53 protein-coding genes, 1 tRNA gene, 1 pseudogene and 1 riboswitch are annotated in these 55890 nt (G+C 66.5%); of the genes and pseudogenes, 26 read left to right on the forward strand and 29 right to left on the reverse strand.

All coding sequences use genetic code 11. The features are described from left to right. The first annotated feature begins 12 nt into the window (after positions 1-12). A complete protein-coding gene (locus tag G3N64_RS00520; RefSeq protein ID WP_205781835.1) occupies positions 13-1047 on the forward strand; it encodes an L-idonate 5-dehydrogenase in 1035 nt (344 codons plus the stop codon). Positions 1048-1423: 376 nt separating this feature from the next. On the opposite strand, the gene G3N64_RS00525 is transcribed toward G3N64_RS00520, so the two are convergent. The 7 genes from G3N64_RS00525 to G3N64_RS00555 all read right to left on the reverse strand — a co-directional run bounded on the left by G3N64_RS00525 (position 1424) and on the right by G3N64_RS00555 (position 9654). Next, on the reverse strand, positions 1424-1852 hold the full coding sequence (locus G3N64_RS00525; protein ID WP_346778786.1) for an RES domain-containing protein: 429 nt from the start codon (positions 1850-1852) through the stop codon (positions 1424-1426). Positions 1853-2789: 937 nt separating this feature from the next. Continuing rightward, positions 2790-2865: transfer RNA gene (locus G3N64_RS00530), tRNA-Ile, on the reverse strand. Positions 2866-2994: 129 nt separating this feature from the next. Then, the gene (gene rpoD / locus G3N64_RS00535; RefSeq protein WP_205781836.1) at positions 2995-5415 is read right to left on the reverse strand and encodes an RNA polymerase sigma factor RpoD; all 2421 of its coding nucleotides are present in this window, start codon (positions 5413-5415) and stop codon (positions 2995-2997) included. 88 nt (positions 5416-5503) lie between these two features. Further along, the gene (gene dnaG / locus G3N64_RS00540; protein ID WP_205781837.1) at positions 5504-7381 is read right to left on the reverse strand and encodes a DNA primase; all 1878 of its coding nucleotides are present in this window, start codon (positions 7379-7381) and stop codon (positions 5504-5506) included. Positions 7382-7451: 70 nt separating this feature from the next. Then, positions 7452-7898 (reverse strand): GatB/YqeY domain-containing protein, encoded by a 447-nt coding sequence (locus G3N64_RS00545; RefSeq protein ID WP_205781838.1) that lies wholly within the window; start codon positions 7896-7898, stop codon positions 7452-7454. A 207-nt stretch (positions 7899-8105) separates the two neighbouring features. Further along, positions 8106-8318 (reverse strand): 30S ribosomal protein S21, encoded by a 213-nt coding sequence (gene rpsU / locus G3N64_RS00550; protein WP_006479415.1) that lies wholly within the window; start codon positions 8316-8318, stop codon positions 8106-8108. A gap of 106 nt (positions 8319-8424) precedes the next feature. Beyond that, positions 8425-9654: an NAD(P)/FAD-dependent oxidoreductase gene (locus G3N64_RS00555; RefSeq protein ID WP_346778790.1), complete on the reverse strand. Its 1230-nt coding sequence runs from the start codon at positions 9652-9654 to the stop codon at positions 8425-8427. A 121-nt stretch (positions 9655-9775) separates the two neighbouring features. Between G3N64_RS00555 and tsaD the strand changes: the two genes are divergently transcribed. Further along, complete coding sequence (gene tsaD / locus G3N64_RS00560; protein WP_205781840.1) at positions 9776-10816, forward strand: tRNA (adenosine(37)-N6)-threonylcarbamoyltransferase complex transferase subunit TsaD; 1041 nt, start codon at positions 9776-9778, stop codon at positions 10814-10816. Between the two features lie 93 nt (positions 10817-10909). Here tsaD and folE2 read toward each other — a convergent pair whose 3' ends face one another. From folE2 to G3N64_RS00580, 4 genes are all read right to left on the reverse strand, one after another. After that, entirely contained in the window at positions 10910-11719 is an 810-nt protein-coding gene (gene folE2 / locus G3N64_RS00565) for a GTP cyclohydrolase FolE2 (protein WP_205781841.1), read from the reverse strand. 154 nt (positions 11720-11873) lie between these two features. After that, positions 11874-13778: a 1-deoxy-D-xylulose-5-phosphate synthase gene (dxs, locus tag G3N64_RS00570; RefSeq protein ID WP_205781842.1), complete on the reverse strand. Its 1905-nt coding sequence runs from the start codon at positions 13776-13778 to the stop codon at positions 11874-11876. Between the two features lie 81 nt (positions 13779-13859). Beyond that, on the reverse strand, positions 13860-14744 hold the full coding sequence (locus tag G3N64_RS00575) for a polyprenyl synthetase family protein (protein ID WP_042975833.1): 885 nt from the start codon (positions 14742-14744) through the stop codon (positions 13860-13862). Continuing rightward, positions 14741-15034, reverse strand: a complete 294-nt coding sequence (locus G3N64_RS00580; RefSeq protein ID WP_006479428.1) for an exodeoxyribonuclease VII small subunit — start codon at positions 15032-15034, stop codon at positions 14741-14743. Before G3N64_RS00580 ends, G3N64_RS00575 begins: the two co-directional genes overlap by 4 nt. Before the next feature lie 271 nt (positions 15035-15305). Between G3N64_RS00580 and G3N64_RS00585 the strand changes: the two genes are divergently transcribed. Together G3N64_RS00585 and G3N64_RS00590 are read left to right on the forward strand one after the other, a co-directional pair. Further along, a complete protein-coding gene (locus tag G3N64_RS00585; protein WP_205781843.1) occupies positions 15306-16412 on the forward strand; it encodes an aromatic ring-hydroxylating dioxygenase subunit alpha in 1107 nt (368 codons plus the stop codon). 117 nt (positions 16413-16529) lie between these two features. Continuing rightward, the gene (locus tag G3N64_RS00590) at positions 16530-17399 is read left to right on the forward strand and encodes a sulfurtransferase (protein WP_205781844.1); all 870 of its coding nucleotides are present in this window, start codon (positions 16530-16532) and stop codon (positions 17397-17399) included. Positions 17400-17453: 54 nt separating this feature from the next. Here G3N64_RS00590 and G3N64_RS00595 read toward each other — a convergent pair whose 3' ends face one another. The 3 genes from G3N64_RS00595 to polA all read right to left on the reverse strand — a co-directional run bounded on the left by G3N64_RS00595 (position 17454) and on the right by polA (position 23099). After that, entirely contained in the window at positions 17454-18329 is an 876-nt protein-coding gene (locus tag G3N64_RS00595) for a dienelactone hydrolase family protein (RefSeq protein ID WP_205781845.1), read from the reverse strand. Between the two features lie 411 nt (positions 18330-18740). After that, positions 18741-20075 (reverse strand): NAD(P)/FAD-dependent oxidoreductase, encoded by a 1335-nt coding sequence (locus G3N64_RS00600; RefSeq protein WP_205781846.1) that lies wholly within the window; start codon positions 20073-20075, stop codon positions 18741-18743. A 270-nt stretch (positions 20076-20345) separates the two neighbouring features. Then, positions 20346-23099, reverse strand: a complete 2754-nt coding sequence (gene polA / locus G3N64_RS00605; RefSeq protein WP_205781847.1) for a DNA polymerase I — start codon at positions 23097-23099, stop codon at positions 20346-20348. 1 nt (position 23100) lies between these two features. On the opposite strand from polA, the gene G3N64_RS00610 reads away from it, so the two are divergent. The 4 genes from G3N64_RS00610 to G3N64_RS00625 all read left to right on the forward strand — a co-directional run bounded on the left by G3N64_RS00610 (position 23101) and on the right by G3N64_RS00625 (position 26427). Then, the gene (locus G3N64_RS00610) at positions 23101-23859 is read left to right on the forward strand and encodes a TIGR00730 family Rossman fold protein (RefSeq protein WP_205781848.1); all 759 of its coding nucleotides are present in this window, start codon (positions 23101-23103) and stop codon (positions 23857-23859) included. Between the two features lie 399 nt (positions 23860-24258). After that, positions 24259-24558 (forward strand): hypothetical protein, encoded by a 300-nt coding sequence (locus G3N64_RS00615; protein ID WP_050011343.1) that lies wholly within the window; start codon positions 24259-24261, stop codon positions 24556-24558. A gap of 172 nt (positions 24559-24730) precedes the next feature. Continuing rightward, positions 24731-25723 (forward strand): helix-turn-helix domain-containing protein, encoded by a 993-nt coding sequence (locus tag G3N64_RS00620; RefSeq protein WP_205781849.1) that lies wholly within the window; start codon positions 24731-24733, stop codon positions 25721-25723. A 149-nt stretch (positions 25724-25872) separates the two neighbouring features. Next, positions 25873-26427: a Tautomerase enzyme gene (locus G3N64_RS00625; protein ID WP_205781850.1), complete on the forward strand. Its 555-nt coding sequence runs from the start codon at positions 25873-25875 to the stop codon at positions 26425-26427. Positions 26428-26692: 265 nt separating this feature from the next. On the opposite strand, the gene G3N64_RS00630 is transcribed toward G3N64_RS00625, so the two are convergent. After that, positions 26693-27625, reverse strand: coding sequence for a LysR family transcriptional regulator (locus G3N64_RS00630; RefSeq protein ID WP_205781851.1), 933 nt, complete (start codon positions 27623-27625; stop codon positions 26693-26695). Between the two features lie 163 nt (positions 27626-27788). Between G3N64_RS00630 and G3N64_RS00635 the strand changes: the two genes are divergently transcribed. From G3N64_RS00635 to G3N64_RS00645, 3 genes are all read left to right on the forward strand, one after another. After that, complete coding sequence (locus G3N64_RS00635; RefSeq protein WP_205781852.1) at positions 27789-28247, forward strand: cupin domain-containing protein; 459 nt, start codon at positions 27789-27791, stop codon at positions 28245-28247. A gap of 62 nt (positions 28248-28309) precedes the next feature. Continuing rightward, complete coding sequence (locus tag G3N64_RS00640) at positions 28310-29113, forward strand: glucose 1-dehydrogenase (protein WP_205781853.1); 804 nt, start codon at positions 28310-28312, stop codon at positions 29111-29113. A 26-nt stretch (positions 29114-29139) separates the two neighbouring features. Further along, entirely contained in the window at positions 29140-30111 is a 972-nt protein-coding gene (locus tag G3N64_RS00645; RefSeq protein WP_205781854.1) for an aldo/keto reductase, read from the forward strand. Positions 30112-30495: 384 nt separating this feature from the next. Here G3N64_RS00645 and G3N64_RS00650 read toward each other — a convergent pair whose 3' ends face one another. Together G3N64_RS00650 and G3N64_RS00655 are read right to left on the reverse strand one after the other, a co-directional pair. Further along, the gene (locus G3N64_RS00650; RefSeq protein WP_205781855.1) at positions 30496-30693 is read right to left on the reverse strand and encodes a hypothetical protein; all 198 of its coding nucleotides are present in this window, start codon (positions 30691-30693) and stop codon (positions 30496-30498) included. 279 nt (positions 30694-30972) lie between these two features. After that, positions 30973-32499 (reverse strand): AMP nucleosidase, encoded by a 1527-nt coding sequence (locus G3N64_RS00655; RefSeq protein ID WP_205781856.1) that lies wholly within the window; start codon positions 32497-32499, stop codon positions 30973-30975. A 129-nt stretch (positions 32500-32628) separates the two neighbouring features. Here G3N64_RS00655 and G3N64_RS00660 point away from each other — a divergent pair, with 129 nt between their 5' ends. From G3N64_RS00660 to G3N64_RS00680, 5 genes are all read left to right on the forward strand, one after another. After that, the gene (locus tag G3N64_RS00660) at positions 32629-33024 is read left to right on the forward strand and encodes a hypothetical protein (RefSeq protein WP_205781857.1); all 396 of its coding nucleotides are present in this window, start codon (positions 32629-32631) and stop codon (positions 33022-33024) included. 101 nt (positions 33025-33125) lie between these two features. Further along, positions 33126-34124, forward strand: coding sequence for a homoserine kinase (locus G3N64_RS00665; protein WP_205781858.1), 999 nt, complete (start codon positions 33126-33128; stop codon positions 34122-34124). Beyond that, the gene (locus G3N64_RS00670) at positions 34115-34924 is read left to right on the forward strand and encodes a BPSS1780 family membrane protein (RefSeq protein WP_205781859.1); all 810 of its coding nucleotides are present in this window, start codon (positions 34115-34117) and stop codon (positions 34922-34924) included. The genes G3N64_RS00665 and G3N64_RS00670 overlap by 10 nt, the downstream gene beginning before the upstream one ends. A gap of 202 nt (positions 34925-35126) precedes the next feature. Then, positions 35127-35579 carry a MarR family transcriptional regulator gene (locus tag G3N64_RS00675; RefSeq protein WP_205781860.1) on the forward strand — a complete coding sequence of 151 codons (453 nt, stop codon included), beginning with the start codon at positions 35127-35129 and terminating at the stop codon, positions 35577-35579. A gap of 155 nt (positions 35580-35734) precedes the next feature. After that, positions 35735-36154, forward strand: coding sequence for an organic hydroperoxide resistance protein (locus G3N64_RS00680; protein WP_011355825.1), 420 nt, complete (start codon positions 35735-35737; stop codon positions 36152-36154). Positions 36155-36261: 107 nt separating this feature from the next. Here the strand turns inward: G3N64_RS00680 and G3N64_RS00685 are convergent, their stop codons facing one another. Together G3N64_RS00685 and G3N64_RS00690 are read right to left on the reverse strand one after the other, a co-directional pair. Beyond that, positions 36262-36438: a DUF3563 family protein gene (locus G3N64_RS00685; RefSeq protein ID WP_205781861.1), complete on the reverse strand. Its 177-nt coding sequence runs from the start codon at positions 36436-36438 to the stop codon at positions 36262-36264. A gap of 81 nt (positions 36439-36519) precedes the next feature. Further along, the gene (locus G3N64_RS00690; protein ID WP_205781862.1) at positions 36520-37629 is read right to left on the reverse strand and encodes a PHB depolymerase family esterase; all 1110 of its coding nucleotides are present in this window, start codon (positions 37627-37629) and stop codon (positions 36520-36522) included. Positions 37630-37877: 248 nt separating this feature from the next. On the opposite strand from G3N64_RS00690, the gene G3N64_RS00695 reads away from it, so the two are divergent. From G3N64_RS00695 to G3N64_RS00710, 4 genes are all read left to right on the forward strand, one after another. After that, entirely contained in the window at positions 37878-38576 is a 699-nt protein-coding gene (locus tag G3N64_RS00695) for a phosphatase PAP2 family protein (protein ID WP_205781863.1), read from the forward strand. A gap of 138 nt (positions 38577-38714) precedes the next feature. Continuing rightward, positions 38715-39515, forward strand: a complete 801-nt coding sequence (gene modA, locus G3N64_RS00700) for a molybdate ABC transporter substrate-binding protein (RefSeq protein ID WP_205781864.1) — start codon at positions 38715-38717, stop codon at positions 39513-39515. A gap of 10 nt (positions 39516-39525) precedes the next feature. Beyond that, positions 39526-40203 carry a molybdate ABC transporter permease subunit gene (modB, locus tag G3N64_RS00705; protein WP_205781865.1) on the forward strand — a complete coding sequence of 226 codons (678 nt, stop codon included), beginning with the start codon at positions 39526-39528 and terminating at the stop codon, positions 40201-40203. Between the two features lie 55 nt (positions 40204-40258). Then, the gene (locus G3N64_RS00710) at positions 40259-40960 is read left to right on the forward strand and encodes an ATP-binding cassette domain-containing protein (RefSeq protein ID WP_205781866.1); all 702 of its coding nucleotides are present in this window, start codon (positions 40259-40261) and stop codon (positions 40958-40960) included. 183 nt (positions 40961-41143) lie between these two features. On the opposite strand, the gene G3N64_RS00715 is transcribed toward G3N64_RS00710, so the two are convergent. The 3 genes from G3N64_RS00715 to G3N64_RS00725 form a co-directional block, all read right to left on the reverse strand. After that, the gene (locus G3N64_RS00715) at positions 41144-41980 is read right to left on the reverse strand and encodes a TOBE domain-containing protein (RefSeq protein ID WP_205781867.1); all 837 of its coding nucleotides are present in this window, start codon (positions 41978-41980) and stop codon (positions 41144-41146) included. Between the two features lie 48 nt (positions 41981-42028). Further along, positions 42029-43648 (reverse strand): CHAD domain-containing protein, encoded by a 1620-nt coding sequence (locus G3N64_RS00720; protein ID WP_205781868.1) that lies wholly within the window; start codon positions 43646-43648, stop codon positions 42029-42031. 126 nt (positions 43649-43774) lie between these two features. Next, positions 43775-44158, reverse strand: coding sequence for a tautomerase family protein (locus G3N64_RS00725; protein ID WP_011355834.1), 384 nt, complete (start codon positions 44156-44158; stop codon positions 43775-43777). A 115-nt stretch (positions 44159-44273) separates the two neighbouring features. On the opposite strand from G3N64_RS00725, the pseudogene G3N64_RS40335 reads away from it, so the two are divergent. The 3 genes and pseudogenes from G3N64_RS40335 to arfB form a co-directional block, all read left to right on the forward strand. Continuing rightward, a pseudogene (locus G3N64_RS40335) lies at positions 44274-45068 on the forward strand (LysR family transcriptional regulator); the annotation flags it as partial. A 975-nt stretch (positions 45069-46043) separates the two neighbouring features. Then, entirely contained in the window at positions 46044-46454 is a 411-nt protein-coding gene (locus G3N64_RS40340) for an ATP-binding domain-containing protein (protein WP_346778791.1), read from the forward strand. After that, positions 46451-46855, forward strand: coding sequence for an alternative ribosome rescue aminoacyl-tRNA hydrolase ArfB (gene arfB, locus G3N64_RS00735; RefSeq protein ID WP_205781870.1), 405 nt, complete (start codon positions 46451-46453; stop codon positions 46853-46855). The genes G3N64_RS40340 and arfB overlap by 4 nt, the downstream gene beginning before the upstream one ends. Positions 46856-46913: 58 nt before the next feature. Here arfB and G3N64_RS00740 read toward each other — a convergent pair whose 3' ends face one another. From G3N64_RS00740 to thiC, 5 genes are all read right to left on the reverse strand, one after another. Then, positions 46914-48194: an EAL domain-containing protein gene (locus G3N64_RS00740; RefSeq protein ID WP_205781871.1), complete on the reverse strand. Its 1281-nt coding sequence runs from the start codon at positions 48192-48194 to the stop codon at positions 46914-46916. A 420-nt stretch (positions 48195-48614) separates the two neighbouring features. Beyond that, on the reverse strand, positions 48615-49541 hold the full coding sequence (locus G3N64_RS00745; protein ID WP_205781872.1) for a DMT family transporter: 927 nt from the start codon (positions 49539-49541) through the stop codon (positions 48615-48617). 144 nt (positions 49542-49685) lie between these two features. Then, positions 49686-49934 (reverse strand): hypothetical protein, encoded by a 249-nt coding sequence (locus G3N64_RS00750; protein ID WP_205781873.1) that lies wholly within the window; start codon positions 49932-49934, stop codon positions 49686-49688. A gap of 191 nt (positions 49935-50125) precedes the next feature. After that, positions 50126-50338 (reverse strand): glycine zipper 2TM domain-containing protein, encoded by a 213-nt coding sequence (locus G3N64_RS00755; protein ID WP_205781874.1) that lies wholly within the window; start codon positions 50336-50338, stop codon positions 50126-50128. Positions 50339-50588: 250 nt separating this feature from the next. Continuing rightward, positions 50589-52520, reverse strand: a complete 1932-nt coding sequence (gene thiC / locus G3N64_RS00760) for a phosphomethylpyrimidine synthase ThiC (protein WP_085040436.1) — start codon at positions 52518-52520, stop codon at positions 50589-50591. 124 nt (positions 52521-52644) lie between these two features. Continuing rightward, a riboswitch (TPP riboswitch) is annotated at positions 52645-52761 on the reverse strand. 268 nt (positions 52762-53029) lie between these two features. Here thiC and G3N64_RS00765 point away from each other — a divergent pair. From G3N64_RS00765 to G3N64_RS00775, 3 genes are all read left to right on the forward strand, one after another. Next, positions 53030-53308, forward strand: a complete 279-nt coding sequence (locus G3N64_RS00765) for a pentapeptide MXKDX repeat protein (protein ID WP_205781875.1) — start codon at positions 53030-53032, stop codon at positions 53306-53308. Between the two features lie 93 nt (positions 53309-53401). Then, positions 53402-54034 (forward strand): cytochrome b/b6 domain-containing protein, encoded by a 633-nt coding sequence (locus G3N64_RS00770; RefSeq protein ID WP_205781876.1) that lies wholly within the window; start codon positions 53402-53404, stop codon positions 54032-54034. Positions 54035-54063: 29 nt separating this feature from the next. Further along, positions 54064-54852, forward strand: coding sequence for a molybdopterin-dependent oxidoreductase (locus G3N64_RS00775; protein WP_205781877.1), 789 nt, complete (start codon positions 54064-54066; stop codon positions 54850-54852). A gap of 67 nt (positions 54853-54919) precedes the next feature. Here G3N64_RS00775 and G3N64_RS00780 read toward each other — a convergent pair whose 3' ends face one another. After that, positions 54920-55201, reverse strand: a complete 282-nt coding sequence (locus G3N64_RS00780; protein WP_205781878.1) for an XRE family transcriptional regulator — start codon at positions 55199-55201, stop codon at positions 54920-54922. Beyond that, positions 55198-55551 carry a type II toxin-antitoxin system RelE/ParE family toxin gene (locus G3N64_RS00785; RefSeq protein ID WP_205781879.1) on the reverse strand — a complete coding sequence of 118 codons (354 nt, stop codon included), beginning with the start codon at positions 55549-55551 and terminating at the stop codon, positions 55198-55200. The genes G3N64_RS00780 and G3N64_RS00785 overlap by 4 nt, the downstream gene beginning before the upstream one ends. Positions 55552-55890 lie beyond the last annotated feature (339 nt).

Here is a 55890-nt window from a genome sequence, read left to right on the forward strand (position 1 = left end):
CAAAGACCCGCCATGCAAGCACTTGTCATTCACGCCCCGTTCGATCTGCGGATCGAGGACGTTCCGACGCCCGAGGTCGGCCCGGACCAGATGCTGATTCGCGTTCGCGCTGGCGGCATCTGCGGCTCCGATCTGCACTATTACAACCACGGCGGATTCGGCACGGTTCGCATCAAGGAACCGATGGTGCTCGGGCATGAAGTGTCCGGCGTCGTCTCTCGTGTCGGCGAGAACGTACGCGATTTCACGCCCGGCACGCGCATCGCGATCAGCCCGAGCCGCCCGTGCGGGTTGTGCGAATACTGTCAGCAAGGCCTGCAGAACCATTGCATGGACATGCGCTACTACGGCAGCGCAATGCGCACGCCGCACGTGCAGGGTGCGTTTCGCCAGGAGGTCGTGATCGATCGCGCGCAGGCGCATCGCGTTGCCGACAACGTCAGCGATGCGGAAGCGGCGATGGCCGAACCGCTGTCGGTCGCGCTGCATGCCGTGCGCCGTGCGGGTCCGCTGCTCGGCAAGCGCGTACTGGTCACCGGCTGCGGGCCGATCGGCTCGCTGGTCGTCGCGGCGGCCCGCCGCGCGGGCGCGGCCATGATCGTTGCGACCGACGTCAACGCGATGCCGCTCGACAGCGCGAGGAAAGTCGGCGCTGACGTCGCGATCAACGTCGCGGAAGCACCGGCCGGGCTCGCGCCCCATGCGGCCGGCAAAGGCACCTTCGACGTGCTGTTCGAGGCGAGTGGCAATGCGTCCGCGCTACGCTCGGCGCTCGACGTGCTGCGGCCGCGCGGGATCGTCGTGCAGATCGGGCTCGGCGGCGACAGCGCGCTGCCGATGAACGCGATTGTTGCGAAGGAGTTCGATTTGCGCGGGGCGTTCCGCTTCCACGAGGAATTCGCGATGGCCGTCGACATGCTGAACAACGGGTTGATCGACGTCAAGCCGCTGATTTCCGACATCTTTCCGTATCAGGATTGCGTCAAGGCATTTCAGACGGCTGCCGATCGCTCAAAGGCAATGAAGGTGCTCGTCACATTCGACTGAGAACTCGTCTTCCGAGTCACGAGGGGGGCGCATCAGGCGAAAGCGATACTTCCGGTGTTGAAGTTCGTAGTTTCTGCTAATGGAGTCCGTTCGAGCGCAAATCGTGTCCGGCTATTCCGCTAATGCGGCGCGGCGAAGGTCAAGCTGCGGAATTGAGCAGCGGCAAGTCGTTTGCAAGATGTTGTCACGAGGCGCTTTGAATTCCCAACAACGGTGTCGAAGCGGGACCTGTCCGTAATTTCGTGGGCATCGATCGGCAAATGACGCTGTGAAGGAAGAGCAGATACGCTCGCAACCGGTTAATGAATACGGCACGAACCTGTCCGCATTTTTGTGGGCGAGGCGGTCGAAGAACACGCAAACCACCATCATGAATCTATGACTGACCGACTGGCGGCATTACGAAGAGGCGTTCGTCCCACACGACGGGTTGCGGTTCGCTCACGACGATTCGCGTCGCGTCGGGATGTCCGGGATTCACCAGCACGTTGAATTCTGCACGGACGACGACGACTGAAGGGGCGATCAGGAACGCCGTACGCGGTTCTGTCATCCATGCGTCGCCGAACTGCCGTGCTGTCTGCAGCGCCGCCGCGTCCCATCCTTTCGGCAACGTCTCTGCCGTATGGCGTTCAACGCTGACGTCGTCGGGAACGAACTTGTCGGAAGCCGTTCGAATCCGACGACCGCGCCGGGACGGCTCGTAGATCGATGCGAGTTCCGCAGTCGGCCTGCGCTCAACACAACGACGCCCCCATGCAAGCCCAGCCGTCGGACGCATAGGCTCAGGCAATGCAATCCGCACCTACGCCACCTGAAGCACTAACCGGTCCGGTTTGCGCTTTCGCAGACGCGAGCGCCAGTCTCGCCCCACGGAACATTCCGAGCGCGCGCACGAAATACACAGAGCGGTCACGGCCATCTACGCGGCAGCGAGCAGCCAACTGAGCGATGCAGAGCCAGCGATACACCGCTCCTCTGGCCAGCAGCCGCGCAGCGGCCACCACACTGGATGAGCGCGACGGGGAAGATATGCTTACGTAAGCATATCCTTTTGAAAGTCGAGCATATCCACGGGTGAGGATATGTTTCCTTGAGAATTGCTTGTGAGGATACCTCCGCGTTCAAGTGGCTTTCCGCTCAATTCGTCAGAAGGGGATTGAAGACGGAACTCGAGTTCGCGAGGCGAGACCGCGATGCCTGCGGTAATCATGCACTCAAGGTTCTTCATTGTCTTGAGGAAGCCGCTCAAGGACACACCGTCGACAGAACCGGGACTCTCCTCGCTCGTGTATATCGCGACGCCGTTATGGAGAGGCGCGCGCCTGTTTGAGCACAGGCGACGCCGGGGCCACCGCCCCCCCGAGAGCCGATGCGCGCAGACGGCCACGTCGAGCGAGTGCTGGGTGCCGGTCGATCAGTCCCGGCGCAGTCGTTTCGCCCGGATGCCCCCATGAGGTCGTGACCGGCATCCGAGGCGTCATAGACAGACGTCAGAGGGGCTAGAAGGCGCTCGCACTGAGCTAGGCAGCCGGTACATCAGAAACGAAAAAGCCGACCCAATGGGTCGGCTTTTTCGCGTCGAATCGCGGTCGATTGCCACCGCGAACCAAACCTTCAAACGTACAGCCGATTCCCGATAAAGCAAAACGTGGCCGATCGGGAAATAAGGCATAACGTGTCCAGGTGGACAACTTATGCTTAACGGCACAGACTTCCTCGGATAGCCTTGGAAGCGAATTTGGTGGGCCCGGCGGGGTTCGAACCCGCGACCAATCGATTATGAGTCGACTGCTCTAACCGCTGAGCTACAAGCCCTGATGAGAAACGAAGCGTGTCACACGCCGCCCCGACGAAGAAGCCGGGCCGGCATTGTAACAACAAAGGAGACAAACGCCACCGGCATCATGCGGATGCCGGCGGCGTTCGCAGAAAAGACGCTGGAAATCAGTTCCCTTCGAGGAACGACTTCAGCTTGTCGGAACGGCTCGGGTGACGCAGCTTGCGCAGCGCCTTGGCCTCGATCTGACGGATCCGCTCGCGCGTGACGTCGAACTGCTTGCCGACTTCCTCGAGCGTGTGGTCGGTGCTCATCTCGATACCGAAGCGCATCCGCAGCACCTTCGCCTCGCGCGGCGTCAGCGAATCGAGCACGTCCTTCACGACGTCGCGCATGCTCGCATGCAGCGCGGCATCCGCCGGCGCGACCGTGTTGTTGTCCTCGATGAAGTCGCCAAGATGGGAATCGTCGTCGTCACCGATCGGCGTTTCCATCGAGATCGGCTCCTTCGCGATCTTCATGATCTTGCGGATCTTGTCTTCCGGCATCTCCATCTTCTCGGCGAGCGTTGCCGGATCCGGCTCGAGACCGGTTTCCTGCAGGATCTGCCGCGAGATGCGGTTCATCTTGTTGATCGTCTCGATCATGTGAACCGGAATACGGATCGTGCGCGCCTGGTCCGCGATCGAACGCGTGATGGCCTGGCGGATCCACCACGTCGCATAGGTCGAGAACTTGTAGCCGCGACGGTATTCGAACTTGTCCACCGCCTTCATCAGGCCGATGTTGCCTTCCTGGATCAGGTCGAGGAACTGCAGGCCGCGGTTCGTGTACTTCTTCGCGATCGAGATCACGAGACGCAGGTTCGCCTCGGTCATTTCGCGCTTCGCCTGGCGTGCCTTCAGTTCACCAGCCGCCATCTGGCGGTTGGTTTCCTTCAGGTCCTTCAGCGGCAGCACGACACGCGCCTGCAGGTCGAGCAGGCGCTGTTGCTGTTCGCGAATCGCCGGGACGTTACGCGACAGCACCGCGCTGTACGAATGGCCTTCGGCCGTGATCTTCTCGGACCAGTCGAGATCCGTCTCGCTGCCCGGGAAGCGCGCGATGAATTCCGAACGCGGCATGCCGCACTTGTCGACGACGATGTGCAGGATCTGGCGCTCGACCTGACGCACTTCGTCCACCTGCGCACGCAGCGTGTCGCACAGACGCTCGACGGTACGCGCGGTGAAGCGGATCGTCATCAGTTCGGTCTGGATCGTTTCCTGCGCCTTCAGGTAGGCCTTCGACTTGTAGCCTTCCTTTTCGAACGCGCGACGCATCTTGTCGAACCACTCGCTGATCTGCGAGAACTTGTCGAGCGAGGCACGCTTGAGGGCTTCGAGCTGGGCGGCGTTGGCCGATGCCTGTGCGGCACCGTCGTCTTCCTCCTCTTCCTCTTCTTCCTCTTCCTCTTCGGCTTCCTCGTCCTCGTTCTCGATGGCTTCCGCTTCCTTCGCGGAGAAGCCGTCGGTATCGGCGGAGTCCGAAGCATTCGGGTCGAGCAGGCCGTCGACGAGTTCGTCGACGCGGATCTCTTCGTTCGCGACACGCTCGGCCATCGCGAGGATGTCGGCGATCGTCGTCGGGCACGCGGAGATGGCCATCACCATGTGGCGCAGGCCGTCCTCGATCCGCTTCGCGATCTCGATTTCGCCTTCGCGCGTGAGCAGCTCGACCGTGCCCATTTCGCGCATGTACATCCGGACCGGATCGGTCGTGCGGCCGAATTCCGAATCGACGGTGGACAGCGCGACTTCCGCTTCCTCTTCGACTTCATCGTCCGACGACGCGGCGGGCGCGTTGTCGTTCAGGAGCAGCGTTTCCGCGTCCGGCGCCTGCTCGTAGACCGCCACGCCCATGTCGTTGAACGTGCCGATGATGCCCTCGAGGGCTTCGGTCTCGGTGAAGTTGTCCGGCAGGTGGTCGTTGATTTCAGCGTACGTGAGGAAGCCGCGCTCCTTGCCGAGCTTGATCAGCGCGCGCAGTTTCACGCGGCGCTCTTCGAGCTCCTCGGCCGTACCCGGCGTGCTCGTCGCGAACGCTTCCTTCAGTAGCGCCTTTTCCTTGGCGCGACGATCGCGCACCTTGGATTTGCCCGGTGCAGCCGCCGCTGCTGCGGGCTGCTCGTCGCTCTGATTTGCGTCGTCTTCGACGGATACTTCGTTCAGCTTTTTGGTCATGGAGTTCGCCGTACCGGCTATATCGACTCGCGGCTGCTGGACGACAGCCGGTTGAACCGTGGGTGCATGAGTAGTACGTACTGCCGTTTCGTCCGCGGCGGCAGTCGTGTCCCTTGCGCTTTTCGCACTTGCCCGCTTCGCCGCCGGCTTGGCCGGCCCGGAGTCGGGTCTGGCGGCAGCCCGTGTTCTGGCTGCCGACGCCGGCGCAGCCTGAGCAGTGCCGGCCGCGGTTTTCTTTCCTGCTGGGGCTGACGTAGCTGAAGACGTTGTCCTGATGGAAGAAGCAGACTTGGCCGCTGTGACCTTCTTGGTCGGCTCCGTCGAGCCCTTGCCTGCTGCTTTCTTTCCGCCTGTCGTCTTTGCCATCGCGATTCTCGCCTCTGCTTAGAAAACAAACCGCTGGAAACCTTATATTATAGCACGCTGGGGAGCCCTCTCTAAGCGCCCCGGCCGCCTACAGCCCGAGCCGACGCTTCATGTCGGTTCGCTGCTGGTTCAATTCCGTCAATTCGGCCAGTTCCTCGGGTGTGAAGGCGGACTGCCGCGCCAGCCTGTCAAGCCGGTCGCAGCAGGCGTCGTAACGCATCTTGAGCACCGCCGCCTGCAGTTCCTCTCCCGCGATCCGTTCCTGTTCACGCTGCCGCTCGGGCACCGTCTCGTCTTCCGGATTCTGTAACAGCAAGTCGCGGACGTTTTCATCATAGTCCAGAATTTCGCGGAAGATTTCCTCGTAAGTCGCCCCGTTCGAGGACGTCCGCAGGACATCCGACAGCAGCCGGAACTCCGCGCCGCCGCCGAGTGCGCGCGCATGATCGACGACTTCCGCGAACAGTTCGCCGATGCGCGGCAACGCGCGCAAGGTCGCAAGCTGCTCGTCGTCGAGCTGCGACGCGATGCGCGGATGCATCACCAGCGTGCGCAGCGCACGCTTCTCGCTGTCCGTCACACGGCGCCGCTCGCTGCGCGCGGGCGCCTGGCGCGGCGGTGCCGCGATCCGCGTATCGACGTCGGACAGTCCCGCGACCTCTTCGAACGGGATATCGAGGCGGTCGGCGAACATGTGCATGATCTGCGCGCGCAACGCGTTCGCGGGCAGCGCCTGCAACAACGGCTTCGCGTCGAACAGCGCCTTCGCGCGGCCTTCCGGCTGATCGAGCGCCTTGCCGGAAATTGCTTCGTTCAGCAGAAATTGTGACAGCGGCATTGCGCGCTCGACCTGCTCGGAGAACGCATCCGCGCCGAACTCGCGCACATAGCTGTCCGGATCGTGCTCGGTCGGCAGAAAAAGGAACCGGATCGTGCGGTTGTCGCCCGCATGCGGCAGGCAGGCCTCGAGCGCGCGCCGGGCCGCCCGTCGCCCGGCCGAATCGCCGTCGAAACTGAAAATGACCGTATCGGTCTGGCGCAGCAGCTTCTGCACGTGAATCGGCGTGCACGCGGTGCCGAGCGTCGCGACCGCGTTCGGGAACCCGAGCTGCGCGAGCGCAACGACGTCCATGTAGCCTTCGACGACCAGCACGTACTTGCGCTCGCGAATCGCGAGCCGCGCCTCGAACAGGCCGTACAACTCGCTACCCTTGTTGAACAGCGGGGTTTCGGGCGAGTTCAGGTACTTCGGCTCGCCACTGCCGAGCACGCGCCCGCCGAAGCCGATCACCTGCCCCTTCACGTTGCGGATCGGGAACATGATCCGCTCGCGGAACCGGTCGTAGCGGCGCGCGACGCCCTGCGCATCGGTCTTCTCGCTGACGATCACGAGCCCCGACTCGACGAGCGACTCGTCGCGATAGTCCGGGAACGCGGCCTCGAGGTTCTGCCAGCCGTCCGGCGCATAGCCGAGCCCGAAGCGCGCGGCGATCTCGCCGGTCAGGCCCCGGTTCTTCAGGTACTGGATCGCGACGGTCGCGCCGCGCAACTGCTTGCGGTAGTAGTCGCATGCGGCGGTCATCGCATCGGACAACGCGGTCGCGACCGATTTCGACACCGGTGCCGGATAGTCACCGCCACCGCCTCCGGCCCCACCGCCGCCACGCATCGACGGCTCGTGCGGCACGGTCAGGCCGACGGACTGCGCGAGTTCCTGCACGGCCTCCGGGAACGTCAGCCCCGCGTGTTCCATCAGGAAGCCGATCGCCGTGCCGTGCGCGCCGCAACCGAAGCAGTGATAAAACTGCTTGGTCGGGCTGACCGTGAACGACGGGCTTTTCTCGTTATGGAACGGGCACAACCCCATGAAGTTGGCGCCGCCCTTCTTGAGCTGCACGTACCGGCCCACCACGTCGACGATATCGACGCGGTTCAGCAAATCCTGCAGGAACGAATGCGGAATCACCGTGGGATCGAGCGAAAAAAGACAATACGGCACCCCGGCGCTCGCACTGCGCGCGCCGGGGAAACGGGTATTACTTCGTGAGCGCGGCCTTGACCAGCGCGGAAATGGCCGTCATGTCGGCACGGCCGGCGAGCTTGCCCTTCAGCACACCCATCACCTTGCCCATGTCCTGCGGGCCGGCGGCGCCCGTCTGCGCAACCGCGGCCTGGACTTCGGCAGCCACCTCGGCCTCCGACAGCTGCTCGGGCATGTAGCCGCTCAGCACGACCAGTTCGGCCTGCTCCTTCGCGACGAGGTCGTCACGGGCGGCCGCCTGGAACTGGCTGATCGAATCCTTGCGCTGCTTGATCATCTTGTCGATCACGGCCGTGATGCCCGCGTCGTCGAGGGTGATCTGATCATCGACTTCGCGCTGCTTGATCGCGGCCATCAGCAGGCGAATCGTTGCCAGGCGCTCGCTTTCCTTCGCGCGCATCGCGGCCTTCATGTCTTCGCTGATCTGCTCTGTCAAACTCATCTTTCACCCGGGAAGGAAACGTGAATCCGACGCCCGCCAAATGGGCGTCAACACAAAAACCCGCTTGGGACAGTGTCTCAAGCGGGTTACTCGAATCCGGCATCGGCGGCTCGCCTGATCGGTCGCACGATCATGCTCGATCTTTCGCGATCGCCCGATCGCACGGAGTCGCCGGTGCGCCGCTCAAACCGCGCGGCGCCCAATCGTTCAGTACAGCTTCTTCGGCAGCGTCTGGCTGCGGATACGCTTGTAATGACGCTTCACCGCAGCAGCCTTCTTGCGCTTGCGCTCCGCGGTCGGCTTCTCGTAAAACTCGCGCGCACGAAGCTCGGTCAACAGACCGTTCTTCTCGATCGTGCGCTTGAAGCGACGCATTGCAACTTCGAACGGCTCGTTCTCTTTAACGCGAATGATCGTCATGATCCGACACGAATAAAGGTTTGCAGGGAAAGACTACCGAGTATAGCAGAGCGATTGCCCAAAGGCACGGGGCCTGGTCCCGTCAAAACGGTGCCGGCGCGGCGTGTCAGACGCCGCGCGAATACTCCGCCGCAGCCCGCCCGGCCGCCGTGCCGGACGCCCACGCCCACTGGAAGTTGTAGCCGCCGAGCCAGCCCGTCACGTCCACCGCCTCGCCGACGAAGAACAGCCCCGGCACGCGCGCGCTCATCATCGTCGCCGACGACAGGTCGCGCGTATCGACCCCGCCCTTCGTCACTTCGGCCTTCTTGTAGCCCTCGGTGCCGTTCGGCGTCAGCGTCCAGCCGGACAGCGCGTCGCCAATCTGGCGCAGCGTCTTGTCGGGCAGGTCCGCGAGCCGCGCGTCGGCCGCGACGCGATGCGTGTCGAGCCACGCATGCGCGAGGCGCGACGGCACCCAGTCCGCGAGCAGCGAACCGATCTGGCGCTTCGACGTGCGCTTCGCGTCGAGCAGGTCGGCCACCGTGTCGCGCTGCGGCAACAGATCGACGCGGATCGGGTCGCCAGGCTGCCAGTAACTCGAGATCTGCAGGATCCCGGGCCCGGACAGGCCACGATGGGTCAGCAGCAGGTCCTCGACGAATTCGCCGCCGCGCTTCTTGTCGCCGGTCGATACGCGCACTTCGAGCGATACGCCGGACAATGCCGCGAACGGCTCCCAGTCCTGCTGCGCGAACGTCAACGGCACGAGCGCCGGCCGCGTGTCGATGAGCTTGTGGCCGAACTGCTTGGCGAGCCGGTAGCCGAAGTCGGTCGCGCCGATCTTCGGGATCGACAGGCCGCCGGTCGCGATGATCAGTGCGCGCGCACCGATCGTCCCCGCCTGCTGCGTGTCGAGCATGAAGCCGTCGGCCGGCGCATGGCGCACCGCATCGACGACGACGGGCCGGCGCCACGCGATGCCGCCCGCGTCGCACTCGTGCTTCAGCACGTCGATGACCGCGTCGCTGCCGTGGTCGCAAAAGAGCTGGCCCTTGTGCTTTTCGTGCCAGGTCACGTGATGGCGCTTGAGCAGCCCGAGGAAGTCGCGCGGCGTATAGCGCGCCAGCGCCGAGCGCGCGAAATGCGGATTCGACGACAGGTAGTTGTCGGGGCCGGCGTACAGGTTCGTGAAGTTGCAGCGGCCGCCGCCCGAGATGCGGATCTTCTCGGCGAGCCGCGGCGCGTGATCGATCAGCACGACGCGGCGGCCGAGCTGCCCGGCAACCGCGGCGCTCATCATCCCGGCCGCGCCCGCGCCGATCACGGCGATGTCATAAGTTTCCATGGCGCGGATTGTACCTGTCCGGCATCGGGCCCGGGCCGGCGCCAGCGGCGGTGGCCCCTCGCCTGCTATACTTTCCGGTTACGTCGACCTTCCTGCGGCGCGCCCGATACGGCGCGCCCTGCCCGTACCCATGCTCGTTCTCGGCATCGAAAGCTCCTGTGACGAAACCGGCCTCGCGCTCTACGACACGCGGCGCGGCCTGCTCGCGCACGCGCTTCATTCGCAGATCGCGATGCATCGCGAGTACGGCGGCGTGGTGCCCGAACTCGCGTCGCGAGACCACATCCGCCGCGCGCTGCCGCTGCTCGAGGAAGTGATGGCGCAAAGCGGCACGCGCCGCGACGACATCGACGCGATCGCGTTCACGCAGGGCCCCGGCCTCGCCGGCGCGCTGCTGGTCGGCGCGAGCATCGCGAATGCGCTCGCGCTCGCGTGGAACAAACCGACCGTCGGCATCCATCACCTCGAAGGCCACCTGCTGTCGCCGCTGCTCGTGGACGAGCCGCCGCCGTTCCCGTTCATCGCGCTGCTGGTGTCGGGCGGTCATACGCAACTGATGCGCGTGACCGACGTCGGCGTGTACGAGACGCTCGGCGAGACGCTCGACGACGCGGCCGGCGAAGCGTTCGACAAGACGGCGAAGCTGATCGGCCTCGGCTATCCGGGCGGCCCGGAAGTGTCGAAGCTCGCGGAAACGGGCACGCCGGGTGCGGTCGTGCTGCCGCGGCCGATGCTGCATTCGGGCGATCTCGACTTCAGCTTCAGCGGCCTGAAGACGGCCGTGCTCACGCAGATGAAAAAATTCGAGGCGGCGAAGCTGGACGGCGAAGCGCTCGAGCGCGCGAAGGCCGACCTCGCGCGCGGCTTCGTCGATGCGGCCGTCGATGTGCTCGTCGCAAAGTCGCTCGCCGCGCTGAAGAAGACGAAGCTCAAGCGGCTCGTGGTCGCGGGCGGTGTCGGCGCGAACCGCCAGTTGCGCGCCGCGCTGTCGGCGGCCGCGGCCAAGCGCGGCTTCGACGTGCACTACCCCGATCTCGCGCTCTGCACCGACAACGGCGCGATGATCGCGCTCGCAGGCGCATTGCGGCTCGGCCGCTGGCCCGAGCAGGCGAATGCCGACTACGCGTTCACGGTGAAGCCGCGCTGGGATCTCGCGTCGCTCGCACGCTGAGCCACACGACGCAACGTCGCACCAGCAAATAGAAAGGCCGCTCATTCGAATTCGAGCGGCCTTTCTTCACCAGTGCAGCAAAACGACGCAGCGTTACGCGGCCTGCCGCTTGTCGCGCTCGATCAACGCGTACGCGCTGTGATTGTGGATCGACTCGAAGTTCTCGGCTTCGAGCACGTAGGCCACCACGCGCTCGTCCGCATCGAGACGCTGCGCAACGTCGCGCACCAGATCCTCGACGAACTTCGGGTTTTCGTACGCTCGCTCCGTGACGAACTTCTCGTCCGGACGCTTCAGCAAGCCCCACAGCTCGCACGACGCCTCTTCTTCCGCGATGCGGATCAGCGCCTCGACCGGCAGGTCGGTCGCGAGCTCGGCATCGATCGTCACGTGCGAGCGCTGGTTGTGCGCACCGTACTGCGAGATCTTCTTCGAGCACGGGCACAGGCTCGTCACGGGCACGAGCACCTTCAGGAACAGGCGCGTGTCGCCGTTGCGGCTTTCGCCCGCGAGCGTCACTTCATAGTCGAGCAGGCTCTGCACGCCCGACACCGGCGCCGTCTTGTTCACGAAGTACGGGAACGTGACCTCGATGCGGCCGGCCTCGGCTTCCAGCTTCGCGAGCATCGATGCGAGCATCGCGCGAAAACGCTCGACCGTCAGCGGCGCACGGTTCTCTTCGAGCAGCGCGACGAAGCGCGACATGTGCGTGCCCTTCTGGTCGGCCGGCAGACGGACATCGAGGTTCCAGACACCGACGGTCGGCTGCACGTCGCCGCTTTCGGTACACACCGTCAACGGATGCCGAACCGCCTTCACGCCCACGCGCTGAATCGGAATCTGGCGGGTATCCACCGTGCTCTGCACGTCGGGCATCACGAAGGCGGGATTCATCTGGTTCATCTTGTTCAATCCTTGTAAGCCGCGCGTTCAATGACGCGCACGCCGCGTCACGCGGCAGCCGGAAAAGCAACATGGGCCCGCAGGCCCATGTTTTCCGCATCAATGAAGACCGGTTGCGTCAGTCGCACCGGCGCCGCCCGCGGGCGGCGCCAGCTTATGCGACGCGCTTCGCCTGACCGGCGACATCGGCCGCCGGATTCAGAAAGCGTTCGCGAATCGATTTCGCGATACCCGCGCCGTCGAGGCCGCATTGCGACAGCAGCTTCGCGGGATCGCCGTGATCGACGAACAGGTCAGGGAGGCCCAATTGTAGTACGGGTCGGATAACCCCACTCTCCATCAGGGCTTCCACGCAGGCCGAGCCCGCGCCGCCCATCACGCAACCTTCCTCGACCGTGACGAGGTAGTCGTGCGTCTCGGCGAGTTCGCGCACGAGCGCCGCATCGACCGGCTTCACGAAACGCATGTTCGCAACGGTTGCGTCGAGTTCCTCGGCCGCGGCGAGCGACGGAGCGACCATCGTGCCGAACGCGAGGATCGCGACACGCTTGCCTTCCGGCTGCGACGTATGGCGACGCACTTCACCCTTGCCGAGCGGGATCTCGGTGAATTCCTTCACCGTCGCCACGCCCGTGCCCGCGCCGCGCGGATAGCGCACCGCGGTCGGGTTCGGCTGCTGCAGCGCCGTGTGCAGCATCTGGCGGCATTCGTTCTCGTCGGACGCAGCCATGATCGTCATGTTCGGGATGCAGCGCATGAACGCGAGATCGTACGCACCCGCATGCGTCGCGCCGTCCGCGCCGACGAGGCCCGCACGGTCGATCGCGAACACGACCGGCAGGTTCTGCAGCGCGACGTCGTGGATCAGCTGGTCGTACGCACGCTGCAGGAACGTCGAGTAGATCGCGACGACCGGCTTGAGCCCTTCGGTCGCGAGGCCGCCCGCGAACGTCACCGCGTGCTGCTCGGCGATGCCGACGTCGTAGTAGCGATCCTTGAAGCGCTTCTCGAACTCGACCATGCCCGAGCCTTCGCGCATCGCGGGCGTGATGCCGACGACGCGCGTATCGCGCTCGGCTTCATCGCACAGCCACTCGCCGAACACCTGCGTGTACGTCTTCTTCGCAGGCGTGGCCGACGGCTTGATGCCTTCGGCCGGGTTGAACTTGCCGGGGCCGTGGTAGAGCACGGGATCCGCCTCGGCGAGCTTGTAGCCCTGGCCTTTCTTCGTCACCACGTGCAGGAACTGCGGGCCGCGCAGTTCGCGGATGTTCTGCAGCGTCGGAATCAGCGAATCGAGATCGTGACCGTCGATCGGGCCGATGTAGTTGAAGCCGAACTCTTCGAACAGCGTAGCCGGCACGACCATGCCCTTCGCGTGCTCCTCGAGCTTGCGCGCGAGTTCGAGCACCGGCGGCGCAACGCTCAGCACGCGCTCGACGCCCGCGCGCGCAGCCGCATAGAAGCGGCCCGACATCAGCCGTGCGAGATGGCGATTCAGCGCGCCGACCGGCGGCGAGATCGACATGTCGTTGTCGTTCAGGATCACGAGCACTTTCGCATCTTCCGACACGCCCGCGTTGTTCATCGCCTCGAACGCCATGCCGGCTGTCATCGCGCCGTCGCCGATCACGGCGATCGAGAAGCGGTCGTCGCCGTTCAGCTGGCTGCCGATCGCCATGCCGAGCGCGGCCGAGATCGACGTGCTCGAGTGCGCGGTGCCGAACGTGTCGTATTCCGACTCCGAACGGCGCGGGAAGCCCGAGATGCCGTCCTGCTGGCGCAGCGAATGCATCTGGTCGCGGCGGCCCGTCAGGATCTTGTGCGGGTAGGTCTGGTGACCCACGTCCCAGACGATGCGATCGTTCGGCGTGTTGAACACGTAGTGCAACGCGATCGTCAGCTCGACCGTCCCGAGGTTGGACGACAAATGGCCGCCCGTCTTCGACACGCTGTCGAGCACGAACGCGCGCAGTTCATCCGCGAGCGGTTGAAGTTGGCGACGATCGAGGCGGCGCAAATCCGCCGGGTCGTCGATGGTTTTCAGCAAGTCGTACATCGTCGTTCCATTGTAGGAAATCAAACGCGCCCGCATTCTGTTGCACGCACCGTAGCATGTGCGCGGCGGCGGGCTTTCGCGTCAGCTGACCCGGTTCACTACCAGGTCGGCAAGTTCGGCGAGACGCTGTGCGCGTGCGCCGAACGGTTTCAGCGCGTCGTGCGCTTCGGCGCGCAGTTGCGCTGCGAGCTCGCGCGACGCCTCGAGGCCGAGGATCGATACATAGGTCGGCTTGTCGTTCGCCGCGTCCTTGCCGGCCGTCTTGCCGAGCGTCGCCGAATCGGTCGTGACGTCGAGAATGTCGTCGACGACCTGGAAGGCCAGACCCACGGCCCCCGCGTACACATCGAGCGCAGCCATCGTTTCCGCGGACGGCGTCTCGCCGGCCAGCGCGCCCATCCGCACGGCCGCGCGCAGCAGTGCGCCCGTCTTCATCCGGTGCATCGTCTCGAGCTGCTCGCGCGTCAGCTTGAGGCCGACGCTCGCCAGGTCGATCGCCTGCCCGCCGGCCATGCCGATCGAGCCGCTCGCCAGCGCCAGCTCGCGCACGAGCGCGGCCTGCTGCACCGGCGACAGCGCAGCGGCGTCGGTCAGCGCAACGAACGCCTGCGACTGCAGCGCGTCGCCGACGAGCAGCGCCGTCGGCTCGTCGTACTGCACGTGCACGGTCGGCTTGCCGCGACGCAGCGCGTCGTCGTCCATGCACGGCATGTCGTCATGCACGAGCGAGTAGACGTGGATCATCTCCAGTGCCGCCGCCGCCGCATTGCGCGCCGCTTCCGTCGCGCCGGTCAGTTCGCCTGCTGCATGGCACAGCAGCGGGCGAACGCGTTTGCCGCCGCCGAGGACCGCGTAGCGCATCGCCTCGTGGAGTTTCACCGGCACCGCGGTTTCAGCGGGCAAATAGTGGCCGAGAGCGTCCTCGACACGGTCTAGCACGGACCGCATCCATTGTTCGAATGTCATAGATCGTCGTCTTCGCCGTCCGTGGCGGCCGTTCCGGACGAAAGCGGCTTCAGCGTCGCGCCGTCGAGCACGCGAACCTGCTGCTCCACTTTCTCGAGCTGCTGTTGGCAAAACGCAACGAGGGTCGCACCGCGGCGATACGCCGCCAGTGAATCCTCGAGGCTCAACGCGCCGCCTTCCATCCGGGCAACCAGCGTCTCGAGTTCCGCGAGCGCCATCTCGTAATTGTCCGGCAACGGTTCGGTGCCATTGCCGGGCGGCGTGGCGCCTGGGGATGCGGTTTTCGCCATGGACGAGGGTGTCAAATTTCAAAACAAGTCGGACATTCTACGGCAAAAGAGAATTCTCCGATCTGCCGACTTGGGCACCCGGCTACATATTCCGGCCCCACCTTCGACACACATTGTGCGCCTGCCGATTGTCGCCCGACAAAAAATTGACACAAATCAGGCACTTAATCCTGGCCTTGCGAGGCGAACCGGGTATAATTCCCCGTTTCCCTAAATCGATTTTTCGATGGTTGGGTTGTTCACTGCTTTCACGCTAACACCGGGAGTGGGAATGTCCAATCTGAGCGATGCGCTTCAGTTGAAGTCGGCTCACAGCCAGCTTCCAGTCACTGCATACTTCGATGAGGCGCTACTCGAGCGCGAGATCGAAACCCTCTTCAAGAAAGGACCTCGTTACGTCGGGCACGAGTTGATGGTGCCCGAGGCGGGGGATTATTTTGCGCTGCCGTCCGAGAAGGAAGGCCGCGTGCTGGTTCGTAACCAGGCGAACCAGATCGAACTGCTGTCGAACGTCTGCCGCCACCGGCAGGCCATCATGCTCAACGGGCGCGGCCACACGCAGAATATCGTGTGCCCGCTGCACCGCTGGACGTACGACCTCGAAGGCGAGTTGCTCGGCGCACCGCACTTCCCCGACAAGCCGTGCCTGAACCTCGGCAAGAGCCCGCTGCAACACTGGCAGGGGCTGCTGTTCGAGGCCGAAGGCCGCCATGTCGCGCGCGACCTCGCCAACCTCGGCACGAAGCATCACTTCGACTTCTCCGAGTATCACTTCGATCACGTCGAAGTGCACGAGTGCGACTACAACTGGAAGACGTTCATCGAGGTCTACCTCGAGGATTACCACGTCGTCCCGTTCCACCCGGGCCTCGGCAGCTTCGTGTCGTGCGACGACCTCAAGTGGGAGTTCGGCGACTGGTACAGCGTGCAGACGGTCGGCGTGCACAACGCGCTCGCGAAACCGGGCAGCGCGACTTACCAGAAATGGCACGAGCAGGTGCTGAAGTTCCGCAACGGCGTGCCGCCGGAGTTCGGCGCGATCTGGATGGTCTACTACCCGGGCCTGATGATCGAGTGGTATCCGCACGTACTCGTCGTGTCGTGGCTGATCCCGCGCGGCCCGCAGAAGACGACCAACATCGTCGAGTTCTATTACCCCGAGGAAATCGCGCTGTTCGAACGCGAATTCGTCGAGGCGGAGCGCGCCGCCTACATGGAAACGGCTGTCGAGGACGACGAAATCGCGATGCGGATGGACGCAGGCCGTCGTGCGCTGATGGCACGCGGCGAGTCGCAGGTCGGCCCGTACCAGAGCCCGATGGAAGACGGCATGCAGCACTTCCACGAGTTCCTGCGCCGCCACCTCGGCGACATCTGACAGCCGGTGCGGCGCTTTGACGCCGCACGGCATCCGGCAGACGAAAAGACGGGCTTCGGCCCGTCTTTTTTTGTTTAGACTTGGAATGTCAGGCCATTCGCACTCCAGGGAGCCGTCATGCCACACACTCACTACACCACGCTCATCTCCGCCGCCAATCTCGCCGAGCGCCTGGCGGCGGCGCCCGGCAGCGTCGCGCTGTTCGACTGCCGCTTCGATCTCGTCGATCCCGCTGCCGGCGAAGCCGCGTATGCGGCCGGCCATATCCCCGGCGCCCAGTACCTCCATCTCGACCGCGACCTGTCGGGCCGCAAGACGGGCACCAACGGCCGCCATCCGCTGCCGACCCGCGACGCACTCGCCACGCTGCTCGCGAGCCGCGGCCTCAAGCAGGGCCAGCAGGTCGTCGCGTACGACGCACAAGGCGGCGCCTATGCGGCGCGCCTGTGGTGGCTGCTGCGCTGGCTAGGCCACGATTCGGTCGCCGTGCTCGACGGCGGCCTGCAGGCCTGGGAAGCAGCCGGCCAGCCGCTGGCAACCGACGTACCGCAACCGGCCGCCGGCGATTTCCGCGCGGCTGCGCCGCTCGAATCGACGGTCGACGCGGCCGCCGTGCTCGCCAACGTGAACGCACCCACGCGGGTCGTGATCGATGCACGCGCACCCGACCGCTATCGCGGAGAAAACGAAACGATCGATCGTGTGGGCGGCCACATCCCCGGCGCGCGCAACCGCTTCTTCAAGGACAACCTGACCGCCGACGGCCGCTTCAAGACCGGCCACGAACTGCGCGAGGCGTTTTCCGCGGTGCTGGCGGGCACCGAACCGAATCTCGCGATCCTGCAATGCGGCTCCGGTGTCACCGCATGCCACAACGCGCTTGCGCTGGAGGTTGCGGGCCTGCACGGCGCTTCGCTGTATCCGGGCTCGTGGAGCGAATGGAGCGCCGACCCGTCGCGGCCGATCGCAACCGGCCCGACACCGTAAGCGCCGGCGCGGCGCAGTCGCAACGAAGCGGCGGCATCTGCCGCCGCTTGCCGTTTACATCACGCCATACTTGCGGAGCCACGCGATCGCGCGCTTCCAGCTCTCCTCCGCATCGGTCTTCACATAGCTCGGCCGGTAATCGGCAAAGAACGCGTGACCGGCATCCGGATACACGACGATCTCCGATTCGCGCGCGAGCTTCGCATCGCTCGTCTGGATCGCCTTGCGCATGTCCGCGAGCGACGCCTGCGTGATGTTCGTGTCCTTCTCGCCATAGAGCCCGAGCACGGGCACCTTCAGCAACGATGCATGATCGACCGGATTGAACGGCGTCATCTCGTCGGTCTTGCCTTCGACGAACCCGTACCATGCAACGGCCGCACGCACGTGCGGGTTGTGCTCGGCGTACAGCCAGCTCTGACGGCCACCCCAGCAGAACCCGACCACGCCGAGACGCGACAGGTCGCCGCCGTTCTTGCCGGCCCACGCGACGGTCGCATCGAGATCCTCGGTCACCTGCCGATCCGGCACCTTGCTGATGATGTGCTCGACCAGATCCTTGATCGTCGGATACTTCGCCGCATTGCCCTGCCGTGCGAACAGGTCGGGCGCGATCGCGAGATAACCGAGCTTCGCGAAGCGGCGGCAGACATCGGCGATGTGCGCGTGCACGCCGAAGATCTCGTGAATCACGATGACGACCGGCAGGTTCGTCTTGTCCTTCGGCTGTGCGCGATACGCGGGCACGCTCGCGTCGCCCGAGCGGATCTCGACGGTGTCGACGTCCAGCCCTTCGCTGTCGGTCGTGACCGTCTGCGCCGACACGGGCAGCACGGCCGCCGCAAAGGCACCGCCCAGCGCGGCCTGCATGAACTTGCGGCGCGAGAACGGAACGTGGGGAACCAGGCTGTCGACTTCGGGTTTCAACATGAATGCACTCCTCGATTGGGTGCCGCCATCACGATCACGGATACGGCATGACGGGGCTTCGCGCCGGCGCGCGGCGCGGATGTCGCGGCGGTTGGCACCCCGCCGCAAACGGAAACCCGGACAAGATGCCCAATAATCCGTTGTCGCGTCAACTGTCGGATATGTAAGACTCGATTACGACGCATTGATTCGGCAGCCCAGCAACCCGCAGGCGGCCGGTCGAATCGCGATGCAACACCCCGCATGTCGATCGCCGTTGCGCGGTCGGATGCTTGCGAATTGAAACGAAAAACAAGCGGTCGATGTTGCCTGTCACGCGCAGGCACGGCAACCCGGCTACCCGCAAAAAAACGGGCGGAGACTACGCACACCGTGCGCACTCCCCGCCTGCTTCCCGCACGAACGCGCGCCTCAGTGCAGCTTGACGCGCGGCAGCGTCGTGCGCCGCAGCCAGTGCGCGACCGTATCGAGCATCATGCGCGGATAGCCGTGCAGCGCGGCGATGTGCATCCGGTACAGCGACATGTACATGAAGCGTGCGAACAGCCCTTCGATCAGCATGTTGCCGCCGATCAGCCCGCCCATCAGGTTGCCGACCGCGCTGAAATGGCCGAGCGACACGAGCGAGCCCAGGTCGCGATACGTGAATTCGGGCAGCGGGCGCCCGTCGAGCCGGCAGCCGATTGCCTTCAGCAGGAAGCTCGCCTGCTGGTGCGCAGCCTGCGCGCGCGGCGGCACGTTGCGCTCGTTGCCGGGCCATGCGCATGCCGCACAATCGCCGAGCGCGAACACATTGTCGTCGGTAAAGGTCTGCAGCGTGCGGCGCACGTCGAGCTGGCCGAGCTTGTTGACCTGGAGGCCATCGAGATCGGCGAGCACGGACGGCGCCTTGATGCCGGCGGCCCAGACCGTCAGGTCGGCACGCACCGTCTTGCCGCTCGCCGTATGGACGGCCCCGGGCGCCACCTCGGTCACGCGCTCGGCGAGCATCAGCCGCACGCCGATCTTTTCGAGCAGTTCGGCCGTCGCCGACGACACGCGCTCCGGCAACGCCGGGAGGATCCGCGGCCCCGATTCGATCAGCACGATGCCGACGTCGTGATGCGGGTCGAGCTTGTGCAGCCCGTAGGCCGACAACACCTGCGCGGTGTTGCGCAGCTCGGCGGACAGTTCAACGCCCGTCGCGCCGCCGCCGACGATCACGACCTGGATGCGCGGCTCGGCCGCCTCGCCCGGCGCGGTCGGTGCCGGCGCCTGGTGCTCGGCGCGCATGCACGCGGCGATCAATCGCTTGCGGAAGCGCTCGGCCTCGCCCACCGTATCGAGCGCGATCGCGTTTTCCGCCGCGCCCTGCACGCCGAAGAAGTGGGTCGTGCTGCCGATCGCGATCACGAGCGTGTCATATTCCAGCTCGCGCGCCGGCAGCAGTTCCTCGCCGTCGCTGTCGCTGATGGGCGACAGCGTCACGCGCTTCGCCGCGCGGTCGAGCCCGGTCAGCCCGCCCTGCTGGAACTCGAAGCCATGCCAGCGCGCCTGCGCCGCATATTCGAGTTCCTGGGTGAACGGGTCCATGCTGCCGGCCGCGACCTCGTGCAGCAGCGGCTTCCAGATGTGGGTCGGATTGCGGTCGACGAGCGTGACAAGCGCACGCGCGGGACGATTGCCGCGCGCGCCGTAACGGTCGCCGAGCCGCGTCGCCAGTTCGAGGCCGCCCGCGCCTCCACCTACGATGATGATCCGATGCATCTGTTCCCCCTTTGCGATTCGAAACTGCTGCCGCCGAATAATGCGAACGCGATGCATTCGCGCCACCCGGCGGATTAACCGGTTCGGACATCATCGTTGTGCAGTTCGAAGCACTTCGATGTTTCCGCTCCCGGAACGCGGGGCGCGCAGCTCCCGCGTCAATGACATGCATTGTCCGGGAGCTTGCGCGTTGACCACAAGCAAACCATCTCGATATTCAGCATCCCTGCAACAATATGCCGCAGGAATCGGGAACTGCGCGGCGGTGCGTCAGTGTGCCTCTTCCCAGTTCGCGCCGGCACCCACTTCGGCGACCAGCGGCACCTTCAGCTTCGCCACGCCGCACATCATTTCCGGCAGTTTCTCGCGGACCAGCGACAGTTCGCCGTCGGGCACCTCGAGCACCAGTTCATCGTGCACCTGCATGATCATCCGCGATGCCAGCTTGTCGCGCGTGAGCCAGTCGTCCACCGCGATCATCGACAGCTTGATCAGGTCGGCCGCCGTGCCCTGCATCGGTGCATTGATTGCCGCACGCTCGGCCGCCTGGCGGCGCGGGCCGTTGCCACCGTTGATCTCGGGCAGCCACAGGCGGCGACCGAAAACGGTTTCGACGTAGCCCTTCTCCTTCGCGATCGCGCGCGTGTCTTCCATGTATTGCGCGACACCCGGGTAGCGGGCGAAATAACGGTCGATATAGAGCTTCGCCGCATCGCGCGTGATGCCGAGGTTCGACGCGAGCCCGAACGCGCTCATCCCGTAGATGAGCCCGAAGTTGATCACCTTCGCGATTCGGCGCTGGTCGGAATTGACCTCCAGCGGCGTCACGCCGAACACCTCGGCGGCCGTCGCGCGGTGGATGTCCTCGCCCTGCGAGAACGCGCGCAGCAGCGACGCGTCTCCCGAAATGTGCGCCATGATCCGCAGTTCGATCTGCGAATAATCGGCCGACACGATCTTGTGGCCCGGCGATGCGATGAATGCCTCGCGAATGCGCCGGCCTTCGGCCGTGCGCACCGGAATGTTCTGAAGATTCGGATCGTTCGACGCAAGGCGGCCCGTGACTGCGACGGCCTGCGCGTAATTCGTGTGCACGCGGCCCGTGGCCGGGTTCACCATGCGCGGCAGCTTGTCGGTGTAGGTCGACTTCAGCTTCGACAGCCCGCGATGCTCGAGCAGCAGCTTCGGCAGCGGGTAGTCTTCGGCCAGCTTCTGCAGCACTTCTTCGTCGGTCGACGGCGCACCGCTCGGCGTCTTTTTCACGACCGGCAACTGCAGCTTTTCGAAGAAGATCTGCCCGATCTGCTTCGGCGAGCCGAGATTGAATTCACCGCCCGCCAGTTCGTACGCCTGCGCTTCGAGTTCGATCAGGCGCGTGGCGATTTCGGTGCTCTGCGCCTGCAGGCGTGCGTCGTCGATCAGCACGCCTGTGCGCTCCATCTTGCGCAGCACGAGCGACACGGGCATCTCGATCTCGCGATACACGCGCTCGAGGCCCGGTTCGCGCGCAACCTGCGGGTACAGCGCGTGATGCAGCTGCAGCGTGACGTCCGCATCCTCGGCCGCGTATTCGGCGGCCTGCGCGAGCGCCACTTCGTCGAAACCGATCTGCTTCGCGCCCTTGCCGGCCACGTCTTCGTACTTGATCGTCTTGACACCCAGATGACGCAGCGCAAGGCTGTCCATGTCGTGCGTGCGGTGCGATTCGACCACGTACGATTCGAGCAGCGTGTCGTGCTCGATGCCGTTCAGCGCGATGTCGTAGTTCGCGAGCACCTGCGCGTCGTACTTCAGGTGCTGGCCGACCTTCTTGCGATCGGCCGATTCGAGCCACGGCTTCAGGCGCGCGAGCACTTCGTCGAGCGGAAGCTGTTCGGGCATGTCGGGGCCGCGGTGCGCAACCGGCAGGTACGCAGCCTTGCCCGGCTCGACCGAGAACGACAGGCCGACGAGCCGCGCGAGCATCGGGTCGAGCGAGGTCGTCTCGGTGTCGAACGCGGTCAGCGCGGCCGTGTCGATCTTCGCGAACCACGCGTCGAATTGCGCCCAGGTCTGGATCGTGTCGTATTCGCGGGCAATGTCGGCCGCCACCACCGGCGCCGGCTCGCCGTCCGGCGCATCGGCGCCGCCGCCTTCCGCCGGCGCGCTGTCGACTTCGCGCAGCCAGGTCTTGAAGCCGTAGCGCGCGAAGATGTCGCGCAGCAGGTCGCGCGCTTCGCCGTCGGTCTTCAACGACGCTTCGATCGATTCGAGATGCGGCGCGAGATCGCAGGCCGTCTCGACGGTCACGAGCGTGCGGCCGAGCGGCAGGAAGTCGAGCGCGCGGCGCAGGTTGTCGCCGACCACGCCCTTGATGTCGCCGGCATGCTCGATCACGCCGTCGAGGCTGTCGTACTGCGCCAGCCATTTCACGGCCGTCTTCGGCCCGCATTTCTCGACGCCCGGCACGTTGTCGACGGTGTCGCCGATCAGGGCGAGGTAGTCGATGATGCGCTCGGGCGGCACGCCGAACTTCGCGATCACGCCGTCGCGGTCGAGCGTCTCGTTGGTCATCGTGTTGACGAGCGTCACGTGGTCGGTCACGAGCTGCGCGAGATCCTTGTCGCCCGTCGATACGATCACGTTCATCCCGTGGCGCTCGGCTTCGCGCGCGAGCGTGCCGATCACGTCGTCGGCCTCGACACCTTCGACCATCAGCAGCGGCCAGCCGAGCGCACGCACGGCGCCGTGGATCGGTTCGACCTGCAACGCGAGATCAGGCGGCATCGACGGACGGTTTGCCTTATAGTCGGCATAAAGGTCGTCACGGAACGTCTTGCCCTTTGCATCGAACACGCAAGCGCTATACTCTGCACTGACTTCCTTGCGCATACGGCGCAGCATGTTGATGATTCCGTAGAGCGCTCCGGTCGGCTCCCCGCCAGGGCCACGCAAATCAGGCATCGCATGGTAAGCCCGATACAGATAGCTCGAACCGTCAACCAATAGCAGGGTCTTACCTTCCAGATTTCGTTCTTCAGGCATTATGAACAAGAGAAAAGTGATTCCGAGTCTGCGTTCGCTCGCAGATCAAGAACGCGCGACGGCCAAGAAGGCGCGCGCATCGTGGCAGATGTTCACGATTATGGCAGAGTTTATCGAGGCGACCGAGTACCTGTCGGAGATCCGCCCGGCCGTCAGCATCTACGGTTCTGCCCGTCTCAAGCCCGATACGCCGCACTACAAGCTCGCCGTGCAGATCGCACGCAAGCTGTCCGACGCCGGCTTCGCCGTGATCTCCGGCGGCGGCCCCGGCATCATGGAAGCGGCCAACAAGGGCGCGCACGCCGGCAAGGCGCCGTCGGTCGGCCTGAACATCGAGCTGCCGCACGAGCAGGCCGGCAACCACTACCAGGACATCTCGCTGCGCTTCCGCCACTTCTTCACGCGCAAGGTCACGTTCGTGAAGAATTCGGATGCGGTGATCGTGATGCCGGGCGGCTTCGGCACGCTCGACGAGCTGTCCGAAGTGCTCACGCTGATCCAGACGAAGAAGTCGCGCCTCGTACCGATCATCCTCGTCGGCAGCGAGTTCTGGAAGGGGCTGCTGCAGTGGTTCCGCGACCAGCTGATCCCGATGCGCCTCATCAATCCGGAAGACATGGACCTGATGCAGGTGATCGACGATCCCGACCAGGTGCTCGACGCGGTGCTCGCATTCTACGAGGACAGCGGCGAGGAAGAAGGTTCGGACGAAGACGGCCATCCGCCGCGCCCCGAAGAAGACCGGATGTTCTATCTGTAATCCATCCGTGACGTCCACCGGCCCGACGGCCGGCGGCCGGCGGACGGCTTCCCGCACGGCACGCGTGGCGATCCCGCCACCTGCCGTGTGTCACTTTGTAACGCGCTGTTAATCCCGCGCCGCAGCCGCGCGCCGCCGAATGTCAAATTCGCGCAGCCGGCGCCGTGCGACACAGCGCGGCCCGCCCTGCCCGCAGCCCGCCATTGTCAAACGGTTCGGCGTGGTATCCGCTCCCACGCGCCTGCCGGCCGCCAATCCGCCGTAACAAACACGCCTCGCCTTTTTCGTCGCGTACCAGCACACTGCATTGTGTCGGCGCGGCGTTCCCCCCGGTGGAACGGCCCCCCTCGCTTCCATCGTGTCGCGCCGGCCTCTTATAACGACCTCACGGAAAAGAACATGCAACGCTCGCTGATCGCCCTTGCCTTCGCCGGCCTCGGCCTTTCGCTGTCCGGCCTCGCCCACGCCGTCAACGTCGACGTCAACATCGGCACGCCCGCACCGGTCGTCGTCGCGCCTGCGCCCGTCGTGGTCGCCCCGGCGCCCGCGATCATCATTGGCTGGCATGGCGATCGCTACTGGGACGGCCGCCGCTACTGGGAACGCCGCGAGTGGGAGGATCACCAGCGCTATCGCGGCCGTGACGATCACCGCGGCTATCACTGCCCGCCGGGACACGCGAAGAAAGGCGAGTGCTGACCGGCACGGCGCGGTCGCTCGATGCACGCAAGGCCGCCCGGGCGCTTCGGCGCCGCCGGGCGGCCTTTTGATTGTCGAGCGCCGACCGCATGAATCGACGGCCTGACGATCCGCGAAATCGCTCGGCACCGGGTGGTAGTATCGCCCTTCTCCGAGGCCATTTCCGCCACTCATGCCGCTCATCCGAATCTGGGTCGTCGACCAGGCCCTTGCATCCGGCGTCGCCGCGCCGACTGACATGCTCGCGGCGGCCAACCATCTCGCCTCGACGACTTCGCAGGGCCGCACGAGCGCACCGTTTCGCTGGCGCGTCGAATCGATCGGCGGACGGCCGGTGCGAACGACCTCCGGCCAGATCATCCCGGTCGATGGCGCGATCGACGGCAGCAGCCCCGCCGACGCGATCTGGCTGACCAGCCCGTTCGTCGCGGATCTCGAGCGGCTGCTCGATCGGCCCGTAACGCTCGCGCCACTGTTCGACGCGCTGCGCCGGCAACACGCACGCGGCACGCTGATCGCGACGTACTGCACCGGCACATTCCTGCTCGCGGAGGCCGGCCTGCTCGACGGCCGCCTTGCCACGACGCACTGGTCGAAAGCATCGAGCTTCCGCGCACGCTATCCGGACGTAGCGCTGCGTGCGTCGGACATCCTGACCGAGCAGGACGGCATCCTGTGCGGCGGCGCCGTCACCTCGTACCAGAATCTCGCGCTGCGACTCATCGACAAACTGGCGAATGCGCGCCTTGCCGCGTCGGTCGCCAGGCTCATGCTGATCGACATGAACCGCGTCTCGCAGGATTCGTTCATCGACCTCGACCGGATGGGCCATCGCGGGCACGACGATCCAACCATCGCGCGCGCCCAGCGCTGGATGGAAAAGCACCTGCGGGAACCCTTCAGCCTCGCCCGGCTGAGCGATCACGTCGCGATGAGCGAACGCACGCTCCATCGCCGGTTCAGGGACGCGGTGGGCGCGCCGCCGCTCAGGTATCTGCAGACCCTCAGGATCGAAGTCGCGAAGCGGCTGCTCGCGGAAACGAAGCTCGCGATCGACACGGTCTGCGAGCGCGTCGGCTACGCGGACATCAGCGGCTTTCGGCAGTTGTTCAAGCGCGAAACCGGCATCTCCCCCGGCGAGTATCGCCGTCGCTTCACGCAATAACCGCGTGCAGCTGGCGTAGGGCACGGTGTCGGAAATGGCATCGTCGAATGGCAGTTTCGCCACTCTGCGCGTCAGCACGAGGTTCGTACACTGGATTCACGTCGCCCCGCCTCGGAGCGGCACCCTCTCCACCGAACCAGGACACCATCATGCCGATGATCGACGTATACATTCCCGAAGGCGCGCTCGCACCGGATGCCGAAGCACAACTGATGGAAGAACTGACGGACACGCTGATCCGCCACGAGGGACTCGATCCCGACAATCCGCGCGTGCGGGACGTGACATGGATCTTCGTCCATCGGCCGGCGGCCGTGTATCGCGCCGGGGCGGTCGCGCCCGCGCCGATCTATCGGATCGTGCCGACCGTGCCGGAAGGGCAGTACACGGACGCCGCGCGTGCTGGGCTGATTGCGGACGTGACCGCCGCTGTGGCTCGCGCGGAAGGCGTGCCGATCGCCACCATCGCGGCGCGTGTGTGGGTCTTTCCATCGGAAATCGACGACGGCTGTTGGGGCAGCCGCGGCGTCGTGCGCCGCCTGCCCGACATCATGGACTATTTCGGCGGCGCGCCGCTGCGGGCGCTCGGAGAACAGCGGCTGGCGATCAAGCGGCGCACGGATGCGATCGCGATGCTCGAAGCCGCACTCGCCGCGATGCGCGAGACGCATCAAGACCTGTCGCTCGCAACGCCGAGCTCGTGAACTGATGCTCGGCGAGCGCGTACCGCCTCCCGATGCCCGAACCCGGCTTCAGGTGATGCGGGCCTCTGCGGCGCACGCAACGGCGCGGCGACCTCGCCCGACTCGCCACCAGGGTTCGCATTGGCCGTGACGACGTCGCACGGCCCGACGAACGCGCCGATCGCGACCATGACGACTGTCATGGCCAGCCGGGGCTCTTGAAGATGGGCGAGCGCGGAGCGACGACGCGCAGCCGCACGGAGGCTCGCCCGCGATCACGCGTGTGTCATGCCGACACCTCCGCAAACGAAAGCGGTGCGAGATCCGGATGCGCGCCAAGCCGGGCGGCGAGGAAATCCATCAGCAAACGGCTCCTCCGCGGCAGGTGCATGCGCTGCGGCATGCACAGGTGCAGGCCGTAACGGCAGGTCGCGTGCCGGGTCAGCAGCGGCACGAGACGCCCCTCGCGAATGTGCGCGTGAACCGAATAGCCGAAGAACTGGCCGATCGCGGCGCCGCTCAGTACCGTGTCGAGTTCCGCATCGATGTCGTTGGTCGCGATGAACGGGGCGATCTGTCGTGTGTCGACCCGACCATCAACCAGGAATTCCCACGGAAACGGCTTGCCGGTGCGCGGATACAGGAACGCGGTGCAACGATGATCGCGCAGTGCGTCGATCGTCTGCGGCTCGCCGTGTCGACGCAGATACGCGGGCGCCGCGCAGACGATCAATTGCAGATCGGCGATGCGTCGTGCAACGAGCCCGCTGTCGGGCAGATTGCCGGTCCGCACGGCGATGTCGATCCGCTGTTCGACGATGTCGGCCATGTCGTCGCTGACGATCAGCTCGGCCGTGACGCCCGGCTGCCGGTCGCAGAATTCGCCGAGCAGTGGCGCGAGAAAGCGCCGAGCCAGCGAATACGGCGCCGCAACACGGATCGTGCCGGCCGCGTGCGCCCGATCGTCGTCGAGCATGCGCAGCGCGCTCTCCAGTTCCCCGACAGCGCCGCGGCACTGTGCAAGCAAACGCTCACCCTCGAGCGTCAGCACGATCCCGCGCGTCGAGCGCTGGAGCAGCCGCACGTTCAACAGCGCTTCCAGCGCCGCGACCTGCTTGCTGGCCGCTTGCGGCGTCATGCCCAGCTCGCGGGCGCCCGCGCTGATACCGCCCGCGGCCGCGATACGGACGAATACCGTCAGCGCCTTCAACCGATCCATTCGCAGCTCCCGTCAAGCCCGGAACGCCCGGGCGATCGTCCCTGGCATCGTAACGCCTGTCCGATCGGTTGAATCGGTTTCAACCGGTCAGGTGCTATTCGCGCGGCACCCTGCTTCGCACAATGGCGCTGTCTGGATACCCGGGGCCAAACGGCCCGTCGCCATGAACACATTTTCATTTTCAGTCGTTTCGCGAACCGTCTTCGCGGCCGCATTGATCGTCGCCGGTTCGCCGCGAGCAATCGCACAGGAAGCGGACGCGGGCAGCCGCGTGACCGAGACGGTACTGCTGCGAACCACGCATGCGTGGGACGGCTCGCGGTATCGCACCTATCCGTCAGGACAACCGGAAATCACGGTCGTACGCTACACGATTCCGCCGCACGCGGTATTGCCGTGGCATACGCATCCGTCGATCAACATCGGCTACGTGCTGTCGGGCCACCTCACCGCCGTGCGCCGCAGCGACGGCAAGCGGCTGGCGCTCGGTCCCGGCGACGTGGTGCCGGAAATGGTCGACGGCGCCCATCGCGGCGAGACCGGCGACGAGCGCGCCGAACTGATCGTGTTCTACGCCGGCACGCCTGGCGCGCCCCTGACGGTGCCCGACCGCCAGGACTAAGCAGCTCGACCCTGCCCCGGCCAGTCGGCCGGCTCGTTTCCCTTCACATGGAGCAACTCGTCATGTCCGATTCACGGAGCCTGTCAACCTCTTCCGCCGCGACGCGGCCCCGGCTCGACGGACGCGTCGCGCTCGTCACCGGCGGCGGCACCGGCATCGGCCGGGCGGCCGCGCTCGCATTCGCGCGTGAAGACGCCCGCGTCGTCGTTGCCGGACGGCGCGCGGCGCCGCTCGACGAAACCGTGCGCGCGATTACCGGGCGCGGCGGCGAAGCCTTCGCGATAACCATCGACGTCGCCTCCGCCGATGGCGTGCGTGCGCTCGTCGACGCAACGATCGGACGCTACGGCGCATTGCATGCGGCATTCAACAATGCGGGTACGGAAGGGGCGTTCGCGCCGATCGTGGAACAGACCGAGGCCGACTTCGACACGGTGATCGCCACCAATCTCAAGGGTACGTGGCTGTCGATCAAATACGAAATGGAGGCAATGCTCGCGCACGGCGGCGGTGCGATCGTCAATACGTCGTCGTGGCTCGCGAAAGGCGCGCTTGCCGGCTCGTCGACCTATTCGGCCAGCAAGGGCGCGCTCGATGCGCTGGTGCGCGCGGTCGCGCTCGAAGGCGGCCCGCACGGCATCCGGATCAACAACGTGAACCCCGGCATCATCGATACGCCGATGGCGCGCCGTTTCGGCGACAACGAGATGTTCCGCCCGTTCGCCGCATTCACGCCCGCCCGGCGGATCGGCACGCCCGAAGACGTGGCCGACGCGGCCGTCTGGCTTTGCAGCGACGAAGCGCGCTTCGTGACGGGCGAATCGCTCCTGGTCGACGGCGGCTACACGATCGGCGGCATGCGCTGACCGGCACTGCCACGGAGGAAGAACCGATGGAATACGTGAGACTGGGAGCGTCCGGGCTGAAGGTGTCGACGCTGTGCCTGGGCTGCATGACCTACGGCGACCCGTCATGGCGCCCGTGGGTCACGACCGAGGAGGTGGCTCGCCCTTTCATTCGCACGGCACTCGATGCGGGGGTGAATTTCTTCGACACGGCCGACATCTACTCGGGCGGCGAGAGCGAGCGCATTCTCGGGCGCGCGCTGCGCGATTTCGCGACGCGCGACGATGTGGTGATCGCAACCAAGGCGTTCTTTCCGACCGGCGACGGGCCGAATGCGCGCGGGCTGTCGCGCAAGCATCTGCTCGCCAGCATCGATGCGTCGCTGCAGCGCCTCGGGACGGATTACGTCGATCTCTACGTGATCCACCGGTTCGATCCGGACACGCCGATCGAAGAAACGCTCGATGCGCTCGATACCCTCGTGAGGAGCGGCAAGGTCCGCTACCTCGGCGCGTCGTCGATGCATGCGTGGCAATTCATGAAGATGCTCGCGTTTCAACGGCATCACGGACTCGCCCGATTCGTATCGATGCAGAGCCAGTACAGCCTGATCTGCCGCGACGACGAGCGCGACATGCTGCCGCTTTGCATCGCAGAAGGGATAGCCTACACGCCGTGGTCCCCGCTCGGCCGCGGGCTACTGGCCGGCTCGCGTGATGCGGCGACGACGCGGGCCGCAACCGACCGGCAAATGGTGTCCTGGTACGACGGGCGCGACGCGGTCGAGGCGACCGTCGATGCGGTCAGGCAGGTGGCGCAGGCGCATGGGCTACCGCCTGCGCGGATTGCCCTGGCGTGGGCGCTGCACCGGCCCGGCGTCACCGCGCCGATCGTCGGGCTGTCGAAGCCGCATCACTTGGACGATGCGCTCGCGGCGCTCGATCTGACGCTCGACGATGCTGAAAACGCGTTGCTCGAGGTCGCGTTCAATCGAACGGTCGAACCGGTGCAGTGGTAATGGCGATGCGGGGAGCTGACCCGGTTGAAGGCTTGCGCGGCGCGAAGACAACGGAACGTGCGGCCCGCGCCACTGGAGCACATGCAGTTCAACGCACCCAGCTGACGCCGCCGACGGCGACGCAGACGAATACCGTCACCGCCTTCAATCGATCCTCCGTGCCGGGCACGCCTTCATGGCGCCGCTCAGAACGGAGACCGTAACGATCACAATGACGAGAAAAAGCCGACGGCTGATGAACGATGAAATCTCGAGGCTGCCGGTGTCTCCCCCGGGCTTGCGCAGTAGAGGCCGCTCCGTCGCGCCATCGACGCGTTCCCTTCTCTGTCGCTCTTCAACCTGCGAACGAGGCGCACCCAAGGATGGGTGCGCCTGTTTCACGGCTTACTTAACGATGTAGCACCAACACGGTTTGGGTTTGCTCGGGCCGACCACTGCGACGGGTTTGCAAGGATCGGACGGGCCGAGCACCGCTTCTCTTTCGCAAGGCGGCTTCGGCTTGGATGGACCGATCACCGCTTGGGCCATGGCCGACAGCGAAGCAGTGAGCATCAGGGAAGCCAGCAGGATTTTGATTTTCATCGGATATGTCTACTCTCAATATTATAGAAATCAATTGGATCGGCTGTTCGCCGCTCCTTCGTGCGGGCGTCGGAGAACGCCACGCAGGAGAGCATATTCTCGATGACAAGGACAAAACTATAGGACAACTTCCAAATTGGAGAACATGATCGCGTCCGAGTGCGAAGGCCGCATTGCGGCCACGACGAGTGTCCGGGCGACCGGAGGGGTGACGCAGGCACGCGCCTGCCGCCGTGAAGCCCGACAGGGGATCGCCCTCCCCCCTGCCAGTCATGCGCGTTACTGGAACGCCACTTCCGCAAAGCTGCGCAGTTTCCGGCTATGCAGCTTGTCGAGCCCGTTCGTGCGCAGGATCTCCATCGCCTTCACGCCGATCTGCAGATGCTGGTCGACCTGCCCGCGATAGAACGTGTCGGCCATCCCCGGCAACTTCAGCTCGCCGTGCAGCGGCTTGTCCGACACGCACAGCAGCGTGCCGTACGGCACACGGAAGCGGAAACCGTTCGCGGCGATCGTCGCGCTTTCCATGTCGAGCGCAATCGCGCGGCTCTGCGACAGGCGCTGCACGGGTTCGCGATGATCGCGCAGCTCCCAGTTGCGGTTGTCGACGCTCGCGACCGTGCCCGTGCGCATCACGCGCTTCAGTTCCGCGCCCTCCAGCCGCGTGACGTCGGCCACCCCGCGCTCGAGCGCGAGCTGCACTTCGGCGAGCGCCGGAATCGGCACCCACAGCGGCAGGTCGGCGTCGAGCACGTGATCCTCGCGCACGTAGCCGTGTGCGAGCACGTAGTCGCCGAGGCGCTGCGTATTACGCAGCCCCGCGCAGTGACCGAGCATCACCCACGCATGCGGACGCAGCACCGCGATGTGATCGGTGATCGTCTTCGCGTTCGACGGGCCGACGCCGATGTTGACCATCGTGATCCCGCTGCCGTCCGCGCGCTTCAGGTGATACGCGGGCATCTGCGGCAGGCGCGGCGGCGCGGCGCCCTCGGCCGGCTCGCTGCCGAGGTTCGCGTTGTAGGTCACGACATCGCCCGGCTCGACGAACGAGCTGTACTGGCTGCGGTACGCACGCACCTCGGGATCGTCGCTCTCCGTCATCACCGTGCGGCCGAGCTTCACGAACTCGTCGATGTAGAACTGGTAGTTCGTGTAGAGCACGTAGTTCTGGAAATGCGTGGGCGACGTCGCCGTGTAGTGACGCAGCCGGTGCAGCGAGAAGTCGACGCGCGCGGCCGTGAACAGCGCGAGCGGATGCGGCTCGCCCGGCGCCGGCTCGAACGTGCCGTTGACGATGCGGTCGTCGAGATACGACAGGTCGGGCGTATCGAAGATGTCGCGCATCGCGAGCAGGCGGTCGCGGTCGAGCTCGCCCTCGAGATGGATGCCTTCCGGAAACGCGAAATGAATCGGAATCGGCTGCGACGACACGCCGATCTCGATCTTCACATGGTGGTTCTTCGACAGCAGGCGCAGTTGCTCGCGGTAGTAGTTCGCGAAGAGATCGGGGCGCGTGACCGTCGTCTCGAACACGCCGGGGCCCGCGACGAAACCGTAGGAGCGGCGCGAATCGACGTGCGTGTTGACGTCGGTGCGAATGCGCACGAACGGGTAGCACGCGCGCACGTGCTCGGTAATCGGTTCGTGGCGGCGATAGCGCGCGAATGCGTCGCGCAGGAACCCCGTGTTCGTGTCGTAAATGGCGGACAGCCGCGCGACGGCGGCGATCGGATCGTCGAAAGCCTCGACCGACGGGCTTTCGGGCGTCAGCACACGGTGCCGGCGGCTCAAATCGTTCTTCATTTTCATCACCTCGTCTGATCCGACGACATTACCACGGAACCCGGTCGCCCTTATGGCTGCCCTTACGCACGCGAGGGCCGGATGGGGCGCAGTATTTGCTAAAATCGGTGGGTTCACTGGAGACTCATCATGAAGCCGCTCATTCTCGTCGCCGCTGCCGCCGCGTTTGCCGCCGCCAGCGTCGCTCACGCCGCCGGCGGCACGCCTGACGCCGACGCGCAGGCTCGGGCCGAGGCCAACGAGGCCGCCGGCCTGCCGGATCTCCGCAAGATCAACCGGCCGGGCGCCGAAGTCACGTCGAAAGTCGACTTCGCCGACATCCGCCGCACGCCGAGCTTCCACGAAAAGAGCAAGAACGGCACCGAAGTCACCGAGTACCGCGATCGCGGCAAACCGGTCGAGATCGACGTGAAGTCGAACTTCGGCACGCGCTACCAGATGAGCTCGACGCCCGACACGTCGCCGAAGCCGCACGACGCGGGCATCCCGATCACGCGCCTGCCGTCGCTGAACCTGCGCTACTGATTCCGTGGCGCGCCGCGTCGAACGCCGCGCGCCGCCTCCCTTCACCTGCTGTCGCGACGCACGCCGCCCGCGTGCCGACACCCTGACCTGACGCATCCCGCATGGCCGTTTTCACTGCTGTTTCCGACTCCGATCTCGCGCAATGGATGCGCCACTACGAACTGGGCGACGTGCTTGCGTTCCGCGGCATTCCGTCCGGTATCGAGAACAGCAATTTCTTCCTGACGACGACGCGCGGCGAGTACGTCCTCACGATCTTCGAAAAGCTCACGGCGCAGCAACTGCCGTTCTACCTCGACCTGATGCGCCATCTGGCCGGCCACGGCGTGCCGGTGCCGGATCCGATCCCGCGTGACGACGGCGCGCTGTTCGGCGCGCTGCACGGCAAGCCGGCCGCGATCGTCACGAAGCTCGACGGTGCGGCCGAACTCGCACCGGGGGTCGAACACTGCATCGAGGTCGGGCAGATGCTCGCGCGCCTGCACCTCGCCGGCCGCGACTATCCGCGCAACCAGCCGAACCTGCGCAGCCTGCCGTGGTGGCAGGAGAACGTGCCGGCGATCGTGCCGTTCATCTCGGATGAGCAGCGCGCGCTGCTGGAAGGCGAGCTCGCGCACCAGGCCAGCTTCTTCGCATCGGACGACTACGCGGTGCTGCCGGCCGGGCCGTGCCATTGCGACCTGTTCCGCGACAACGTGCTGTTCGCGCACGCGGCGCCCGGCACCGGCCACGACGTGCGGCTCGGCGGCTTCTTCGATTTCTATTTCGCGGGCTGCGACAAGTGGCTGTTCGACGTCGCGGTCACGGTCAACGACTGGTGCGTCGACCTCGCGACCGGCGTGCTCGACGTCGCGCGCGCCGATGCGCTGCTGCGCGCGTACCAGACCGTGCGGCCGTTCACGGCCGAGGAGCGCCGCCACTGGAGCGACATGCTGCGCGCGGGCGCGTACCGCTTCTGGGTGTCGCGCCTGTACGACTTCTACCTGCCGCGCGCGGCCGAGATGCTCAAGCCGCACGACCCCGGCCATTTCGAACGCATCCTGCGCGAGCGTATCGCGCATACGCCCGCGCTTCCCGAGATCCAAACCGCATGCAACTGATCGAAGTGCCCGCCAAAACGGGCTATGTCTGGTTCCGTCAAGGCATCTGGCTGTTCCGCCGGAACCCGCTCGCGTTCATCACGCTGTTCTTCACGTACCTGCTGGCGATCACGCTGGTGTCGATGGTGCCCGTGATCGGCTCCGCGCTGCCGCTGGTGTTCATTCCCGGCATCGCGGTCGGCTTCATGGCCGCGTGCCGCGACACGGTGGCCGGCAAGCCCGTGATGCCGACGATCCTCGTCGACGGCTTCCGCTCGTATGGCACCGTCGCGACCCAGCGGCTGCTCGTGCTCGGCGTGATCTACGTCGCGTCGATGGTGCTCGTGTTCGCCGCTTCGTCGTTCGTGGACGGCGGCGCGCTGTTCCACGTGATGATGGGCGCAGCGGACGAAGCGGGCACGACGCCGGAAACGCTCGCCGCACAAGGCACGCTCGGCGCGCTGTTCTTCGCGACGCTGCTCTACCTGCCGGTCGCGATGCTGTTCTGGTTCGCGCCGGTGCTGGTCGCCTGGCACGACGTCCCGCCCGCCAAGGCGCTGTTCTTCAGCGTCGTCAGCTGCTGGCGCAATCGCGGCGCGTTCGCCGTCTACGGCGTGCTGTGGTTCGGCGTCGCGCTCGGTACGTCGCTCGCGCTGTCGCTGCTGCTGCAGGCGCTCGGCGCCGGCGCCTATGCGCTGACGATCATGATGCCGGTGACGATCATCATCGTCGCGATGCTGTACTGCTCGTTCTACGCGACCTATCGCGGCTGCTTCGGCGTACAGGAACCGGGCGCGACGACGACCACGTCGGGCCGCTGAAGCCTCCAGGCCGGCGCACGTCGCCGGCCCGCCGTTCTCCGCGCCGGGTTTGCCTCCCGGCGCACCCGCCTGATCCGCCCCCTCCCTTTCCCGCCTCCGTTGGCCATCGCCGCTCGCCGGCCGCCCCCTGTTCATCCCGATCTTTTGCGCGCAAAATAATTTGTGTGCAAATTGTTCGCGCGTTCGCCGCGCCTCCCGGATCATGGACCGCCTGCCCCCGCTGCCCCAGACGCTCGACGAGCAACTCTGCTTCGCGCTCTACTCGACTTCGCACGCGATGACGAAAGCGTACAAGCCGCTGCTCGACAAGCTGTCGCTGACCTATCCCCAATATCTCGCGATGCTCGTGCTGTGGGAGCGCGACGACATCGCCGTGAAGGACATCGCCGCGCGGCTCGACCTCGACCCGGCCACGGTCACGCCCCTGCTGAAGCGGCTGGAGGCGCTCGGCTACGTCGGGCGCGTGCGCAGCGCGACCGACGAACGCGTCGTGAACGTGCGCGTGACGCCGGAAGGCCGTGCGCTGAAGGACCGCGCGCGTTCGGTACCCGCCGATCTCTTTTGCGCGATGCAGCAATCCCCCGAGTTCCTGGTCAGGTTGCGCGCCGATCTCCAGCAGTTGCGCGACGCGCTGTCGGCCGCCAACGAACGCTGACAGGCGAGCCTCGACAAACCGGCCCGGCATGACCGGGCCATTTTTAAAAATTTAATTTGCACACAAATTATTTGTGTTCTATATTTTCTTCGTGGCCGGCGACATCCCGTTCGACCGGGCCGCTTTTCCTCCCTTTTCCCGACAGGAGCTGCACGATGAACATTCTGTACAAGACCAGCGCCACGAGCACAGGTGGCCGCGACGGCCGCGCGGTATCCGCTGACAACAAGCTGGAAGTGAAGCTGGCCGCGCCGCGCGAACTCGGCGGCACGGGCGCGGAAGGCACGAACCCGGAGCAACTGTTTGCCGCAGGTTACTCGGCCTGCTTCCTGAGCGCGATGAAATTCGTCGCCGGCCAGGACAAGAAGGCACTGCCGGCCGACACGCAGGTCACGGCGGAAGTGGGCATCGGCCCGAACGACGCAGGCGGCTTCGGGCTCGACGTCGAGTTGCGCGTGTCGCTGCCGGGGTTCGACAAGGCCGATGCGCAAGCGCTGGTCGAAAAGGCACACCACGTGTGCCCGTATTCGAATGCGACGCGCAACAACGTGCCGGTGCGCCTGACGGTCGTCTGACGCAACGCTACGCATGCAAAAAGGGCGCGTGCGGCTACATGCCGCACGCGCCCTTTTTGCTGCGTGACTCGCCGGAACGGCGGACCAGCTGGCCCGCCCTGCGCCGCTTAGCGCGCGCCGAACGAATACGCGCGGTTCATCGCCGCTTCGCGATCGATCTTGCGCATACGGAATTCGAGATCGTAGATGTCGGTCGCGTCGGCCAGATACGCGTCGGCGCGCTCTTTCGAGGCCTTCTCAGCGTTCTTGGTCAGCATCAGGAAGAGGTGGCTCAGCAGGTACATGGTTGATCTCGCAATTCGAAGGGTCTTTGACTAGGGTTTTCCCGAATTATAGGGAAAACCCTAGGATTTGACCAGCGTCGATCAGCCGATGCGTCGTTCGGTCGCCACAGTGCGCCGATGTGCTTCGAAAAAGGCCCAGATCATCGCGCTCGCGTCGGGGCCGACCGCCGCATGAAACGGCACGGCTTCATCGCCGCCGGCCCAGGCGTGATCGAGCCCTTTCACATGGCAGAGCCGCACGACCGGCTCGCCGTCGCGACAGACATCGGTGATCTGCGCGCCCGCGTCGCGCGTCTCGACCCGCTCGCCGCCGCGCAGTGCGCCGCGGCTGTCGGCGAGCCCGTTCAGGCGCATGAACTGCACCGTGAGCTGGTCGGCATTCTTCGGCGCGACCACGTGGTCGCCGTCGCCCTGGACGATCAACGCAGGCATGCCCGGATACGCGGCGGCATCGACCAGCGCGTCGACGGCCGCGGCCGGGTTCTGCCGCACGCCGCGCCGCATCACGTCCATCGCCGTAATGCCGGAATTCGCCTCGCCGAGCGCGGGGCCCGAGTGCAGCGCCACCGCCGCGAAACGGTCGGGATGGTGCAGTGCAAGCAGCGCCGCAAGGCCCGCACCGGCCGACAGCCCCGCGACATAGACACGCGACGCGTCGAAACCGCGTTCGTCGACGAGCGTGTCGACGAGCGACGCCACCGCGTTCGCCTCGCCGCGGCCCGCGCGGTCGGTGTCTTCATACCAGTGCCAGCAGCCGTGCGCGTGTGCGCGCGGCGACTGCTCCGGATACAGCACCGCGAAGCCGTGCTTGTCGGCCAGCAGGTTCATCCGCGTGCCCTGCACGAATTCGTCGACAGACTGCTGGCAGCCGTGCAGCATCACGACGAGCGGCATCGCACCACGCCGGCGGCCGGGCGGCACGTAGAGGCCATACGCGAGATGCTGGACGAGGCGCCCGAGCGCGGGCGCCATCGGATGTTCGCCGCGCGTCCACTCGCCGGCCGCCCAGGCGGCCGCGCGCGGCCGCACGCGCGATTCGCGCGGCGGGGACAGATCGGACACGACGGGAGAGGCCGCAGCCTCGAGGGCGTCGCGTGTGATGCGCTGCGCATCGCGCGCCGCGCGCTTGGCGGCCGGAGACAGCATGCGTTTCATGCCGCCCAGCCACACCTTGGTCAGACTTTTGGTCATCGATCGGGCTCGCAGTCAGGAAAAATAGGGGCACCACGGCGGATGCATCGTTCGACTTTGTGCAATGCACCATAACATTGTTTCTGGGATTTTTCCTGCACGCGGTGAATTCCCGGCCGCGCAAAAAACGGGGCTCATGCGTACGCGGCGCTATACTGGGGCTTCGCCGCTTGTATCCGTTGTAGTCGTTCTTCCCGGCTTGCGCGTTGATTTAAGCATCTTCCCCGCCTTCGTTCGCCCCCTTCCCGATGTTCGACCTGTCGTCTCACCTGTGGATCATGATCACCGCGTTCGGCGGCGCCGGCCTGACCTTGCCGCTCGCGATCACGATCGCCGTCTGGCTCGCGCTCGGCTACTCGTGGCAGCGCGCAGCCGCGTGGCTCGGCGTGCTCGCGGCCGCGATCGGCGTGGTCGCGCTCACGAAGATCGCGTTCCTCGGCTGGGGGATCGGCATCCGCAAGTGGGACTTCACGGGGTTCAGCGGCCATGCGATGCTGTCGACGTCGGTCTATCCGGTCGCGATTTTCCTGGCGCTGATCCGCACCCGCACGCCGGTGCGGATCGCCGGCATCGCGCTCGGGCTCGCGGCCGGCGTCGCGGTCGGCGTGTCGCGCGTCGCGCTCGACGCGCATTCACCGTCCGAATCGATCACCGGCTGCATCGTCGGCGCGATCGCCGCGCTCGCGTTCATCGCCGGTTCGTGGCGCGCGGTGCCGCACCGCTGGTCGGTGCCCGCGGTCGTCGCGAGCCTCGCGCTCGTCACCGTGGCGCTGCACGGCATCACGGTGCCGTCGCATCGCTGGGTCACCCAGGTGGCGCTGCACCTGTCGGGCCACGAGCGCCCGTTCGTCCGCGCGCGCTGGAAGGCCAATCCGAACTACCGCCCCGCATCGCAGCCATCGTCGCTGCAGCGCACCCAGTCGTCGTCGCAAACGCTCCGTACGTGACCGGCCGCCCGGCCGTCACGCCCGCCCCCCTTTCAGGTCTGACCATTTCATGCGCGCCGTCGCATGAGCGGTATGTCGAGCGTTATAACCCGCCCTATATTACGATTACGGTTTCCACCCATTCAAAACGAATCCACCATGCGCTCAACCGTCCGTCCGCTTCGCCGCACCCTGCTCCGACTGCTGCCGATCGCCACGCTTGCCGCTGCCGGTATCGGGTTCAGCGCGCCCGCTTCCGCTGCCAACGAACTCGTCGTGTCGGCCGCCGCCAGCCTGACGAACGCGTTCAAGGCCGTCGGCGACGCGTACGAGAAGCAGCATCCGGACACCAAGGTGCTGTTCAACTTCGGCGCGTCGGACGTGCTGATGCAGCAGATCGCCAAGGGCGCGCCGGCCGACGTGTTCGCGTCGGCCGACCAGAAGGCGATGGATCGCGCCGTTGACGAAAAGGTGATCGTGCCCGGCACGCGTCGCGATTTCGCGGCGAACTCGCTCGTGCTGATCGTGCCGGCGGACAGCCACGCGGCCGCGCCGACGTCGCTGAACGACCTGACCGCGCCCGGCGTGAAGCGCATCGCGTATGGCGACCCGGCATCGGTGCCGGTCGGCCGCTACACCGAAGGCGCGCTGCGCGCGGCAGGCGTGTGGGACGCCATCAGCGCGAAGGGTGTGCTGGCCGCCAACGTGCGCCAGAGCCTCGACTATGTCGCGCGCGGCGAGGTCGACGCAGGCTTCGTGTTCGGTACCGACGCCGCGATCATGCCGGGCCGCGTGAAGGTCGCGCTGACGGTGCCGACGAAGACGGCCATCACCTATCCGATCGCCGTGGTCAAGGACAGCCGCCACGCCGCGCAGGCGCAGTCGTTCATCGACTTCGTCGCGTCGCCGCAGGGCCAGGCCGTGCTGTCGACGTTCGGTTTCAAGCCCGCGGGCAAGTGAGCGTAGCGCGATGCAAGACGCCTGGGTACCGCTGCTGCTGTCGTTGAAGGTTGCCGGCTGGGCGACCGGGCTCGATATCGTGCTCGGCGTCGCGGCCGCGTTCGTGCTCGCGCGCTGGCGCTCGCCGCTGCGCGACGTCGTCGATTCGCTGCTGACGCTGCCGCTCGTGCTGCCGCCGACGGTACTCGGCTATTACCTGCTCGTGCTGCTCGGCCGGCGCGGCGTGTTCGGCGCGTGGCTCGACACGCTCGGCATCGAGCTCGTCTTCACGTGGCAAGGCGCGGTGATCGCGTCGATGGTCGTCGCGTTTCCGTTGATCCTGAAGTCGGCGCGCGCTGCGTTCGAAGGCGTCGATCCGCATCTCGAGCGCGCCGCGCGCACGCTCGGGCTCGGCGAAGCGGCGGTGTTCTTCCGCGTAACGCTGCCGCTCGCCACGCGCGGCATTCTCGCGGGCGCGCTGCTCGCGTTCGCACGCGCGCTCGGCGAGTTCGGCGCGACGCTGATGATCGCGGGCAACCTGCCCGGCCGCACGCAGACGCTGTCGGTCGCGATCTACGCGGCCGTGCAGGCCGGCGACGACAGCACGGCCAACTTCCTCGTGCTGGTGACGTCGATCACCTGCGTGCTCGTGCTGCTCGCGACCGGCTGGCTCGTGCCGTCGCGTGCCCGTCGGAGCCAGCTGACATGAAGCGCCTGCGTCGCCCCTCTTCTTTCGCGGCCGGGTGGCTTCGGCGGAGGCCCGCATGAGCCTCGTCGTCGACATCCGCAAGACCTACGCGAACGCCGAGCGCCGCTTCACGCTCGACGTGTCGTTCACGGCGACGACGCAGCGCGTCGTGCTGTTCGGGCCGTCCGGCGCGGGCAAGAGCATGACGCTGCAGGCGATCGCCGGCCTGCTGTCGCCCGACGAAGGCACGATCGCGCTGAACGGCGAACCGCTGTTCGACGCCGCGCGCCGTATCGACGTGCCGACCCGCGAACGCCGCGTCGCATACCTGTTCCAGGATTACGCGTTGTTTCCGCATCTGAACGTGCGCCAGAACATCGCGTTCGGGCTCACGTCGGGGCTGCGCAATCCGCGCGCGAAGACAGCGCCGCCGGAAGTCGCGTACTGGCTGCAAGCGTTCGATCTCGAAGCGCTCGCCGGGCAGTACCCGTCGCAACTGTCGGGCGGACAGAAACAGCGCGTCGCGCTTGCGCGCGCACTGGTCGCGCAGCCGCGGATCCTGCTGCTCGACGAACCGTTCGCGGCGCTCGACGGCGCAATGCGCCAGCGCATGCGTCACGAGCTCGCCGAGCTGCAGGCGCGGCTCGATATCCCGATGGTGCTGATCTCGCACGATCCCGACGACGTCGCCGCGTTCGGCGACCAGGTCGTGCAGTTGAGCGAAGGACGCGTGCAGGCGGCCCCGCCGCACGCCGAGTGGCCGACGCGCGTCGTGTGAGCGCGCAAGGCCGTGGTCGTGGTCGTGACAAGCACGTTGGAGCCTGAGAGAAGCCGCAGGCAGCAGCACAAGCTGAAAGCGGAAACGACGCCGGCGCCGTACCGATACAGCGGCGATGCCGGCTTCGCTCCGTCTTTCACATGCCCAGCCGACGTGCACGGGTGTGCCGCCGTGCGTGGGCGCTCAGCCCGTCACCGCGAGAATCACGCTCGACGCCTTGAACAGCGCGATCGCCCGCCGTCCGGCATCGAGCTGCAGCGCATCGACGCTGTCGTTGGTCACGACGGCCGTCAGCGTCCCGCCACCATCGAGCGCCAGCGTCACCTCGCTGTTCACCGCGCCGGCCGCGACGGTTTCCACGCGGCCGCGCAGCTGGTTTCGTGCAGACACCTTCAGCTCGGGCTCGCCATCGTCGACCGCGAGCACGACCCACGACGCCTTCACCAGCGCGCATGCGTCCGCGCCAGCCTGCAGGCCGAGCGTGTCGGCGCTTTCGTGCGTCAGCACGGCAACGACCGGCTGTCCGCCGGGCAGCGTGAGCGTGACCTCGTCGTTGACGGTGCCGCGCACGATCGAGGCGACCTTGCCGAACAACTGGTTGCGCGCGCTGGTCTTCATCCCGATCCGGCCGATCAGCGCCCAGTCGACGTCGAACCCGGCCACAGCCGCGCTCGCGGCCTCGATGAAACGGCGATGCTCGCGCTCGATCGTGCGGAACGCGGCGATCAGCGACGCCGCGCGCGGCGTCAGCGTCGTGCCGCCGCCGCCCTTGCCGCCCGTCGAACGCGCGACGAGCGGTTCGCCGGCGAGATTGTTCATCGTGTCGACGGCATCCCACGCGGCCTTGTAGCTGAGACCGACGGCCTTCGCCGCGCGCGTGATCGAACCGGTGTCGCCGATCGCCGCGAGCAGTGCGATGCGCGTGGCGCCGCCGAGCGTCTGCTCGCCGGCGCGCAGCCATAGCTCGCCGCCCAGTTCGAGCGGTTCGGCGGACGGGGAAGCATGCTGTGTGTCGGTCATCGGGATACGTGCAGGAAACGGGCGGCCATTATAGTCAGCGCGTGCCGCTCAACCCGGCTTGCCGTCGAGTTTCGGCGGCCGCAGGCTGGCCAGCAGCGTCTCGGCGTCGCGCGCCGCGCGCTCCTCGAGCGCCGCGCCGTAGCCGCGCACGAAACCGAGCTGGTACGGCGGCGCCGCCAGTTTTTCGAGGTGATGCAGCGCGACCATCGTGTCGTTCGCTTCGCCGAGCACGCTCTGCACGCGCGTGAGCGTCTTGACCGTCTCGGTGCGCGTGCGGCGCGACGCCAGCGACGCGAAGAATTCGAGCGCATAGCGCAGCCGCTTCGCATCGATCCGCACCTGATGGCGCGCGGCCGTGTCGAGCGACGTGAGCGCCGGCGACGCGTACAGATGACCGAACAGCCGCCGCACGCGCTTCGTCGCGTGGCGCCGCAGCGAGGGTGCGTCGCCGCCTTCGGCCGGCGGCAGCGCAAGCGCGCTCAGCCATTCGAGCCAGCCGAGCGTCAGCCGCGCATAGCGGGCCGAATGCAGCGCCTGCTGCAACTCGCCCCGTGCAGCGGCGCACTGCGCGCGCGCGGCGTCGAGCGTGCCGTTCCACTCGCCATCGCCGCCGTCGGCCGCGATCAGCGCGGGCAGGCTTTCGGTCGCGAACACGTCCCAGTCGCGCACCGTGCCGAGCAGCCCGGCTAGCCAGTGCAGGTCGGTACCGAGCGTGTCCTGCCACTGGTCGTCGGCAAAGCGCGGGAAGAAGCGCATCAGCGTGCGCAGGCGGCGCAGCGCGACGCGCATCTGGTGCACGAATTCAGGATCGTCGTGCTCGAGCACGCCGCCCTCGTTGCCGAGCCATTGCGCGGTGATGTCGCCGGACAGCGCGAACAGCGCGGCGCGCTGCGTGCGGATGCCGGTCAGGTCGACGAGCTTCGCCTTGACGGGCCCGCCGACGGCCGGCTCGGCCGCGCATGCGCGATCGATCACGCTCGTCAGTTGCACGAATGCGGGCCACGCGCCGCTCAGTTCGCGCGCCGCGGCAAACAGCGCGTGCAGCGCGGCCGTGCGCGCGGGCAAGGTTTCCCAGTCGGGCGCAGTGAGGCGCAGCTCGACGTAGCGGCGCGGCGACTCGCTTCCGCGATGCAACGTGACGTCGTCGAGCGTCATCTCGACCACGACGCCGCTGTCGTCGGCCCACCGCCCGCGCCGCCGTTCGCTGACGAGGCGCAGCGCCGACGATTCCGGCTGGATGCCGAGCTCCGGGCGCGCGGCCGTATCCGGCGCGGCGCCGTCGATTTCGCCTGTCGGCGCGACGGCCGCCGCGGGCACGGGTAACGGCATCGCGACGACGATGCCCGCATGCTCCGCGTCGAACAGCTCGCGCTCCGCGACACCCGGCGCAAACGCCTTCGTGCGCGACGCGACGACCCGCCTGCCGTGTGCATTCGACTCGACCCACGTCCACCAGCTCGCGCCGGGGCTCGGCTCGGCCTCCTCGATCTGGCACGGCTCGATCGTCACGCGCTCGTGGCCGCGGCGCATCCTGACCTGCGGGCAGATCCGCCACGCGCGCACGAGTTCGGCGCCGAAATCGCGCTGCGTGCCGCGGGCGCGGCTCGCTGCCTTGACCGGCCATCCTTCCAGCGACAGCGACAACACGATTTCCAGCACACGCGACATGGAGGCTCCTGCACATGAAGAATCGCCGGCGCGTCGACCGCGCCGGCGTCGCCCGTGAAGCTGCTTCCATAGTACACGCCGCCAGATCTCTCAGGCGCCGATCTGGCCCTGTCGCCCTGTCGTGCGTCAAACCGCGTATTGCGCGAGGCCGTTGCCGAACGACCAGTCCTCCTTCAGCACCTCGACAAGACTGATGAATACGTCCTGCTGCCGCACGCCGGGCTGCTGCGCGAGGTTGTCCGCGATCGCCCGGTACAGCGCCCGCTTCTGCTCGAGCGTGCGCGTGTTGTTCGCGGTGATCTGGATCATCACGAGATCGTCGCTGCGTTCGATATCGAGGTAGTGACGACCGAACACGAAGTTCTCGGCCGCATGCTCGGTGACGACCATGAAGATGTCGTCCTCGGGCACGTTGAACGTGTGCATCAGCGCGCGATGCACGCCGTCGACGAGCGCCGCGCGGTAGGCGGCCGGTTTGCCTTCGCGGACGGCGATACGGGTGAATGGCATGGTCCTGCTCCTGTCGGTGAAGTTGACGTTGAAGAACGGCAACACAGCGTCAGGGTAGGCCCGCCGAACTATAATTAACAGTCATCGATACATATTTCATCCATTTACATCAGAAATGAAAGTCCTTGACCTCGATGCCGTCCGCGCGTTCGTGCTGGTCGCCGATCTCGCCAGCTTCACGCGCGCCGCCGATGCGCTCGGCACCACGCAATCGGCCGTGAGCCTGAAGCTGAAGCGGCTGGAGGCGCATCTCGGCAAGCCGCTGCTCGCGCGCACGCCGCGCGTGGTCAAGCTGGCCGCCGACGGCGAGAATTTCCTGCCGGCCGCCCGCGCACTGCTCGACGCGCACGAGCACGCGCTCGGCGCGATCTCGGCCGGCACGTACCGCCTGTCGCTCGGCGTCAGCGAGCACGTCGCAGTGCCCGACCTGCCGGCCGTGCTCACGAGCCTGCACCGGCAGGATCCCGGGTTGTCGCTCGAAATGCATCTCGGAACGTCGACGAACCTGCTCGCGCAATACGACGAACGCCGGCTCGATGCGGTGATCGTGCGGCACGAGCCGGGCGAAGACCCGCCGCGCGAAGACGGCACGCTGCTGTTTTCCGAACCGCTGGCGTGGCTCGCCGCGCCGGACTGGGCACCGCGTGCAGGCGAGCCGCTGCCGCTCGCGGTGCTGGCCGGCCCGTGCGGCGTGCGGGCCGCCCCGCTGCGCCGGCTCGACCATTCGGTGCGGCCGTGGCGCGAGCGCTTTACGGGCGGCGGCGGGGCGGCCGGCTTCCGGCATCATCGCGACAATCCGCTGCCGTACGACCTGATCGTCGTCGACGAGGCGTCGATGATCGACGTCGCGCTCGCCGCGCATCTGCTCGATGCGCTCGCGCCGGGCGCACGGCTCGTGCTGCTCGGCGACAAGGACCAGCTGGCCGCGGTCGAGGCGGGCGCCGTGTTCGCGGAACTGAGCGCGCGGCCGGCGTTTACCGCCGCGGCGCGCACGCGTATCGCACAGGCGCTCGGCATCGACGAGGCGGCATTCGTCGCGGCGTTGCCGGTGCAGGACGAAGCCGCGACCGCAGCCGTTTCGGCTGCACTTCCGGTTTCCGCCGCAGCCCGGGTCCCGGCACCGCCATCGGCGCCCGCTGCCGCCACTGCACGCAAACCGGCGTCGCGACGGAAAGCCGACGCGCGACAGGCATCCCTCTTCGACGACGAACCGCAGGATGGCGAAGTTTCGCCGACCAACGTCGCGCCGCCGCCGGCCGCAGGTCCGATGCTGACCGAAACCGGCGAGGCCAGCGAGGCAGGCGAGGCCCCCGCGTGGATCGACGTCGACGAACTCGCGTGGCTCGACGCCGTCGAGCTGCCGCCGTTCGACGCAGGCGACGTGGCGCTTGCATCGGTCACATCGATACTGCCGGGCGAACCCGCCGCCGCGTCCGCCACGCCCGCATCGGCACCGGCACCGCTCGCCGACTGCGTAGTCTGGCTCGAACGCAATTACCGCTTCGGTCTCGATTCGCCGATCGGGCGACTGTCGGTCGCGATCCGCAGCGGCGACGTGCAGGCCGCGCTCGACGCGCTGCCCGCCGACGATTCGGCCGCCGCGTCATTCCACGACGATGCGGGCGACACGCTTGCGTCGTCGACGGTCGATCGGCTCGCGCGGCGGTTCGGTGCCTACCTCGACGCGTTGCGCGACGCGCTGGCCGCGCCGGTGCCCGACCCGCTGCCGCTGTTCGACGCGCTCAACCGGTTCCGGATCCTGTGCGCGACCCGCAGCGGCTTGCGCGGTGCGGAGCACGTCAATGCGCTCGTGGCCGCGCACGTGCGCCACGCGGCGCGCGTGCCGCTCGCGGTCGGCGCGCACTGGTTCACGGGGCGGCCGATCATGGTGACGCGCAACGACTATGCACTCGGGCTGTTCAACGGCGATATCGGCATTGCGCTGCCCGACGCGCACGGCGTGCTGCGCGTGTGGTTCAGGCGCGCGGACGGCACCGCGCGCGCGGTGTCGCCGGCCGCGCTGCCGCCGCACGAAACCGCGTTCGCGCTGACGGTCCACAAATCGCAGGGCTCGGAATTCGACGAAGCCGCGCTCGTGCTGCCGGCATCGTTCGGCCGTGTGCTCACGCGCGAACTCGTCTACACGGCCGTCACGCGTGCCCGCACGCGCGTGCAGGTGATCGGGCCGCGGCGCGTGCTGGCGCAGGCGGTCGCGACGCGCACGCAGCGCGATTCGGGGCTCGCGGCACGCGTCGACGAGGCGCTCGCGCGGCGCCGCAGGGAGGCTTCGCGATGATGATCCGCTATACGCTCGATCCGGCCGAAGTCGAATGGACGGCCATGCGCGCGCAGGGCGCCGGCGGGCAGAACGTGAACAAGGTGTCGAGCGCGATCCACCTGCGCTTCGATATCCGTGCGTCGTCGTTGCCGCCCGTCATCAAGGAGCGGCTTCTCGCGCTGTCCGACCAGCGCATCACGCGCGACGGCATCGTCGTGATCAAGTCGCAGGAATATCGCACCCAGGAGAAGAACCGCGAAGCCGCGCTGGCGCGCCTCGACGCGTTGATCAGCGGCGTTGCGTTCACGCCGCGCGCACGGGTCGCCACGCGGCCGACGCGTGCGTCGAAGGAGCGGCGGCTCGAGCACAAGTCGCGCCGCAGCGCGGTGAAGTCGGGAAGAGGGAAGGTGATCGACTGACGAATGGAACGGCGGACGAACGACGGGCGCGAACGTCATTCGCCCGCCGCTGCGCCGCTTAGCGCATCACGGTTCCTGCGCTGTCGAGCACGAAGTCGACGCAGAACACGACGAGCCGGCTCTGCGCGCGGATCGCGACGGCGGCCGTATAACAGTCGCGGCCTTCCGTCAGCGAGAAGTGCGGGCCCATCAGCGCAACGCGTCCGGGTGCGGCGATCGCGCGCTGGAAATACGGGCGCCGCGACCAGTTGCTGTGGGTTTCGGGGAAGAGCGGCGCGAGGCGGGTGGCGCCCGGCTGGCCATCGTCGGGGCGCGCGCCGATCGACGGCAGGAACTGCTCGCCGGTCTCGTCGGTGACGAACACGCGGCGCGCGGCCGGCACCGCGAACACGCGCTGTGCGGCGTCCTGCAAGTTGCCGCTCGCGGAAAACGCGGCCGCGCCGGTCAGCACGAGCCGCTCGATCGCGTCGAAGCCCGGCTGCTCGGCGACGACCGGCGTGTGCCGGCGGGCGATGAAGCGCTGCCACGCGGCGTCGAGCATCGCGGGTGCGGCCGCGCTGGCATGGGCGATCGATGCATCGGGCTGGCCGAACTGGAAACCCTGCACGAAATCGATGTCGGCTTCCATCAGCGCCTGCAGCGAGTCGTCGCTCTCGACGCCCTCGGCAAGCACCATCGCGCCGGCCTGATGCAGCATCGACACGAGGTGATGCATGATGCGGCGATCGTCGGCCGAACCGGTCGAGCGTTCGACGAGCGATCGATCGAGCTTGACGATGTCGGGGCGTGCGCGCCACACGCGGTCGAAGTTCGAGAATCCCGTGCCGAAATCGTCGATCGCGATCAGGAAGTCGCGATGCTGGATCATGTCGATCGTGCGGGCGAGCGCGGCTTCGTCGCGCGACGGCTGTTCGACCACTTCCAGCACGATGCGGTTCGGCGGCAGCGCGAAATGCCGGCACAGCGCCTCGACGAATTCGCGCTGCACGAGGCCCGAATCGAGCACGCGCGGCGTGACGTTCAGGAACAGCCAGCCGTCGCCGATGCCCTGCGCGACGAAGTTGGCCGTGTGCAGGCAGCGCGCGAGCCGGTCGAGCAGCAGTGCGTCGGCGTCGGCGCGCGTCTTGTCGAACAGGGCGACGGGCGAGATCAGTGCGCCGTTCGCATCGACGACGCGCAGCAGCGCCTCGTAACCGACGACCCGCTTGTGCGTGATCGACAGCACGGGCTGGAATACGCTGCGCAGCGTCGTGGTGCGATAGGTGGCGACCCAGCCGCCGGGCGTCGGCGTGAGGCGTTCGAGCAGGGAGTCGAGCGAGAGGTCGGGGGCGGGCTTCATGTCAACGGTGCCCAAGGGCGAGCGGCGGGACAGCAGCGCGCCACCACGCTGAAGCAGTCGCACGCGCAGGCGGACGCGAAAGGACGTGGGACATCGAGACCGCCTTCTGCGGGTAAGTGTTCGGAGTGTAACGGGAATGGGGCCGCTCGCGTATCAGGGAAACTCCAGACGCACACGGCTGGGCGGCTGCGACGGCGCCCTGCGCGGCGCAAGGCGCCGCCGCCGAACATGACAATCCGGCAGCATGGCCTGCGCGGTGGCGGGAAATCCCGGCGGCCGGCACGGCCGCGAGCCAATACCGCCGTCAGAGGAATGCCGGCCGCGCTGCGGCACCCTCCGCGGTGCGGCGGTGCGGCGTCGGCGCCCGGTCGTCAGGCATCACGGCCCGCGCGAGGGCGGCGCGGGTGCGCGAATGAATCGTCAGGTCGCTTCGCCGCTGCGCGGCCGGATCCCGGGAATCCGCTTGATCACGCCGGTTGCAAGCGCGGTGCCGACGAGCACGATCGCGCAGCCTTCGATCATCACGGCCGACACGTGTTCACCGAGGAACAGCGCGCCCCACAGCAGGCCGAACACGGGGATCACGAACGTCACGGTAATCGCGCGGGCGGGGCCGACGTGCGCGATCAAATAGAAGTAGATGAAATACGCGATGCCCGTGCAGGCAACGCCGAGGGCGAGCACCGAGCCCCACGCGTGCGCGCTGACCGGCGCGGCCGGCCAGGTGGCGATCGCGAACGGCAGCAGCAGGACGGTCGAGCCGATCATGCTGCCGGTCGCGTTGACGAGCGGATCGACGCCGGTCAACTTGCGCTTCGTGTAGTTGGCTGCGATGCCGTACAGCAGCGTCGCGCCGAGTGCCGCGGCGGCGGCGAGCGCGGTCGCGGCGGCGCCCGTTTCGCCGTGTGCATTCGCGATCTGGTTCCACACGAGCGTGAGCACGCCGGCGAAACCGATCACGAGGCCGAGCGCGCGCGGCAGCGACAGCTTGTCCTTCAGCCACAGGTAGGCGACGAGCGCGCCCCAGAGCGGCGTCGTCGCGTTGATCACCGACGTCACGCCGGCCGACAGCGTCAGTTCGGCGAACGCGAACAGGCAGAACGGGATGCCCGAGTTCAGCGCACCGACGACGAACAACGGCCATGCATGACGGCGCAGCCGGGCGCCGAGATCGGCGGGTTTGAAGCGCGTCAGCGCGAAGCCCGCGAGAAACAGCGCGCCGATGCCGACCCGCAACGCCATCAGCGGCGCGACGCCGAGATCGACGACGCCGATCCGGATAAACAGGAACGACGCACCCCACAGGGCAGCGAGCGCGGTCAGCAGGAGGGCATTCTTGGGCGACATCGATCGTGAAGGGCGGGGGAAGGGATGCGCAGAATCTTACACCCCGTTACCACGCCGTCGTTTCACGTTTCGATGAAATGGCAAGAAACGGGAATGTCGCCGGTTGCCGGCGCGGGGCGGCCGCCTTCCGGCGGTCGTGCCCGATCAGTGATGGTGCCGGCCGCCGCGCCCGCCGAAGCCGAAATTGAGCGAAACCGCCGGTCCCCAATAGCCGCCCCACGCGGGCGCATAGGCAGGTGCCGGGTAGTAATAGGCGGGGCCCGGATCGACGTAGACGGGGGCCGACTGCACCGGTGCGGCCGTGTAATAGCCGCCAGGATAATAGCCGTACGGGTAGTAGCAGCCGGCGAGCGTCACGCAGGCGAGCGCCGCGGCGACGAGGGTCCTGTTCATGATGTCTCTCCGGCGGAGCCGGCAATCGGCAAATGCTTAAGCTTAGGCCGCGCGCCGGTGACACGGTGTGCAAAACGGTAACGGATCATTTCCGCACCGGCTACCGGTTACGTTGCGGCGCCGCATGCGAAAACGGCGCTTCCGCACCGCGGAAACGCCGTCTGGCCGACTGTCGCGGCGTGCCTCGCCGCTTACTTGCCGATCTGGTTACCGATGATGCCGCCGGCCGCTGCGCCGCCCAGCGTCGACAGCGCATTGCCGCCGATCGCCGCGCCGGCGACGCCGCCGACACCCGCACCGATTGCCGTGTCGCGCTGGCGCCTCGTCATCGAGTCACAGGCCGACAGGCTGGCCACGGTCGCGACGAGCAGCGCGCATACCCCAATACGCCGTATCGAATTCATGATCGTTGTCCTTGCGGTTGTGAACGGAGGACACGCGACCGGCCGGCGGCCGCGCATGAACCCAATCTACGCGCCGTCCCCCGGCGCTGCTGTAAGGACTTGTTAAGGCTCGCGCGGTTTCGTAATGAATTGTTTCCCGTGGTTTCCCCGTGCGCCGGCGGGCACGCGACGTGCGTAAAAAAGCCCGCTCGAAAGCGGGCTTCGTGCATCGTGCGGTGATCCGGCGGGGACCGCCGGACCGCGCGTTCGCTTACTGACGGTGATAGATCTCGGCGCCGGTCTTGACGAACTCGACTGCCTTGACTTCCATCCCCTTCTTCAGCGCTTCGGTTTCCGACACGCCTTGCTGCGCCGCGAATTCGCGCACGTCCTGCGTGATCTTCATCGAGCAGAAGTGCGGGCCGCACATCGAGCAGAAGTGCGCGACCTTCGCCGAATCCTTCGGCAGCGTTTCGTCGTGGAATTCGCGCGCCTTGTCCGGATCGAGACCGATGTTGAACTGGTCTTCCCAGCGGAACTCGAAGCGCGCCTTCGACAGCGCATTGTCGCGCACCTGCGCGCCCGGGTGACCCTTTGCGAGATCGGCGGCGTGCGCGGCGAGCTTGTACGTGATGATGCCTTCCTTCACGTCGTCCTTGTTCGGCAGGCCGAGATGCTCCTTCGGCGTCACGTAGCACAGCATCGCGGTGCCGAACCAGCCGATCATCGCGGCGCCGATGCCGGACGTGATGTGGTCGTAGCCCGGCGCGATGTCGGTGGTCAGCGGCCCGAGCGTGTAGAACGGCGCTTCCTTGCACCAGTCGAGCTGGAGATCCATGTTCTCCTTGATCAGCTGCATCGGCACGTGGCCGGGGCCTTCGATCATCACCTGCACGTCGTGTTTCCACGCGATCTGCGTGAGCTCGCCGAGCGTCTTCAGTTCGCCGAGCTGCGCCTCGTCGTTCGCGTCGTAGATCGAGCCGGGACGCAGGCCGTCGCCGAGCGAGAAGCTCACGTCGTACGCCTTCATGATCTCGCAGATTTCTTCGAAGTGTTCGTACAGGAAGCTTTCCTTGTGGTGCGCGAGGCACCACTTCGCCATGATCGAGCCGCCGCGCGATACGATGCCGGTCATCCGGTTCGCGGTGAGCGGCACGTACTGCAGGCGCACGCCCGCGTGGATCGTGAAGTAGTCGACGCCTTGCTCGGCCTGCTCGATCAGCGTGTCGCGGAAGATTTCCCAGGTGAGATCCTCGGCCTTGCCGTTGACCTTTTCCAGCGCCTGGTAGATCGGCACCGTGCCGATCGGCACCGGGCTGTTGCGGATGATCCACTCGCGCGTTTCATGGATGTGCTTGCCGGTCGACAGGTCCATCACCGTGTCGCCGCCCCAGCGGATCGCCCACGTCATCTTGTCGACTTCCTCGCCGATCGACGACGTGACGGCCGAGTTGCCGATGTTCGCGTTGATCTTCACGAGGAAGTTGCGGCCGATGATCATCGGCTCGGATTCCGGGTGGTTGATGTTCGCGGGGATGATCGCGCGGCCGCACGCCACTTCCGAGCGCACGAATTCCGGCGTGATCTCGGCCGGCGCGTTCGCGCCGAAGGCCGCTGCGCCGAACGCCTGGCCCGGGTGCTGGCGGCCCATCATCGCGGCGAGCTTCGCGCCGTTCGGGCCGCTTGCCTTCAGGCTCTCGAGGTACTCGGCGCGGCGCTGGTTCTCGCGGATCGCGATGTATTCCATTTCCGGCGTGATGATGCCCTGACGCGCGTAGTGCATCTGCGTGACGTTCTTGCCGGCCTGTGCGCGGCGCGGGTTGCGGTGCAGGCCCGGGAACCGCAGGTCGGCGGTGGCCGGGTCGGCCGCGCGCTCGAGACCGTACTGGCTCGACAGGCCGCCGAGCACTTCGGTGTCGCCGCGTGCCTCGATCCAGCCCTGACGGAGCGCGGCGAGGCCCGCGCGGATGTCGATCTTCGCCTCCGGATCGGTGTAGGGGCCCGACGTGTCGTACACGTAGATCGGCGGATTCTTTTCGCCGCCGAAGCCGGTCGGCGTGTCGGCCTGCGTGATTTCACGCATCGGTACGCGGATGTCGGGCTGCGAGCCGGTTACATAAACCTTGCGGGAATTCGGCAGCGGGGCGACGGCCGCGGCATCGACATGAGCGTCGGCGGACAGAAACTTCGGATTGGCGTTCATGCAATCTCCTGTGTGAGCGCCGGACAGGCGCTTCGGCGCTTGCCCGGAGCCCTTGACGAATGTGGGGCTCGAGCTAAGCAGGAGACGAGGCTTGGTGAGGCGGCGGATTTCGTCAGAAGGATGGCGGCGAAATCCGTACGCTTCCCTGCGCTGGCATTATCCAGATCAGGTTCAAAGGGTATTTCTCACCCGCAATGCCGGTTGTTTGACCGGGCGCATTGCAGGACCCCCGCGTTAGCAGCGCACACGATACACCGGCTTGGCGGCGGTTTCAACCGGGAGTGGATCGGCTGCCCCGGTGCGGCCGCAGCATGGCGGGCGGTGCGGTGGCCCGTCGAAATGGCAGCGCGCGTCGCCGCCGCATGGCCCCACGGCGTGGCCGGCGGCGGCGACGCGGTGCAACATGACGCGCTTTCGCGCAACGTCAAAAAAATTTTCGCAACGGCTGTCATTTCCAGCGACGTCGTCCGTCTATTCGGCTCCTTAAACCCATGTTCTGGAGAGATGTCATGAAAAAAATACTGATTGCCGCTTGCGTCGCCGCTTTCGCCGCGATCGCCACGGGCGCGTATGCGCAGAACGACGCGATGTCGCAGCAAGGTTCGTCGATGTCGAAGGACGCGATGGGGCACGACGCGATGGCCAAGGATGCGATGGGCCATGATGCGATGAAGAAGGACGGCATGAAGAAGCATCCGATGAAGAAAGACGCGATGAAGAAGGACGCGATGGGGCACGACGCGATGGGCAAGCCGTCGTCGGGCGAGAAGATGGCGCCGTCGAACTGACGAAGGCGGACACGGGGCGGCCGGCGCGCGTGCGTCGCACGACGGCCGCCCGCCCGCATTGCGTTTCGTCAGCTCATTCCGGGAGTCTTCATCATGCAAACCGTTCCCGCTACCGGGCGCGCGGCCGCCACACCGCCCGCGCGCCCGATCCATCCGCTCTGGGTGCGCGCGAGCCACTGGCTCAACGCGCTCGCGGCGATCCTGATGGTGCTGTCCGGCTGGCGCATCTACGACGCGTCGCCGATCTATCCGCCGTTCGTGTTTCCGCACGGCGTCACGCTGGGCGGCTGGCTCGGCGGCGCACTGCAATGGCATTTCGCGGCAATGTGGCTGCTGGTCGGCAACGGGCTGTTCTACCTCGCGATGTCGATCGCGACGGGGCGCCTCGCGCGCAAGATGCTGCCCGTCACGCCGGCGTCGATATGGCGCGACATTCGTGCCGCGCTGGGCGGGCGGCTGTCGCACGACGACCTGAGCGTCTACAACGCGGTGCAGCGTGCCGCGTACCTGACCGCGATCGTCGATCTCGTCGTACTGGTGCTGTCGGGGCTCACGATCTGGAAATCCGTGCAATTCCCGCTGCTGCGCGAATTGTTCGGCGGCTATGACAACGCGCGTGTCGTGCATTTCTGGGCGATGTCGCTGCTCGTCGCATTCTTCGTCGTTCACGTCGCGATGGCGCTGCTCGTGCCGCGCTCGCTGCTCGCGATGCTGCGCGGGCGTTGACCCGTCAACTTCGGGTGAAGGAAATCATCATGTCGGAATCCGAATACAAGCGCGATGGCTCGCGCTGGACGCTCGACCGGAAGTCGCTCGAACTCGACGTGCGCCGCGAGCTCGAGATGCCGTCGCGGCGGCTTTTCAACCGGCGCGTGCTGACGCTCGGTGGCCTGACGATGCTGACCGGCTGCACGTTGCAGGACGACGCGTCGGTCAACACGTTCCTCGAGAAGGTGTCGCGTATGAACGACCGCGTGCAGGCGTGGCTGTTCAGCGGCGAACGGCTCGCGCCGACCTACACCGAAGCCGACATCACGCGACCATTCCCGTTCAACGCGTACTACGGGATCGACGACGTGCCGCACGTCGATGCATCGACGTATCGGCTCGTGCTGTCCGGCCGCGTGACGGGCAAGCGCGTGTGGACGCTCGACGAACTGTATGCGCTGCCGCACGCGGAACAGATCACGCGGCATATCTGCGTGGAAGGGTGGAGTGCGATCGGCCGCTGGGGCGGCACGCCGTTCGGCGCGTTTCTCGCACGCGCCGGCGCCGACACGCGGGCGAAGTACGTCGGCTTCAAGTGCGCGGACGATTACTACGAGAGCATCGACATGCCCACCGCGCTGCATCCGCAGACGCTGCTCGCGTTCGATTACGACGGCCGCCGGCTGCCGCCGGAATTCGGCTTCCCGATGAAGCTGCGGATGCCGACCAAGCTCGGTTACAAGAACCCGAAGCACATCATGGAAATTTTCGTGACCGATACGTTTCCGGGCGGCTACTGGGTCGACCAGGGGTACAACTGGTTCGGCGGATCGTGAGCGGTGCGCGGCATGCGGTGGCGGCGCATGCGCGTGCCGCGATGCATCGGGCATCGCACGTGGCGCGTCACGCGGATTCGCGCACCTGCAGGTCGACGCGCAGGCCGACGGCCGCCGCCATGTTCACGAGCGCGTCGAGCCCGAACAGGTTGATCTTGCCGCGCATCAGGTCGGAGACGCGCGGCTGCGTGACACCCAGCTGTTTCGCGGCCTGGGCCTGACTGAGCTCGAGCTGGGCGATGCGCTGCTTGAGCGCGATCATCAGCTCGGAGCGCAGCTTCATGTTCTCGGCTTCGGCCGGCTGGCCCTCGATTGCGTCCCAGACGCTCGTATAACGTTCGTTGGTCATCGTTTCCTCTCCATCATCAGCGCACGATAGCGCCGGGCGGCCAGTTCGATATCGGCCCTGTTGGTGCGCGCCGATTGCTTCCGGAAGCAGTGCGGCACGTAGACGGCATCGGCGAATGTCGCGACGTAAATGATCCGGAACGCGCCGCTCGCATCGCGCAGGCGAATTTCCCGCACGCCGACGCCGACGGTGCGCATCGGCTTCCAGTCGTCGGGCGCCAGGCCGCGTTGCACCTGGTCGATCTGGTGGCCGGCTTCGCGTCGCGCGGGCAGCGGAAAGCCGCGAAGATCGTCCAGCGCGCTGCCGACGAAAGCCACGGGCTTCGGCGGAAGAATGGTTGAATTATACAAAATATTGTATGAATGGTGCGGGTTTCGAAGGAAGGTCGCGCACAGGCGGCGCGTGAGCCGACCGTCACGATAAGGGGGAAGCGCGCGCCGGCGTGCAGGACTGGCCGTTCGGCCGATGCCTGATTCGATCGCGACGGATTGCTCTGGAGGGCGGGGCGAACCGGTACCGGCAACGCATGCGCATGGCCTGTCCGGCCCCCGATGTCACCGGCGCGCCGGCCGGCCGCAAAATGTCGCGCGGAAACATCATTCGTGATCCTTTCAGACAGGTCCGACGATGCTTTCGAATCCGTGATGCCATAATGCCGAGCGTGCGCAGCCGAAGTGGTTGCGCGCGCC

Source organism: Burkholderia sp. Ac-20344 (genome assembly GCF_017104975.1).
Taxonomy (GTDB): Bacteria; Pseudomonadota; Gammaproteobacteria; order Burkholderiales; family Burkholderiaceae; genus Burkholderia.

Excerpts from the sequence above, each read along its gene's own strand:
- G3N64_RS00520 (WP_205781835.1), top strand. The coding sequence starts at position 13 with ATGCAAGCACTTGTCATTCACGCCCCGTTCGATCTGCGGATCGAGGAC.
- rpoD (WP_205781836.1), bottom strand. The coding sequence starts at position 5,415 with ATGGCAAAGACGACAGGCGGAAAGAAAGCAGCAGGCAAGGGCTCGACG.
- G3N64_RS00545 (WP_205781838.1), bottom strand. The coding sequence starts at position 7,898 with ATGAGTTTGACAGAGCAGATCAGCGAAGACATGAAGGCCGCGATGCGC.
- rpsU (WP_006479415.1), bottom strand. The coding sequence starts at position 8,318 with ATGACGATCATTCGCGTTAAAGAGAACGAGCCGTTCGAAGTTGCAATG.
- tsaD (WP_205781840.1), top strand. The coding sequence starts at position 9,776 with ATGCTCGTTCTCGGCATCGAAAGCTCCTGTGACGAAACCGGCCTCGCG.
- folE2 (WP_205781841.1), bottom strand. The coding sequence starts at position 11,719 with ATGAACCAGATGAATCCCGCCTTCGTGATGCCCGACGTGCAGAGCACG.
- dxs (WP_205781842.1), bottom strand. The coding sequence starts at position 13,778 with ATGTACGACTTGCTGAAAACCATCGACGACCCGGCGGATTTGCGCCGC.
- G3N64_RS00575 (WP_042975833.1), bottom strand. The coding sequence starts at position 14,744 with ATGACATTCGAACAATGGATGCGGTCCGTGCTAGACCGTGTCGAGGAC.
- G3N64_RS00580 (WP_006479428.1), bottom strand. The coding sequence starts at position 15,034 with ATGGCGAAAACCGCATCCCCAGGCGCCACGCCGCCCGGCAATGGCACC.
- G3N64_RS00585 (WP_205781843.1), top strand. The coding sequence starts at position 15,306 with ATGTCCAATCTGAGCGATGCGCTTCAGTTGAAGTCGGCTCACAGCCAG.
- G3N64_RS00590 (WP_205781844.1), top strand. The coding sequence starts at position 16,530 with ATGCCACACACTCACTACACCACGCTCATCTCCGCCGCCAATCTCGCC.
- G3N64_RS00595 (WP_205781845.1), bottom strand. The coding sequence starts at position 18,329 with ATGTTGAAACCCGAAGTCGACAGCCTGGTTCCCCACGTTCCGTTCTCG.
- G3N64_RS00600 (WP_205781846.1), bottom strand. The coding sequence starts at position 20,075 with ATGCATCGGATCATCATCGTAGGTGGAGGCGCGGGCGGCCTCGAACTG.
- polA (WP_205781847.1), bottom strand. The coding sequence starts at position 23,099 with ATGCCTGAAGAACGAAATCTGGAAGGTAAGACCCTGCTATTGGTTGAC.
- G3N64_RS00610 (WP_205781848.1), top strand. The coding sequence starts at position 23,101 with ATGAACAAGAGAAAAGTGATTCCGAGTCTGCGTTCGCTCGCAGATCAA.
- G3N64_RS00615 (WP_050011343.1), top strand. The coding sequence starts at position 24,259 with ATGCAACGCTCGCTGATCGCCCTTGCCTTCGCCGGCCTCGGCCTTTCG.
- G3N64_RS00620 (WP_205781849.1), top strand. The coding sequence starts at position 24,731 with ATGCCGCTCATCCGAATCTGGGTCGTCGACCAGGCCCTTGCATCCGGC.
- G3N64_RS00625 (WP_205781850.1), top strand. The coding sequence starts at position 25,873 with ATGCCGATGATCGACGTATACATTCCCGAAGGCGCGCTCGCACCGGAT.
- G3N64_RS00630 (WP_205781851.1), bottom strand. The coding sequence starts at position 27,625 with ATGGATCGGTTGAAGGCGCTGACGGTATTCGTCCGTATCGCGGCCGCG.
- G3N64_RS00635 (WP_205781852.1), top strand. The coding sequence starts at position 27,789 with ATGAACACATTTTCATTTTCAGTCGTTTCGCGAACCGTCTTCGCGGCC.
- G3N64_RS00640 (WP_205781853.1), top strand. The coding sequence starts at position 28,310 with ATGTCCGATTCACGGAGCCTGTCAACCTCTTCCGCCGCGACGCGGCCC.
- G3N64_RS00645 (WP_205781854.1), top strand. The coding sequence starts at position 29,140 with ATGGAATACGTGAGACTGGGAGCGTCCGGGCTGAAGGTGTCGACGCTG.
- G3N64_RS00650 (WP_205781855.1), bottom strand. The coding sequence starts at position 30,693 with ATGAAAATCAAAATCCTGCTGGCTTCCCTGATGCTCACTGCTTCGCTG.
- G3N64_RS00655 (WP_205781856.1), bottom strand. The coding sequence starts at position 32,499 with ATGAAGAACGATTTGAGCCGCCGGCACCGTGTGCTGACGCCCGAAAGC.
- G3N64_RS00660 (WP_205781857.1), top strand. The coding sequence starts at position 32,629 with ATGAAGCCGCTCATTCTCGTCGCCGCTGCCGCCGCGTTTGCCGCCGCC.
- G3N64_RS00665 (WP_205781858.1), top strand. The coding sequence starts at position 33,126 with ATGGCCGTTTTCACTGCTGTTTCCGACTCCGATCTCGCGCAATGGATG.
- G3N64_RS00670 (WP_205781859.1), top strand. The coding sequence starts at position 34,115 with ATGCAACTGATCGAAGTGCCCGCCAAAACGGGCTATGTCTGGTTCCGT.
- G3N64_RS00675 (WP_205781860.1), top strand. The coding sequence starts at position 35,127 with ATGGACCGCCTGCCCCCGCTGCCCCAGACGCTCGACGAGCAACTCTGC.
- G3N64_RS00680 (WP_011355825.1), top strand. The coding sequence starts at position 35,735 with ATGAACATTCTGTACAAGACCAGCGCCACGAGCACAGGTGGCCGCGAC.
- G3N64_RS00685 (WP_205781861.1), bottom strand. The coding sequence starts at position 36,438 with ATGTACCTGCTGAGCCACCTCTTCCTGATGCTGACCAAGAACGCTGAG.
- G3N64_RS00690 (WP_205781862.1), bottom strand. The coding sequence starts at position 37,629 with ATGACCAAAAGTCTGACCAAGGTGTGGCTGGGCGGCATGAAACGCATG.
- G3N64_RS00695 (WP_205781863.1), top strand. The coding sequence starts at position 37,878 with ATGTTCGACCTGTCGTCTCACCTGTGGATCATGATCACCGCGTTCGGC.
- modA (WP_205781864.1), top strand. The coding sequence starts at position 38,715 with ATGCGCTCAACCGTCCGTCCGCTTCGCCGCACCCTGCTCCGACTGCTG.
- modB (WP_205781865.1), top strand. The coding sequence starts at position 39,526 with ATGCAAGACGCCTGGGTACCGCTGCTGCTGTCGTTGAAGGTTGCCGGC.
- G3N64_RS00710 (WP_205781866.1), top strand. The coding sequence starts at position 40,259 with ATGAGCCTCGTCGTCGACATCCGCAAGACCTACGCGAACGCCGAGCGC.
- G3N64_RS00715 (WP_205781867.1), bottom strand. The coding sequence starts at position 41,980 with ATGACCGACACACAGCATGCTTCCCCGTCCGCCGAACCGCTCGAACTG.
- G3N64_RS00720 (WP_205781868.1), bottom strand. The coding sequence starts at position 43,648 with ATGTCGCGTGTGCTGGAAATCGTGTTGTCGCTGTCGCTGGAAGGATGG.
- G3N64_RS00725 (WP_011355834.1), bottom strand. The coding sequence starts at position 44,158 with ATGCCATTCACCCGTATCGCCGTCCGCGAAGGCAAACCGGCCGCCTAC.
- G3N64_RS40340 (WP_346778791.1), top strand. The coding sequence starts at position 46,044 with ATGGTGACGCGCAACGACTATGCACTCGGGCTGTTCAACGGCGATATC.
- arfB (WP_205781870.1), top strand. The coding sequence starts at position 46,451 with ATGATGATCCGCTATACGCTCGATCCGGCCGAAGTCGAATGGACGGCC.
- G3N64_RS00740 (WP_205781871.1), bottom strand. The coding sequence starts at position 48,194 with ATGAAGCCCGCCCCCGACCTCTCGCTCGACTCCCTGCTCGAACGCCTC.
- G3N64_RS00745 (WP_205781872.1), bottom strand. The coding sequence starts at position 49,541 with ATGTCGCCCAAGAATGCCCTCCTGCTGACCGCGCTCGCTGCCCTGTGG.
- G3N64_RS00750 (WP_205781873.1), bottom strand. The coding sequence starts at position 49,934 with ATGAACAGGACCCTCGTCGCCGCGGCGCTCGCCTGCGTGACGCTCGCC.
- G3N64_RS00755 (WP_205781874.1), bottom strand. The coding sequence starts at position 50,338 with ATGAATTCGATACGGCGTATTGGGGTATGCGCGCTGCTCGTCGCGACC.
- thiC (WP_085040436.1), bottom strand. The coding sequence starts at position 52,520 with ATGAACGCCAATCCGAAGTTTCTGTCCGCCGACGCTCATGTCGATGCC.
- G3N64_RS00765 (WP_205781875.1), top strand. The coding sequence starts at position 53,030 with ATGAAAAAAATACTGATTGCCGCTTGCGTCGCCGCTTTCGCCGCGATC.
- G3N64_RS00770 (WP_205781876.1), top strand. The coding sequence starts at position 53,402 with ATGCAAACCGTTCCCGCTACCGGGCGCGCGGCCGCCACACCGCCCGCG.
- G3N64_RS00775 (WP_205781877.1), top strand. The coding sequence starts at position 54,064 with ATGTCGGAATCCGAATACAAGCGCGATGGCTCGCGCTGGACGCTCGAC.
- G3N64_RS00780 (WP_205781878.1), bottom strand. The coding sequence starts at position 55,201 with ATGACCAACGAACGTTATACGAGCGTCTGGGACGCAATCGAGGGCCAG.